Below are 56448 nucleotides of genomic sequence, written 5' to 3'. Positions count from 1 at the left end.
CATGCCTCAACGAGGCTTACTACAAAAAAGGCTCCGCAGATAATACCAAAAACCCAGCCAAGCGCATTCAGATTGAAGTTATAGAGCACAGCGGCCCAAAACCAAATACCAAAAAGTATTCCTACGCCTATGCCAAATACCAATGCATCGCGCCGATTAAGAGGGCGATCTTTTGCGGCGAAGTACTCTTCAAAAAGGCGCTCATCAAAGTGCGTGGTGCTGGTAATGCGTGCTTGACTCATCATGAATCCTCTGCGATATGAAACTAACGGTAGTGTAGAAAAAGTTGGTGTTTGGCCCTATTCGGCACAGCCAAATGCCTGAATTTATTTTTCTGCATTATACCATTATGCCGCCTTTTCTTCTGCGTCTGCTAGACTGAGTGCTGTTTGTACGAGCAATCGAGCTTGCTTGTAAGTCTCTTCATTTGTTGTTCTTTCTTTGCTTCATCTAAAAACAAATATGGGTACTCAATATCACAAAGACTTCTATACCAAGTTTTTGAGCTACCTTTTTGATCTTTCGTGTTGACAAGCCCTTCTCATACATCTCGCTTACTGCAGCCACAACAGCTTTATTTACTTTGCTGTAGCGCGCAAAGATGCCTTGTGGGAAAAGTTGCCTTGTCTGAGCCTTGGGACACGCAAGGTTATATTTCCAGCAGTCGTTATAAGCCTGCGTTGCCTGTAGCCATTTCTAACGGTCTTGTTACGCTTGCAGATCTCTTGAGTTTGACTATCCATAATCTCGTTAAGAACAGATTCAATCAACATTTCCAATATGATTAGCACCAAGCACGTTCTTGTCACCCTTCGTGCAAAAGATGCAAACGGAACAGTAACCAGCAAGGATGCTGCAAGCCCAACGACTGAGTACTGGGTCCGCAAGGATAAAAATATTAAGTTTTCTGAGGTTGCGGCAAAAGTGAAAGTCACTCCAAACGAAAAATATGTGCTCAAAAATTGGGCGAACAACGCCACGGGAGCAAAGATTTCCGATGACCTGGTTATTACGGAAGCACTTGCCGCTAATGCAATCTTCGTGAACTGGGCAGATGAGACCATCGTCGACAAGAAAGACTCTCCTAACAAGCCTTCTGACAAGCACGTATCTGTCGTACTTTCTGCTGGCAAAAACGGTAAGCTCGAAAACAAAACAGCAGGACAAGGACTTTCGTTCTGGGTAAAGAAAGGCACAAGTTATCTGCTGTCACCGATCTTGTGGCCGCTACCGCAGACGCTAAGCACACAGCATCTGGTTGGACCAACAAGGCAGACGGCGCAGCTATTGACCCGAAGACCTGCACGGTTTCTGCTGACTTGCAAGCACAAGCAAACTTTGTGCCTGTAGCTCCTGTCCCTGCTCAGCCGACCTTCTCGGGCACGCCCAAAGAGATTGTTCCTGGCGAAGGCAAACAAGACACTGGTATTATCGTTGCAAATAAGAATTCCGACACGAAGGTTACTGCCAAAGACAAAAATGGTAAGGACATCCCTGCGGAGTTCAACGACAAGACGGGTAGCATCTTCCTCACTCCTGACAAAGATGTTGTAGGCCCCATTACCGTAACGACTACCGACAAGCTGCTGCCTGCTCCTATAACAAAAAGCTGTCTGTAGTGAAGACTCCTGTACCTGAGCAGCCTGGTTCTCAGACGCCGTCTGTTCCAGAAAAGCCTGGTCAAACGACGCCAATCAAGCCAGTAGTCCCCAAGGTTGCGCCAAAGACGCTTCCAAGGACTGCAGATGTTACTTCTGTTGCTGGATTCGATTTTGGCCTCACTGGTATTGTTGCCACACTGGCAGCACGGATAACCAAGTGCACCAAGCGCGCTGAGTAAACAACACTTGAGCAAACAATACTTGAATGCAACATGGGGTAGTTACATGACGCCTTATGTGAATAGGGAAGAGGGTCGAGCAATCGACCCTCTTCTTTGTGATGACGTACCTGTCAAGCGTGATGATCCTTTGGTAATGTGGTCATCCTGTACGCCTTTATAGGAGTTTTTATAAAATACGGAATTTTTTAAGCGCCTCGCCGCGTTCTTACGACGAAGCACATATACTACTAAGGCAAGTGCACCCAGTGGGTGCGGGCGACGACATGTTCCGAACCTGGTCAGGGCCGGGAGGCAGCAGCCATAAGGAGCCTCTGGCGGGCGTCCGTTCCCACTGGGTGCACTTATGTATATGCGAGTGTATGTGCTAGGGGCTTTTGCGTGAGCTGGCACACGTCAGCGTGCATAGGCATGGCTGGCTACTAGCATGCACTTTAAACACGCAAAGGATGTTTACCTTGAATTTTGTAGAGTACATAATCCACCTGCTCAAAGATCCTCGCTCTGCTATTGCAGGCGCTATTGCAGCAGGTCCGTTATTTGCATATGGCTTCGTCTTTCTCATTGTCTTTATCGAGACAGCGGTTGTATTCTTTCCCTTTTTGCCAGGCGACTCACTGCTCTTTGCAGCAGGGTTTTTTGCAGCTGATGGTGGGTTTAACATCATCGTGTTGCTGGCGCTGGTGTGGATTGCTGCCATTGTAGGTGACCAATGCAACTTTATGATTGGTCACTTTTTTGGACGCAAAATTGTTGAGTCGGGCAAAGTCAAAGCGATGACGCCCGAGCACATTCAAAAGAGCGAAGCATTTTTGGAAAAGTGGGGGCATCTCGCCATCTTTTTGGGACGTTTCTTCCCCTTTATCCGCACCTTTGTGCCCTTTATTGCAGGCATGGGTGGTATGCACTGGCGCAGCTTTGTGATCTACAACATTTTGGGTGGTATTACCTGGTCAACGATCTTCATTTTGCTAGGATACTTCTTCGGAGGCATTCCCTTTGTGCAGCAACATTTTGAGTTTTTGATCATTGGCATTGTGTTGGTCTCGTTGGTGCCGACGGCTGTGGGAATCCTTCGTTCGTACCTCAATAAAAAGAAGGTTTCACAGGAGTAGACTTAGTTAGGGGCTGGCTGCGAGATTGGCCTCAGCCCGAGCTGGTATCAGCCAAGATTAGCTTCAGCCAGAATTGGTTTTGCTGCACTACTGTTTTTCTACGGTCTCAAGATGCGATCCGACATATACCACGCCTTCTGGATCAAGATCAACCCCCTCCCCTTCTTCATAAGGAGCTGCCATCCGCTCAAGATCAGCGTCAGAAATGCCGTGCTTCTTCATGAAATTCTCGGTAGTTATGTCGCTGCACATATCGGCGTTCATTTTGGTGGCCGTGTTGTTGTCCATTGTGTTGTTCTTATCGGCATTCATTACCATTACTTTTCCAATCTCTGTTTTTTACACATTTTACTGTCTAGCCGCCTCACTGTGTGCTACAAAAAAAGGTGGCGGCATCCGTAAACGGTGCGTGTAAAACCAGTTGCTCTCGGTGCTGTCGCTACAAAAAAACCAGCCGCGCCTTATGTGCCGCGCAAAAATGACCATGCTTTGATAGTCATATCCTACTAATTTAGTAACATTTACCCAAAATAATACGATTCTCCTGTATACATACAAGGCAACTCGGATATCCTTAAGATACCGAGCGATACCCTTTAAAGGAGAGTGACGTAATGCAAGACGCATGGCACGGTTTTACTGGCGGTAAATGGCAAAACGAAGTCAATGTCCGCAACTTTATTCAACTCAATTACACTCCCTATGACGGAGATGAATCGTTCCTCGCAGGTCCCACCGAGGCAACGACCACACTGTGGGACGAAGTGATGGACTTGTTCGAGCAAGAGCGACAGCACAATGGTGTTCTCGACATGGATACCAGTGTCGTCTCGACCATCACCAGCCACGGCGCCGGGTTTATCGACAAGCCGCTCGAGAAGATCATCGGCTTGCAAACCGACAAACCTCTCAAGCGCGCGCTTATGGTCAACGGCGGCATTCGCATGGCCGTGGCTGCGTGTAAAACCAATGGCTACGAGGTAGACCCCGGGGTCATTGATTTTTACACTAACTATCGCAAGACGCACAATGCAGGTGTTTTTGATGCTTACACGCCCGAGATGCGCGCGTGCCGTCACAGTCACATCATTACGGGCCTGCCCGATGCCTATGGCCGCGGTCGCATTATTGGCGACTACCGCCGCGTGCCCTTGTACGGCGTCGATCGCCTGATCGAGGACAAGAAAAAGCAAAAGAACGGCACCTCGCAGACGATGGACGAGAAGACCATTCGTCATCGCGAGGAGCTCTCCGAGCAAATTCGCTCGCTGCAGGAGCTCAAACAGCTCGGCGAGATTTACGGCCTTGATCTGAGTCGTCCCGCCGAAAACTTCCAAGAGGCAGTGCAGTGGCTGTACATGGCCTACCTTGCTGCCGTCAAGGAGCAAAATGGCGCTGCTATGTCCATTGGCCGCAACTCCAACTTCTTGGACATTTACGCTGAGCGTGACCTCGCCGCCGGTCTTCTCACCGAAAGTGACGTACAAGAGATTGTCGACCACCTGGTCATGAAGCTGCGTATGATTAAGTTCGCACGCACCCCCGAGTACAATGAGCTCTTCTCGGGCGACCCCCAGTGGGTTACCGAGTCTATCGGCGGCATTGGTGTGGACGGTCGCTCCATGGTCTGCAAGACGAGCTTCCGCTTTTTGCGCACGCTTGAGAATATGGGTACCAGTCCCGAGCCAAACCTGACGGTGCTTTGGTCGACGCGTTTGCCCGAGGGCTTTAAGCGTTACTGCGCCAAGATTTCCATCGCGACGAGCTCCATTCAGTACGAGAATGACGACCTCATGCGCGTGTATCATGGCGACGATTACGCCATCGCGTGTTGCGTCAGCTCCATGCGCATCGGCAAAGAGATGCAGTTCTTCGGCGCTCGTGCCAACCTCGCAAAGTGTCTGCTCTACGCCATCAACGGTGGTCGTGACGAGAAGACCGGCGAGCAAATCGGCCCGAAGTTCCGTCCCGTCGAGGGCGACTACCTTGACTATGATGACGTCATGGACAAGTACAACGACATGATGCAGTGGTTGGCAGGTGTCTACGTCAACGCGTTGAATGTTATTCACTACATGCACGATAAGTACAGCTACGAGCGCATCCAGATGGCCCTGCACGACGAGCATGTTCACCGTTGGTTCGCCACGGGTATTGCAGGCCTTTCGGTCGTAGCCGACTCGCTGTCTGCTATTAAATATGCCAAGGTCAAGGTCATTCGCGACGAGACGGGCCTGGTTGTTGACTTCAAGACCGAGGGTGACTTCCCTAAGTACGGTAACGACGACGACCGCGTTGACATCATTGCCCACGATATTGTCGAGAAGTTCATGGGTATTATCCGCCAGCACAAGACTTATCGTGACTCGGTGGCAACCACCTCGATTTTGACCATTACCTCCAACGTTGTATACGGCAACGCCACAGGTAACACCCCTGACGGCCGTCGCGCTGGTGAGCCTTTTGCACCTGGCGCCAACCCCATGCACCGTCGTGACACGCATGGTGCCGTGGCCTCACTGGCGTCGGTTGCCAAGCTGCCGTTTAGCGACGCACAAGATGGTATTTCTAATACCTTCAGTATTGTTCCGAACGCATTGGGTAAAAATAATGATGTGATGTTTGACGGTACTGAGCTCGACTTTGGCGACGCCGACCTCGACATTAGTATCGAGAATCACGTCTGCTCGGCCTGTGAATCAAACGCCTCTGCACCTGAGGGGCTTTCTGATCGCGATTAGCAATAAGGCGCATGGCGCGGTTGCGGCGCTCGCTAGGCGCCGCGCCGTGCGCAGTAATAAAAGCACGTAAGTACAAAAGTGCACAGTGTAAAAGCACGTAGTAGTAAAAGTACGTAGTGTGTTCTAGAAGGGATTAACCATGAAGACATCCGAAATTGCCCCCACGCAGGTAGATAATCTCGTGAATATGCTCGACGGTTATGCTGCCGAGGGCGGACATCACCTCAACGTCAACGTCTTTACCAAGGACACCCTGCTTGACGCTCAGGCTCACCCCGAGAAGTACCCACAGCTCACCATCCGTGTTTCGGGTTATGCCGTGAAGTTTAACTCGCTGACCAAGAAGCAGCAGGACGACGTTATCTCCCGTACCTTCCACGAAGGCATGTAGAGCAGATCTCGTAATCTTGTAGCTTGCAAGCATGCGCGTACAAGCTTACGCGAAAGATTTTGTGAGTGTAAAAAAGATCTCGTAATCTTGTAAGAAAGAATTTGTGAATGATGTCTGAGAAACCAGGCGCAGCACAAGTAGCAGACCCGCTCACACATCGTGGGCGGGTCCATTCTATCGAGTCATTTGGCACGGTAGATGGTCCTGGCTGCCGTATGGTGGTCTTTACACAGGGCTGTCCTATGCGTTGTGCATACTGTCATAATCCCGATACCTGGGCGTATAATGCTGGAACCCAGGTGACGGTGGGGGAGCTTATAAAGAAGTTCAACCGCAACCGTCCCTTTTATGCGTCGGGCGGCATTACTGTCAGTGGTGGTGAGCCACTGATGCAGGCTGATTTTGTCGCGGATTTGTTTTGGGCGGCGCATAACGACCCAAAAGGGTGTATTCACACCTGTCTTGATAGCTCGGGGATTACCTTTGGGAAAGGGAGCCCTTCTCGTCAGGCGAGCATTGCTCGTTTACTCGATAATTGCGATCTGGTGCTGTTAGATATTAAGCATTCCGATCCAAAAGGGCATTACGACTTATGTTTGCAGCCTCAAGAGGATCCTCTGGCCTTTGGCGATGAGCTGGCGCGCCGTGGTATTCCTGTGCTTATTCGCCACGTTTCGGTGCCAGGTATTACCGATCAGGAAGAAGAGCTGAAAGGCATTGGGCGCATTATTGCGGCGTGGGATAATGTCGTCGGCTTGGATGTGTTGCCGTATCACACAATGGGTTTGGCAAAGTATCTGAGCATGGGTTTGCCCAATCGCTTGGAAGGCGTTCCTGCGATGGATCCCAAGCGCGCGCCTGAGCTGCGTCGCATCATTTTAAAAGAGCGCGCTCGCGTTAGAGCTCAGCGCAAGCAACAGCAAGCAGCGCAGACGTCACAAGGCGAGGCCACCGACAAGCGGGTATAATGAGGACATCTTATGCAAGCTTGAAGGAATAGGCGTATGGAATCGTTATATACCAAGTATCGTCCGCAAACATTTGATGATGTTGTTGGCCAACATCACGTTGTTACTACCCTGACGCAGGCTGTCCGCGATCATCATGTGGGACATGCCTATCTTTTTTGTGGCCCGCGCGGTACGGGTAAAACCACCCTCGCCCGCATTTTAGCAAAAGCGTTGCTCTGCTCGACCCCGCACGAGGGCCTTCCTGATGGCGCGTGCAAGGAGTGTCAGCTTGTTGCTGCAGGCAATCACCCCGATGTGTATGAGCTCGACGCTGCATCGCGCACGGGTGTTGACGCCATTCGCGACGAAATTATTAACAACGTGAGCTATGCCCCCATTAAGGGCCGCTACAAGGTATACATCATCGATGAAGTTCACATGCTCACTACGCAGGCCTTTAATGCCCTGCTCAAGACCCTCGAAGAGCCACCTGCGCACGTTATTTTTATTTTGTGTACAACCGATCCACAAAAAATTCTTGCGACGGTTTTGTCGCGCGTCCAGCGTTTTGATTTTCGCTCCATCGCGGCCGAGGACATCGTCAAGCGCCTCGCTCAGATTTGCGATGCTGAGCATTTTAGCTACACTCAGCAGGCCCTTGAGCTGGTGGCGCAGTATGCCCACGGTGGCTTGCGCGATGCTGTTTCGATGCTCGAGCAGCTTTCGGTCTTTGGTGCAGGAAGTATTTCTGCCGAGAATGCCCAAGATATGCTTGGCGCTACGGCGTCCACGCAACTTTCGCAGGCAACGCTCGCGTTGGCACAGCGTGACGTAGTGAAACTCTTTTCTTTCATAGCACAGGCGGTGGAAGATGGCTGCGACATCACGCAATTTACCAAGGATCTTGCGGCGCACATGCGCGATTTGTATATTTGCGCGCTTGGCGCCAATCCGAGTGAATTTGTACCCTTGACGCAGGATGAGTTGGCAAAGCTTTCGGAGGAAGTTGCTGCTTTCGAGAAGATCAACGGTTGTGGAGGCGGCGACAGCGGTGGCGACCAGAGCGCGAGTGCCAGTGCTGCTACCAGTGATCGCATTGCACGCATTTTGGATGAGCTAGGCAGCGCAATGGCACAAATGCGTACGTCAACTTACCCGCGCCTCGTGCTTGAAACCACGTTTACCCGTTTGTCGCGCCCCGAGACGGACCTTACGCTTGAAGCCTTGGCTGAGCGCGTGACGCAGCTGGAGCAAAAACTTGCTGCGGGGGTTACGGTGGCGTCTGCGACCACGGAGTCCGCGCCTGTAACGTCTGCGGTTACGACTATGGAAGCGCCTGTAACGTCTGCGGTTACGACTATGGAGGCGCCTGCAGCGACGGCACCAAAGGCGGGCTCCGTCCCAGCTCTTGCGGCTAGGCCTACAGTTCCAGCTCCAACGGAAGCTCCAATGCATGTACCTGCGCCTGCAGTATCTATACCAGCGCCTGCAGCGCCCTCAGAAAAATTAAGCCAAACCTGGCAAACCATCATGGATGCTTTGCGTCAATCTCAAGCAGCAAGAAGTTCTCTGCTTATGCATGCGCAGCTTTTATCTGATGATGGAGAAACCCTGCATATTGGTCTTCCTGTAGGATCTCGTTTTGCTATGAATATGCTTGCTCGACCCGAGATCATGACTCAAATACGCACAGTTGTAAGAGATATTGTTGGGGAACGCCGTCTTGAATATACGGAGATTTCAAAAGATAACAAGGCTCCCCAGGCGCAAGTGGCACCACAAGCTAATGCAGCTCCAACTCCACAGCCTGCGGTGGCAGTAGCTCCAGTGCCATCAACTCCCGTCTTAGAAGTAACTCCGCAAGTAAACGTGACTCCAGAACCAGTTGTGGCTTCGCAGCCAGATGTGGTTTCTGCTCCTGCATCAACGCCTGAGCTGGAACCAGTGCCTGAGCCGGAAGCAGCTCCCATGTCTGTGGCCGCACCAACCTCACACCCCGCATCCCAGTTGCAGTCAGAACCTGCGCGAGTGCCACAAGCACCACAAAAGGCTTCCGTTAAGAAAAAGCGTACAACGCGCAGCACCAAAGGAAATGTTTCTGCTGAATCGGCCTTCTCGGCAGCATCGGTAAGAAGTGAAGTTCCCGAGGATCTTCTCAGCATGCTCGAAGAGGTCTTTGGCCCTGGCGTAAAGCTTACGAGCACAGCTCCCGAACAGGCCAGCGATGATGATGAGATGGCTGATACAGACGAGCAATCAGCAGCAAGCGCGGGCACAAGCGAAACCGCAGGTGAACAGGCATAGTAAAGCAGTGCAAAGGGCAGCCTCCGCAGAAGACGACTGTTGTGCAGCAGACGGGTGTTTTGCACCGCTGGAGTGCTATCTGCGTGGGCCTAAGGTTTTGTGGGCACGTTGGCTGTTGCGATTTTGTACACTAACATGTGATTCGATCGCATGAAGATTGCGCTCGGCACGGACGAAGTGTTGCGCGCGCCGAAAGATTAAGCGCGCCCGCGTGGCGCGTGATAACTGACAAAAAACGGTAAGGAAGGTTTTACCATGGGCATGAATATGGCACAAATGATGAAGCAGGCTCGCAAGATGCAGGAGCAGCTCGCGCAGACGGAAGAGAAACTCCGCGACATGGAAGTCTCGTCTTCGGCGGGCGGCGGCATGGTCAAGGTGACTGCGACTGGTGGCATGCGCATCACGTCCATTCAGATTGACCCCGAGGCGGTTAATCCCGAGGACACCGATTTGCTGCAAGACATGATTTTAGCTGCCGTTAACGATGCGCTGAATTCTGCGCAGGATCTTGCGAGTCAGCAGATGAGTGCCGTGACGGGCGGTCTTAATATTCCGGGATTGATGTAGGCGTGGATGATATTGCTTCACAAGGGCATACGCTGCAGCGTTTGCTCGATGAGCTGGGGCGCCTGCCAGGCATTGGACCAAAGTCGGCGCAGCGCATTGCATATCATATTTTAGAGACGGATACCGAAGAGGTGAGGCGTCTTGCGACCGTGCTTCTCGACGCCAAGCGCCAGATCCATTTTTGCCCCGTGTGCTTTAGCTATGCGACGCGCGAGCACTGCGATATTTGCGAGGATATTCGTCGCGATAAGAGCACGATTTGCGTGGTGTCGGAGCCGCGTGACGTTTCGGCCATCGAGCGTACAGGAACATATCACGGGTTGTATCACGTGTTGGGCGGCGTCATTTCGCCTATGGATAAGATCGGGCCTGATCAGCTGCATGTTCATGAGCTGCTTTCGCGTCTGTCGGACGATGTCGTGCAAGAAGTGATTCTTGCAACCAATCCCGATGTCGAGGGCGAAACGACGGCCAGCTATTTGGCTCGCACGATGAAGACGCTGGGCGTTCGGGTTTCTCGGCTAGCAAGCGGTTTGCCCATCGGTGGAGATTTGGAATATGCCGACGAGCTTACTCTAGGACGCGCCATTGAGGCTCGCCGTGAAGTATAATATTTGCTTTGTATAGCGTATAGCTCATCTGTGGTTCTACGTGGCTGGAAGTTGTAGCTGGATTGCGGTTGGAAGTAACTGTAAGATTTGAAGCTGGAAGTAGCTGGAAGGGCACTCATGTTTTCTTCAGATGAAAAAAACGCACCAAGGCGTGCGCCAAGACGCAGGGGAAGTCATTTTAAAGAGAATATCGACAAGAATGCTGCACCTGCTGCTATGGGTGGAGAGCCTTCGAGCCCTCGCGTGCCTGCTGGTGTGCCTGCTTATCCAGGCAGCGTGCCTGCTTCGACGAACTTCTCGGTAGGACCCGCAAGCACCTCAGACGACGCTCCTAGGCCAGCGCCTTTGGATGACACCTCGTCGTTTAAGACCTTAGGTGGCGGAGAAGGTGCGTTTATCTCGGATCGTTCGAACGCGTCGCAAAGCGTTGCAGCCGCACGCGCCAATCGACACGGCCAAAAGTCGTCCATGCGCCTGAAGCGCTCAGCGCAAAAAAACATGACCTCGCGCGAAACGCGCGTTGTGATGTCCAAAAGGCAGATTGCCATTATCAGCGCTGCTGTACTGCTGATCGCTGTCATTGCGGGATTCTTTATTATGCATCTCCTCAATAAGCCTGCGCTACAAACGGGTGGTTCGACCCGCGTTGAGCGCACGCAAACGAAGGCCGAGAATAGCATTTCGTATGATGGTCGCTCGTACTTCCTCAAAAAGAATTCCGACGGGACCTACTCGTTAGCGCAGTCGACCAAGGGTTCGTCTGAAGCCCTTGAGCTGGCAAAACTTCCTGGAACGCCCGCGGGCTTTGTGCTGTATGACGGCGCGCTGATCATCCCAGAAAACTTGCCTGACGGCACTTGGGATATTATGGCGTGGACCATGGGCGACGGCTCGGTTGCCACGCAGCTAGTGGGTAGCGACGGCAAGCCTGTCGCAGGTCGCGGAACGATCAAAAAGGTGGAGCTTAAAGAGAAGTCCTTGGTGCTGACCGACGCCGATAACCAAACTAAGAAAATTCCGCTTTCGCAGTAAGTGGAGTTTGCGGGGAAGTTGTGAACAAACATGTGCGCAAAATAATTTTCCAAACTTTTTGTCAAAAGCACTAGACATATCTAAGCTTCTGTAGATATAATCTACTACGCGTCAAAGCATGGGGTGTTAGCTCAGCTGGTTAGAGCGCCGGCCTGTCACGTCGGAGGTCGAGGGTTCAAGTCCCTTACATCCCGCCATTTGCATTCTAAAGGCTCTTGTTTAAGAGCCTTTTTTATTAGCTTGTGACCTGCACATTTGTGCGTGTTCGACCGCACGTTTGTGTGTGCGACCGCACATTTCGCCAAAAGGAGGCAGCATGGATATATCTCGTAAAACAGATTATGCCCTGCGCATTTTGGCGGAGCTCATGCGTCACGACAACAACAATGTACTCTCGGTAAGAACTGCCGCAAAAAAGAATGATGTACCCTACTCATTTGCGCGCTCCATTCAGCATGACTTGACACTCGCGGGAATTATTACGAGTACCCGCGGCGCTCAGGGCGGCATGAAGCTGACCATTGATCCCAAGACGACCTCGCTTTTGACGGTGGTCGAGGCCTGCCAGGGTCCCGTTGCTATTTCGGATTGCGGTTGGAACGGACCAGACGGTACGCCCTGTCCGCGTCACCTGCATTGTTCGTTTTATTCCATCTGGTGCGGCGCTTCTCGTATGCTGCGCGATTATTTGGATTCCATCACCCTGTACGAGGCCGTTTTTGCCACAAAGGCGCCGAGTCTGCCTGAAGGGTATTGGAACGCCGATGCCTTTGCGAGTGTGCGCGGCATCCGCGGCATGGAGCGCAATGTCGAGGCGGCATTCGAGAAGCGCGAGCTCGAAAAAGCGCGCGCTGCCGAGAAGACCGACGAGGCCGCGAGCAATGAATAGCGAGAAACTCGCAGCATTCCGAAAACGTGTCCTTGAACAGGGAAAACTCCTGTATCGAGACCTACCCTGGCGAAACACGCGCGATCCCTATGCCATCTGGATAAGCGAAGTCATGCTGCAGCAAACGCAAGTTTCACGTGTGGATGGCCGTTGGCAGCACTGGATGCAGCGCTTTCCCAACGTGCCAACACTTGCCGCGGCCGATTCTGCCGATGTATTGGATGAGTGGCAGGGACTCGGCTATAACCGCCGCGCACTTTCGCTTCATCGAGCGGCACAGCAACTGATGGATCGCGCACACAGCGATTCCGAGCGCAGCGTCGAGCATGCCTTCGAGTCCGCCGAGTTTCTCGATAGCCACTTCCCACGAGAGATCGCAGATCTGGTGAGTTTGCCAGGTATTGGAGCGGCAACTGCGGCGGGCATTCGCGCGTTTGCCTTTAATTTACCGAGCATATACGTGGAGACCAACGTCCGTACCGTCTTTTTGCACGAATTTTTTCCCGAGCAGCACAAGGTAAGCGACGCGCAACTGATTGCCCTTGTCGAGAAGACCTGTCCTGCGGATGCGTCAAACCCCGCCGACGATCCGCGGAGTTGGTATTATGCGCTTTTGGACTACGGCGCCTACCTGAAGAAGACGCTGCCGAACCCCTCGAGGCGTTCGGCGACGCACGCGAAGCAATCGCAGTTTGAGGGCTCTCATCGTCAAAAACGAGCAGCGTTGGTGCGTATTTTGTTGCAGGTACGTCGCGATAAACAGGCGCTTGACGAGCTAAGTCTTGCGTTGTTGCTCAATGAGCATGAGCACAAAGCGGGTCGCCCCGATGTCGAGAAGGGCGAGTTCTCACAGATTTTATCTGAGCTTCAAAAAGAGGGATTTTGCCACAAAACGGCCGCAGGTTGGCAAGCTTAAGTTGTGCGCGTTTAAGTTGTGCGCGCTTAAGTTGCGCGCGCTTAGACTTGCGATTTTGGCGCGGACTTCGTCGACGCTGCTCGTTTCGACGATTTTCTCGACGCGGATGATTTTCTCGCTGTGGACGCTGCGGACCCCGTCGATTTTCTCGACCGATGAGGTTTAGGATTGCCGCTGACCTTAAATGCACTAGGACACAAATCAAGCAAAGGGCACTCGTCGCAGTGCGGCTTGCGTGCGTCGCAAATTTCTCGACCGAATAACACCCACTGATGATTGACGGGACCCCACAATTCATGGGGGATGATCTCGAGCAGGTCCTTCTCGGCAGCCGCGGGTGTCGCGGCGCGGGTAAGACCCAAGCGCGTGGCAATGCGAAACACGTGGGTATCGACCGCAATGCCCTCGACGATACCAAACGCATTATTGAGCACGATATTGGCCGTTTTTCGGCCCACGCCTGGCAGGGTTGTGAGCTCATCCATCGTGCGGGGGACGCTGCCGTCAAAATCCGCAACGATTTTTTGCGCGCATTCGACGACGTGGCGGGACTTGGTTTTGTAAAATCCCAGTCGGTGGATAATCTCGGCGACTTCTGCGACGGGCGCTGCGGCCATGTCCGCGGGTGTTGGCCAGCGCTCAAACAAAGTGGGGGTCACCAAGTTGACGGCCTTATCGGTCGTTTGTGCCGATAAAAGCACCGCGATGACCAGGGTAAAGGGGTCGGTGTAGTGCAGCGCGCATTCGGCGGCGGGGTAGCGCTGGTTCATGCGCTGGCATATGGCAAGCACACGCTCGCGTTTTGCCTTTTTTGATTCTTGTGTCAAAGCGCCACCCTCTTTTGCCGCTCGTACCGTATAGTAATACTATTCCCTCGCTTTATAATTGTAGTCGGTAGAGTGAACTTCTCGGGAGATCGTGTTTGCAGACCAAGTGGGACTAACCGCGCTCGGGATGTTGCGTCCCAAGTCGCGCCCCAAGATCGTGTTCGGAGATCGTGTGCTGATACAAACTATTGCTCAAAGCCTTTTGCAAGCACCCGCGATGGCGCAAACCATGCGCCAGCTTGCGGCACAAAACGATGCGACGCTCGCTGTCGTGCAGTCGGCGCGCCCGCTGGTGGTGGCATCGGTGTGGGCGCACGACCCCCGTCCCATGCTTTTTATTGTCCCTGGCGAGGAAACCGCACAGCGTGCCACGCGTGCCCTGAGCAGCTGGCTCGGGGTAGAAAACGTACGCCATTTTCCTGCGTGCACAGATTTTCCCTGGTCAGATACTCCCATTGACAGCGCCGTTGTGGGAGCGCGCGCTGAAGCTCTGTGGTTGCTTGCGCAGGCAAAACCCTGCGTAGTGGTCGCAAGTGCCCATGCACTCATGCGTCGCGTGCCGCCCGTGGGGGTGGATTGGTGGGCGCCATCGCGCTTCGACGTGGGCGACGAGGTTCCCTTCGAAGAAATGGGCGAGTTGCTTGTTGGCCTGGGTTATGCCGATGATCAAGACGTGGCAACCCCAGGCACGTTTCACATTCGTGGGGACGCGGTGGACGTGTTTCCCGCGCAGCACACCTCACCCGTCCGCATCGAATTTTTTGGCGATCAAATCGACCGCATCCGCAAAATGGTGGCCTCGACCAGGCAAACGATTGCCGATGTCGATTCGGTAACGGTTGCCGCCTGTCGCGAAATTGCCCTTACCGATAAGACCATCACCCGCGCACGGCATGCCCTGTACAACGACGCGCAGGAAGATAGTCAAATAGCTGCGGATCTAGAGCTTATTGAGGCTCGTTCAAGCGCTCCGCATCTGGATAAGTACCTGCCCGAGTTGTATGGCGGCTCGGCGAGCGTTTTTGAGCACATGAGCCAGGAGACGCTCGTTATTCTTTCGGAACCGCGCGCCCTGTTTGATGATTGCCAGCGCAAAGAAGACGAACTTCTAGCTGCGGCGTCTGCGGCTCGCGCCTCGACCAAGGGGCTGTTTAGTGACGCGCGTCAGATGGATTTTGGCATGCAGCAGCGCCTATCCTTATCGTCCATCCTGCGCACGCAAGACAACTCTGTGCAAAAGCTCGAGGCTCGCCAGCCCGCCGTTGCGGGAAGTCACGCCAAGCTCATCAATCGTGTTCGACAGTGTGTCGAGAATAACATGCAGGTCGTGTTTGCTGTTCCCGAGCGCTCGGCTCGCGAGTCGCTGGAGCTTTCGTTTAACGACGAGCACATTCTGTTTTGTGAGCGACGTGCGAGCGGTGCTTCAGGTGGCGCGCTGGGTTCGAGTGGTGCCTCCGACGAAAAACCCCTGCAGCGCGGCGTTGTCACCTTTGTTGACCTGCCGCTTCCTGCGGGAAGCGTGTTTCCTGAGGCAAAGCTCGCGGTCTTCTCGGTAGCTGATTTAACGCAGCGTATGGCCAAACATGCGACGCACAAACAAATCGATCCCACCACCGTGACCTTCCCGTTTAAGCCGGGCGATTACGTGGTGCACGCCACGCACGGCATCGCGCTGTTTAAGGACATTGTGCGTCAAGAGGTCGCGGGGCGAATGCGCGATTATTTTTTGCTGGAATATGCGCATGACGATAAACTCTTCGTGCCGCTTGAGCAGGTCAATCGCCTTTCTCGCTATGTTGGTCCCGATGGGGCGAGCCCGCGCCTGACACGTCTGAATACGGCGGACTGGTCTCTCGCGACGAGCAAGGCCCGCAAGAGTGCCAAAAAATTGGCCTTTGACCTGGTGGATCTGTATACGAGACGCGCTTCGGTTGCAGGACACGCCTGCGCACCCGACACACCTGCCCAGCACGAGATGGAAGCGAGCTTCCCCTACGAGCTGACGGCCGACCAAACGCGTGCGCTTCTGGATATCAAGGCCGACATGGAATCAACTCGCCCCACGGATCGTTTGCTGTGCGGTGACGTTGGCTTTGGCAAAACCGAGGTGGCGCTGCGTGCGGCATTTAAGACGGTGACGGATGGGCGACAGGTCATGATTTTGTGCCCGACCACCATTTTGGCCGAGCAGCATTTTCAGACCTTCTTTAATCGCTTTGTGCCTTTTGACGTGGACGTTCGTGTGCTTTCGCGTTTTGTAACGCCCGCCAAGCAGCGCCGTGCACTTGAGGGCTTTGCCTCGGGCGAGGTCAAGGTGCTCGTGGGTACGCATCGTCTGCTTTCCAGCGATGTGAATCCGCGCGACCTAGGGCTTATCATCATCGACGAAGAGCAGCGCTTTGGCGTGCAACACAAAGAGCAGCTCAAAAACATGCGCGAACAGGTTGACGTGCTCACGCTTTCGGCGACGCCCATTCCGCGAACGATGCAAATGGCGATGAGTGGCGTGCGCGATATGTCACTGATTTTGACGCCTCCGCCAGGGCGAATTCCCGTAAAAGTGCAGGTCAGTGAGTACAATTTGGATACGGTTTCATCGGCGATTCGCGCTGAGCTGGCGCGCAAGGGGCAGGTCTACTACGTGTCCAACCGCGTCAACACCATCGACGAGGCAGTCGAACGCGTTATGCAAGCAGCACCCGAGGCGCGCATCGGTGTGGCCCACGGCAAGATGAGCGCGCGCGAGACGGAAGATGTGATGATGCGCTTTGAGGCGCACGAAATCGACGTTCTTATCGCCACGACGATTATCGAAAGCGGTATCGATAACCCCCACACCAACACGCTGATTATTGAGGACTCGCAGCGTCTGGGTTTGGCGCAGCTGTACCAGCTCAAGGGGCGCGTGGGTCGCGGGCGCATTCAGGCGTACGCGTACTTTATGTTCCCAGCGGCGTCGGTGCTCACACCCGAGGCGATCGACCGTTTGACGGCCATTAACGAGTATCAGGAGCTGGGAAGTGGCATGCGCATTGCCATGCGTGACCTAGAGATTCGCGGCGCTGGTTCGCTGATGGGCGCCGAGCAGCACGGCAATTTGTCGAGTGTTGGCTTCGATCTGTTTACGCAGATGCTGAGCGAGGCCGTAAGCGAGGCGCACGGCGAGCAGCCCTTGCTGGCGCCGACCGAGGTAAGCATCAATCTACCCGCTGATTTTTACCTTGACGCGGATTACATTCCCGATGTCGATAAGCGCGTCGTATTGTATAGGCAGCTCGCGTCCTTCACGAGTCTGCAGCAGATTAATGAGCTGGAAGCCGCAACCGAGCAGCGTTATGGCGAGCTTTTGGAAGCGGGGCGCAACCTCTTTGATCGTGCGCGTCTTCGCATTCGCGCGCAGCGCTTGGGCGCGACGGCGATCTCGTTGAGTGAGGGTCGCCTCGTGTATCTGGGGCTCGAGGTTTCACGTGTAACAGCCGCCGCGTTGCAAAAGCGCGGGGCGCGCGTGTTTGTGAAGTCAAAAAAGCTGACGTATCCATTGCATCGGGCGGACGAAGATATTGTTCCCGCGGCCCTAGGGTTGCTTGAGGAAATAGGTGGCGATGATGAAGAATAATGAGGTGCGTGAGCTGAGCGAGCTGCCCGATCAGCAGTGCGAGACACGCGATCAGCAGTGCGAGACGCCTGCCGAGAAGACCAGCGGTACTGCCGCCGAGAAGGCTGGCGATGCTGCTAGCGAGAAGGCTGGCGATACCCGCGAGCTCGTACAGTATGCCGACGAGCAAACGCAAAAGCGCGCAGGTGCCCCTGGTGCCCATGCATCGTTTGACCGCCTGGTTCGGACCATTTGGCGCTTGCGCCAGAGCGACGGATGTCCCTGGGACAAAGAGCAAACTCACCAATCGATTGCAAAAAATATGATCGAAGAAGCTTACGAGGCCTTCGATGCGCTGAGTGAGCTTGATGCATCGATCCCCAGTGTGACGGATGCCAGCGCAGAAGCAGACCGCAGCGCGTCAACTGATGCCATTGAGCATCTGCAAGAGGAGCTCGGCGACGTACTCATGCAGGTAGTGATACATGCACAAATCGCCTCTGATACCGATGAGTTTACCATCGATGATATTTGCGAGCAGCTTAACGAGAAACTCGTGCGACGTCACCCCCACATTTTTGCCGACCAGCATGCGCACAGTATCGATGATGTTCTTGCGCTCTGGGAGAAGGTCAAAGATGAAGAGCGCGAGCGTTCAATCCAAGCTGCGGAGCAAGGCGCGAATCAAGCCACGGTTCGAGCCGTCGCGCCCAAGCCCGAAGGTCTTCTCGCCAGCATCCCTAAGACGTTTCCCGCACTTATGCAGGCGCAAAAAGTGGGAAAACGCCTGCGTAAAGCTGGACTTTTGATGGAGGAGTTGTGCTCCGAGCAAATCGTCGCGGGGTCAAACGCTCCGGCGGGTGAGTACACTACAGTTTCGCTCGGCACACCGCTAAATCCAGAGTCTCTTGGCGAGCTGTTGTTTTTGTTGACGCAGCAAGCTCAACAGCAGGGGATAGATGCCGAGACGGCGCTGCGAGCGTATACCACCAAGCTTATGCAGCGTTGGGCATACGTTGAACACAAGGCATGGAAAGCCAAGGTCAACGAGCATGACGTGCCCGACGCACCCGCCAGCTCTTCCATATCCGCCACCGCTGGCGAATCTTGCAAACAATGGTGGTGCGAATCTAAGGCTATAATAGGGAAAGCAGAAGATACACGCTAATATGTACGCACCCGCATGCCACATCGAAGCAGAAACGAAACAACCATGGCATTGACTGACTACATACCTTTTTTAGAGAGCCTGTTTAAAGGCCGAGCTGTCCGCGGTGGCCGCGGAGCTGTGCGCTCAAGCCGCGCTGGTCGCGGTATCGGCGAGCGCCTCAGCAGTACGCTTCCCTCTAACACTCGTTCCGCAAGCTCCCGCCCTGTCACCGAACGCCCACAGCAAAAAAATCGCATCGTACGCCCGCAGGACAAAAAGCCAACGCTTTTGCAGCGCATAGGCAACTGGTACGCCTCGCTTGGCCACCTTCGCGTTTTGGTGGTGGCAGCCATCACGCTCGGTCTTCTCGTCATCGCATTTTATAGCCCCGTGAAGGTGTGGTACACGGCCTATCGGGACAAGCAGCTGTACGCTTTGCAGCTCCAGGTGCTCGCCGAGCAAAACAAGAAGCTGCAAAGCGAGGTCGACCGTCTGCAGAGCCAAGAGGGCATCGAGGATGAGGCTCGAAAGCGCGGCTACGTCAAGGCCAATGAGACCTCGGTGACCATCAAAGGCAAGACGACCACCAACGGCGAGGCCGACGCGGGCGCCTCTAAGGACGAGCTGGAAGAGGTTAAAACAAAAAATCCGTGGTACATAAATGTGCTGGATAAATTCTTCATGTACAAGCCGAGCAAGACCCATGTATAAGCCAGGACACGCCCATATATAGGTTGGGAGTACCCCTCGCGTAGGTCGGAGAATACTCATGTATAACATCGCATGTATCGATATTGGAACCGTTACGGCGCGTTTGGCGCTTGCGCAGTTTGATGACGAGAAACTCTGCACCTTTGAAAAGGTTTCTTCGGTCATTTGTAATCTTGGCGAGGGGCTTTCGACGATCGTGCCTGAGTTTTGGGATCCCTCGTTTGAGGACTCCTGTGAGCAGGACGAGGGCGAGGGTCAGCAGGATGAGAGCGTAGAGCTTCAGAACGAGTGGAACTTAGGTGTGTTGGGTGAGCTCGTCGAAGGCTACCAGAACGAAGAGCACCAGAACTTGCTTTCGGGTAAGGCAATGCAGCGTACGATTGCTGCTGTTAAGAACTTTGTGCAACAAGCGCGCGACTGGGCGCAAAACCAACCGCAAAGCCAAACGCAAAACCAGCCTCAACCTCAGCCTGAACTCCGCTTCGTCTGCACGCTGACGAGCGCCGCGCGCGATGCGCAAAACGCCGATGAGCTCCTCGATGCACTTCGTGAGCTCGGTTTAGACCCGCAGATACTTTCGGGCGAGCTCGAGGCCTACCTTACGTTTTCGGCTGTTTCGCGCGATTTTATCGACAAGCCCCTGCTGGTGTGCGACTGCGGTGGCGGTTCGACCGAACTTATCTACGGCACACAACACGCAGACCACACGATCACGATTCACAAACTGTGCTCCATGCAGCTGGGCGCGCGGCGCCTAACCGATACCTTTTTACTGGGCCAAGATTCGTTATCGGTAGATGAGATTCAGGAAGCGTACGACTATTGCTGTGACGTGGTCTACAAACGCGCTTCGTGGCTGTACGACGACACGCTGCCTGAGCGAGTGCCGCCGAGCTACCTTAGGGTTGCGTCCAAGCCTGATAATCTGCACTTTGTCGCCGTCGGAGGCACAGCTACCTCGTTGGTTGCGATGGAAAATAAACTCGTGCCTTATGACGCAAGCCGTGTGCACTTGGCAAAATTGGATAACTTTCATGTGCGCGCCTGGCTCGAGGAGCTGGGCGATAAGACCGAGGAGCAGCGCGAGAAGATCGTAGGCCTGCAGCCGCAGCGTGCCCCCGTCATCTTTGGTGGCACGATGATACTCGACGCGATCTTATCGATAGCAGAAATCAACGTTATGCAGGTCAGCGAGCATGATTTGCTGCAGGGTGTGGCCTGTGCTGTTCATCAGGCCTGCCGAGAAAACCAAAGTTTTGTGGAATGGCTAGAACAAAAAGCACAACTGTTGTAGGATAATTGCGTGCTTATGTGGGGGCGTGGCGGAATTGGCATACGCAGAGGACTTAAAATCCTCGGCCGTGAGGCTTGCGGGTTCGAGTCCCGCCGCCCCTACCAGCCCCACACCTACCAGCATACTCCGCTTTCGCGTTCATTTACCTCGCCGCTTAAAAGCTTTTTGCAGAAGACGCAGGCCGCATAGATATGTCAGATCACAAGCCTTCAACATCGAATAAACCCGCACTGCCAAACAAGCCCGCAACAGCGGTGCCAAACAAGTCCGCAGTCGCGGCGCCAAACAAGCCCGCAACAGCGGCAGGCAAAACGTCGCTGCATGCTCAGTTGGCAAGCGATCTGCGCGAAAAAATTTATCGACACGAATTGGTTTCCGGACAGCGAATTGCTTCCGAGCACAAGCTCGCCAAGCGATACAGCTTGTCACGCGGAACGGTACGTAAGGCAATTTCGGCTCTCATTGAAGAAGGCCTGCTCAAAACTGTGCAGGGTAGCGGTACCTTTGTTGCGGATCACGCTCTTTCGCATCCCGCGGGCGTGCGCCCCTTATCGTTTGCGGCATCCTTGCATCAACAGGGCAAAGAGTTTCAGACCCACCTCCTCGCAAAAGAGGTTTTGCTTGCGCCTCGCGAGGTGGCCCAACATTTGAATATTCATCCTAGCGAGAACGTCATGTTTATGCGCCGTGTGCGCAGTGTGGACGGACAGCCTGTGATGTGTCAGGAAAGCTGGTGCCCGCTGCGCGAATGCCCTGGTATCGACGAGGTCGATTTTACGCAGGTAGCTGCTTTCGATGCAGTCGAGCAATGCTCGGGTCGTCGCATTAAGACAGCGCAGATGCGCTATGTGGCGCGTGTTGCTGGCCGCCAGCACGGAGAATATTTAGCCGTTGACGAGACCGCGCCCGTGCTCCTGCTTATTCAAACTATTTTTCTTGAAGATGGGGCCATTATTGAGTGGAGCCTCACTTGGCTCAAGGCTGGACAAGAAATTCTTGGCACTGCCACACAGGAATAATTTCGCAAGACCAAAACCGTTAAACGTTGCCAAACTTCCGCCGAGCGGTTTTTCTAAAACCTCACGATAAAGTATTTGCTTTATTCACAGTTTGTGCATAAACTTGTTTATAAAAGTATGAACAAGTTGCGCTTTAACAGGCATAACGCAGTGAATAGTAATAGCTGGCAGTTGAAGGAGTCGGTATGGGAAACGTAATTTTGCAGCGTCCATTTTTTGTCGTCAACCCTAAGTCGTATTTGTATGGGCAAGAGCTCTACAAGCTCGCAAAAAAAGTTGATGAGCTCTGCGAGCACTACCATTTCCAGTCGCTATTTACCGCACAACTCATTGATTTACCTTGGGTTATTCAGAATTGCCCCCATCTCATCCCTTGCGCCCAGACGATGGAGTCGCTCAAACCAGGCCGTGGCATGGGCCATGTCTTGCCAGAAGCCTTGGCAGCAGCGGGCGTGCAAGCAACCTTTTTAAATCACGCCGAGAACCCCATGACGATTCACGAACTTGCATCTACGATTATGCGTGCCAAAGAGGTCGGTATTCTCACCTGCGTCTGCGCCGACTCGGTGGAAGAAGCTCGCGCTATTGCGCAGTTCAAGCCCGATATTATGACCTGCGAGCTCACGAGCCTTATCGGAACGGGGCAAATCGCTTCGCAGGATTACATGCGTGCGTCGACGCAGGCCGTCAAGGAGGTTTCTCCCGACACGATGGTGTTGCAAGCGGCGGGAATTTCGACGGGACAAGACGTGTATGACGCCATTATGTACGGCGGCGATGCTACGGGCGGAACCTCGGGAATCGTGGCGGCAAAGGATCCCTTCGCCACGCTCGACGAGATGTTCGAAGCGCTGGACCGCGCCCGTTGCGACCTCAAGAAAGGAATGTAGTCATGACTGTGTATAAGGGCTTAGTAACGGTGCAAACTCTTGCAGATAAACCCACGTATTTAGACATTACAAAGAAGGTCGGCGAGATCGTAGCTGCCTCTGGCATTAAGGAAGGAACCGTCACGGTTATTTCGTGTCACACCACCTGCGCGCTCTTCTCGGATGAGCATGATCACGATCGCACGGGTTCGGGAGATTTGTTCTTGCACGCCGATCTTAACGATGGCTTGCAAAAGATTTTCCCCGAGCAAAAAAATTGGTCGACCTATCGTTATCCTGGCGAGAAGCATTTCGAGGCCGTAGAGAGCTGGCCCGATGCCGCAAGCTATTTGCCAGGTGGCGATCGCACGCTTTTGTGGAACGGCGATGCTCATCTGCGCGCGACCCTGCTTGGTGGCTCGTGCGTCTTTGAAGTTGCCGGCGGGAAGCTTCAGATGAATGGCTTGGCGTCCATATTTTTTGTGGACTATGACCGCACGCGCGAGCGCACGCGTAAGGCAAAAGTCATCGTCATAGGTGAGTAGGGCAAGTAGCTTCTCCGCCATCTTCTCCGCTATGAGTAACTCCGTTTTATTGTAGTTTTTAGGCAAAAATCGTATAGTAAACCAGTGCTTCAAACAACGCTGAAGGGAGGAAGCATGAAAAACATTATTTTGGCTTGTGGTTCGGGAATTGCAACATCAACAGCGGTCGCTGCGAAGATTAAAGATTTGCTCGATGCTAATGGCCTTGCTGGAACATTCAACATCACGACGTGTTCCATCGCCGAGGCTGTCGATAAGTCCAAGGACGCTGATCTTGTGATCGCAACCACAGTCAAGCCAGCTGGCATTGAGTGCCCATTTATCTCGGGCATTCCTTTCTTGACTGGTATGGGTCGCGCTGCTGCAGAACAGCAGGTCCTTGATTTCATGAAGGCCTAAAGTTTGCTTGTTTGCTACGTTTGTTGCGTTCGCAACTTAGTCCGTTGCCTCGCAACCAATTTGCTGCATTTGCAGCCCAGCTCGTAACCCAACGATGTATGTAGTAGAAGTGTTATTAGAAGAGAGACACATATGGACGCAGTCATTAGCTTCTTCTCGGGTTTGTCAAGCCTTGGCGTCTCGGTGGTAATGCCTATTGTACTTACTATTATTGGCATGGCCTTTGGCGCAGGCTTTGGTAAATCTCTTAAAGCAGGTCTTACGGTCGGCATCGGCTTCATTGGCCTAAATCTTGTTATTAACCAGCTCATGGGTACCGACTTTGCTGGCGCTGTAACCGCTATGGTGCACCGCTTTGGTCTGTCCCTTTCGGTTATGGATGTTGGCTGGCCTGCAGCTTCGGCCATCGCCATGGGCTCCATCGTTGGAACCATCATCATTCCGTTGTCGCTGCTCGTCAACGTTGTGATGTTGCTTACCAACACCACCCAGACGGCAGACGTTGACATTTGGAACTACTGGCACTTTGCCTTCACGGGTGCTCTTGTTGCCATCGTGACGGGTAACGTTGCCTATGGTATTGCTGCCGCCGTGATTAACGAGGTCGTCGTTCTTATCATCGGCGATGTAACCGCCCCCATGGTCGAGCAGTCCCTTGGCCTGCCTGGCGTTTCCATTCCTCACGGCTTTGCGGGCGCCTATGCACCCATTGCTTTTGCCATGGACTGGCTTATCGATAAGATCCCTGGCTTGAACAAAATTGACATAAACGTCGAGAGCCTCCAAAAGCGTTTTGGTGTCTTTGGTGACCCCGTGCTTCTTGGCTCCATTATTGGTTTAGTTATTGGTGTTTTGGCAGGATATGGCTTCCTTCCTGCGATGGGTGCCGATGGCAAGGCCACGCCGAGCTTCTTGGCAACCGCTGTTTCGATGGGTGCTGTCATGGTCTTGATTCCAAAGATGGCTGCTCTTCTGATGGAAGGCTTGCTGCCTATTTCGGACGCCGCTTCTGCCTTCATTCAGAAGCACTTCCAAAGCCGTGGCAAGATCTACATCGGTCTTGACTCCGCTGTGGGTACTGGTCACCCCGTTACCCTGACGATGGCTCTTATTTTGGTGCCCTTCGCCATTCTTCTTGCCTTCATTCTTCCTGGCAACAAAGTTATGCCTTTGGTTGACCTTGCCTGCATTCCTTACATGCTGGTTTTGGTTACCCCCATCGTTCGTCAAAACGGCTTCCGCGGCATCTTGACTGGTATTGTCGTGCTGGCTGTTGGTCTGTACATTGCAACCGACCTTGCTCCGCTTATCACTACCGCTGCTGCGAATGTTAACTTTGACATGAACGGCGCTGCTGCTATTTCGTCCATCTGCGATGGCGCTAACCCTCTGACCTGGGTTATTGTTCGCTTGGGCGCTCTTGGTGGCGGCATTGGCCTTACTGTTCCTGCTGCCGCTGCTTTGGCGCTGGCCTTCTGGAACCGCATGCGCATCCTTAATGAGGCAAAAGCTTTGCACAACGAGAACGAGTAAGCTTACGCTGATACGCACGCAGGTTGCGTTCCGACATGCGTGCACCCCTAGATCGCGCGAGGACACGAACACACTCAAGCGCGCGTGTACGTAAATTACAGACTCCATGTGGAGGCGGGACTTTCGCAAGGAGGTTCCGCCTCTGGAGGTTTTAATGAAGCAGTATGTATATGAACCAAAACGATTTTTTGTCTCGGTGACCTTTACGGGCCTGTTTTGCATTGTCATTTGCGTAGCGTGCATCGGAGCGTTTTTTGACCTCGTGCCTCTGCCGCGCGGCATTGCGGCGATTGCGGGGATTGTGGCTACGTATCAGGTGTGGAACACCTTTATTGCCCTTGCAAATCCCCAGGTTGTGACCATTGACGATAAAACTATCCGTTTTAGCGCTTACGGTCGCACGGACAGCTTTGCACTTGCAGACATCACGACCTTCTCGGTACGAGAATTTTCGGGAAAGCGTTACGTGCGCATCAACGGTGGCAGCTTGTTCCAAGGCCGATACTGGCTTCAAACGGCGTGTATCGAGAATGGCGATGAGCTCGAAGCATGGCTGGCTGACTTTGAATACCGTGTCGATCCCCATTCGCTTAAGTCGCAAGCTCGTCGACCGTATCATACGCGCACGTCAGACAAGCGACCTAACAAACAGCAACGAGACGATACGATTGACAAATAAGACGACAAAACGACAAACAAGCGACAAAAAGGAGAGCATATGCTGGTAAATCTTCGTGATATCTGTGCGATTGCCGAGCAAAATACTATGGCGATCGCGGCGTTTAATGCACCAAGCCTCGAGGCTGTGCGTGCGGCGCTCGACGCTGCCGAGCAGACGGGCTACCCCGTTATTTTGGCCCACGCGGAAGGCCACGAGCACACGGCTCCTTTGAAGTACATTGGTCCCGCCATGGTTGCGCTGGCCGAGCGCTCCAGCGCGATGGTGTGCGTGCATCTGGACCACTGCGAGCACCTTTCGTATTTGCGTCGCGCGCTCGATATGGGCTTTACAGGTGCTATGTTCGACGGCTCCTACATGCCCTACGAGGTAAATGTCGAGAATTCCGCACGTGCTGCCGAGATCTGCGCTTCGTTTGATGCTGGTCTTGAGTGTGAGCTTGGAAGCATGGGTTCTCGCGAGGCGGGCTCTCGTGATGAGGGTGGTACCGCCGAAGAGTCGGGTGCAGTGTACACCGATCCACAACAGGCCGAAGAGTTTATCAAGCGTACGGGTTTGGATATTTTGGCCTGCTCCTTTGGTACCGTGCACGGCATTTACAAGGGAGAACCACATCTGAATTTGGACGTCCTTCGTGACATTCGCTCTCGCATTAAGTTGCCGCTGGTCATGCATGGTGGCTCGGGTGTCTCGGATGAGGATTACCACAAATCCATTGATGCGGGCATTCGCAAAATTAACTACTATACCTATGGCGTGAAGTTTGCGGGAGAAGCCGTGTGCGATCTTATCGCCGAGCGCCGCCGCGATCACAAGAATGCCATCGTGTACTGGCACGATATGACGCCTGCGGCTTACGAGCGCATGCTTGAGGACTTTACGCAGGTCATTAAGGTCTTTGCTAACGGCGCCAAGCCCCTGGCATAGACAGGTCTCATCAGCTGATCGCACCATACACAACGGGAAGGAGCTACACGTGAGCGAAAACAATACGACTGATACCGCCGTCGACAGCACCGCAGACGGAGCCTGCCTCTACAGGCCAGAGCTCGTATTCTTTGATTTTGAGGCCGACACGTACGTCGACTTTTTTGAGAAACTTTCGGCCATTTTGCTGGAGAAGTGCTATGTAAAAGAGGGTTGGCTTAAGGCTATTACCGATCGCGAGCGTGATTTCCCAACTGGCCTTATGTTCGAGACTATTGGCGTGGCTATTCCTCACGTTGACCCGCAGCATATTGTGAAGCCCTACATTGCCATTATTAAGCCCAAGACCACAGTGAGTTTTGAGCCGATGGCGGGTATGGTGGATCATGCTATCGATGCGAGCCTCGTGGTGAATCTCGGTCTGCTAAAGCACGCCGAAGGTCAGGTTGAGGTGCTGCAAGCTATGATGGGCATGTTTATGAATGAGGATGCCGTCAAGGAAGTACAGGCGCAAACCACGCCCGAGGGCATGGTGGAGTGCTTCAAGCGTTACGCCAACGTTGAGTAAGACGTTTTGGCACGACATCGCGCACAGGCTTGCACGCAGTATCGCACGCAACGTGAATAAAAGTGGCTTTCGCTTAAAGCGAGAGCCGCTTTTCTGGTGTTGAGAGGGCTGGTGATGCTCAGGCTCGCCTAAGACATCTTCCAGTGCGTCTTTAAAGTTTTCGTAGCGCTTATATGCTCCTGGATGTTTTTTGAATTCTTCGTATTCCTGCAGGAAAGCTCGTGTCTGCTCATTTGAAATCTCTTCTGTGACGTCCATGACAATACCTCCTTCACCTAATGATGGAGGATTTTTATAAGAAATCTGAAAAGTATTATCTTGTCGATCACGCTTTGCGCTCTGCAATTTTAGGCACAAAGGATATGGATTATGGTCGCATATACGAAAACATAGTGGCTATTGAATTGTATCGTCGTGGGTATGAAGTTTACGTTGGAAAGCTTTATGAAAACGAGATTGATTTTATTGCCCTTAAAAGTAATGAGAAGCTCTATATCCAGGTAAGCAATGATATTTCGGAGCAAAAAACCTTATCTCGAGAAATAGATCCTTTGCTAAAAATAAAGGATGGGTATCCTAAAATGCTTTTGACTCGTACCAAACATCCAAAGGTTCTTAAAGAGGGGATACCAATTATTGATATTGCTAACTGGCTTCTGGAAAAAGAAAATCCTTGATGGCAAAAAAATGGTGCCCCCAACGGGACTCGAACCCGTGTTTCCGCCTTGAAAGGGCGATGTCCTAACCACTAGACGATGGGGACCAAACATGAATGAATTTTGCACGAATGAGTATAACAAATAATCTTTTAAAAAGGTAGTGCAGCACGCAAAAAGCCGTGCTAGTCATCAAAGCCCTCATTTTGTGCAAACTTTTTGGCCTGCTGCATAAAATCTTCGTGTTGCTGAGCCCATACCACCAGATCTGGTGTGTCGGCCAGCATGCTTTCGGCCTCGTGTATGGCTATAGCCACCTCCTCAAAGCTCTGCTGCTCAAACGAAGGTCTGTCCAAAAGATAGGTATCCACAAAAATAGGGGTAAAGAGCAAAAACGGACCTGCCTCGTAGGTGTGCATAAAACTCAAGAGGGCACGACGCGCAGCGCGCATACGGTCGAGCTTGTAGAACAGAAGCAACCTCGCCAAGCTAAACCAGGCATTACCCGCATGCATAAATTGTTCTTCGAGTTGCTCGAGCTTCTCTTCCAGCTCAAGACGTGCATAGCACAGCGCCAAGGTATAGCGCGCACCCAGATGATCGGCTGGATCGCTTCTAATGAGCGCTTCGCAACAAGCCTGTGCCTGGCTGTATCGAGCGGTGTTAAACATGGCTCGCGCTGTACATGCCCGCGCCCGCAGAGAAGGTCGGTCACAGACGTTACTCCACCCGTCTTCGACGTTCGTGCGCGTTACGGTCGAAATGGCATGAAGCTGCATGCGCTTAAAGAGATCCTCGCCGTCTCCGTCTGCCATGAGCAGCGCCAGGGTTTTGGCATCGGTACACTGGGGATCTATTTGCAAAATTCGTTGGCACTCTTGGTAGGTGTCGTAGAGCCAGCGTCGACGGCGTTTAGTAAATTCTTCTTCGTCGGCGGCTTCAAACTGTGTGTGCTCTTCTCGGCAGCGGTCGAGCAGGCGGACGAGCGCCAAAAAAGCCTTGTTTTCGGGCGTGGTGGCATAGGCGTCGGGATTATTGCGCACCTCATCGGCAAGTGCGAGGTTTCCCTTTTTCGAAAGAGGAATCACGTGCAGGGCGTGGTCGAGCTGAACGCGCTCAAAGTATTCCTTCCAAAAATCCATGGCTGCCTTCACTTCTGCGGTTCGTCATCGGGGGTGTTGGGGTCGCTGGCTCCGCCGTCGGGGGCGTCGGGCTTCTCGTCGGCTTCACCGTCGGCATTGTCGTCATCGGCTCCGGCGTCCTGCTCAGAAACGAGCTCTTCGGTTTTTGCCTGCAACCAGTTGCCCAAAGGACCGTGCTTTTCGTTATCGTAGCCCTCCTCCAAAAGCACCGTCGCCTCGGAGGTGGCGATAACCAGTTCGTCCTCGCTAAAATCGACAAGCAAAATGCGTCCAAACACGCTGTCGGGCAGCTCATTTTGATTGTGTAAAATTTCGGGGGCATGCGGATAGTAACGCACCAAACGGTTGAAATAGACATTGCAGGCGGCCTCGTCACCAGCTTTAAATGCGAGCGACAGGCGCGCCAACAGCATCCAGGCATCCTCTTTGTTGCGTCGCCGCAGTTGTTTGGTAGCGCGAGCAAGTGCCGTCAGGCCGTCGGCGTCTTCGAGTTTGGCGTAGCTCAGCGCTGCCGTAAAGCGTGCACCTGACGTGTCTTGGGGGTCGAGCTCAAGGAGCTTCTCGCACGTCTTTGCTGCTACACGATATTTTCCGCAGATAAGGGCGCGGCTGGCAAGCGTAAAAAGCCAGCGCAGATAGGGGCGCATAGCAATATCTCGTGCCAGCTGGATGTCGAGCGGCGTAGTGCCTTGCGCTGTATCGCGGGTCTTCTCGCAATCAGCTTTGACCTTATCGGTCTCGTCACGCAGGTATTCGTAGTAGCCGTTGAAGCTCGTATACATCGACGCCGCCAGCATGCGGTGGGCATCGTGACAAGCGGGGTCGAGCTCTATGGCCTCCGACAAAAGCGTCGTAGCCTTAGTAATGATGCTATTTGCGATCTCGTCCTCTTCAAACGGCAGCATGTAGTCAACAAGGATGGCTGCCTTTGCCGTCAGGTGAAACGCGCGATCTTGATCAGTCTGCGCCAACGAGTCGGGGTTCTCGCGATACTGCGTTCTGAACTCCTCGATGCGCTTGGATGTTTGCGCTACCTGCGAGATGTCGCCCGTGGGGAGCGTTTTTGCAAAGGTAAGTCCCAGGCGCTGATAATCTTCGGCAGCGGGATCAAACGCCATAGGAACTCCTTTCGACAAACGATCTGCACGCGCGCGTAGCGAGCGGCGCGGCGCGGGTGCGGCGATCTTCTCGCCATCGCGACCCAGAGCGCGCCAGCAACACTAGTATAAAGATATTTTTGGTATTATAAATGCTTGGCCTACCTGATGAATAGAAAACAGCGCAGGTGGTACCATGGATACGACAAACAAAACTACCGTAAAATCATACATGGTCTGCTCGCCCGCACGCGACCTGCGCGTGGCCTACACGCGGTTGCATGCGGACGCAACAAAGATGCACGCTTGTATCGCATAGTTTGAGGAGCTACGCATGCGCGACAAACTAGAAAAACTCATCAAAGCCTACGAGGAGCTCGAGAAGAAGATGGTGGATCCCGCCATCGCCTCGGATCCCAAGGAATATGCTCGCATCGCGAAGGAGCATGCCTCGCAAACACCGCTTGTGACCAAGGCAAACGAATACATCCAGGCGCTCGACGACATCGAGGCCGCCAAGGAAATGCTGCACGAGGCCGACGCTGACGAGAAGACCATGCTGCAGGAAGATATTGCCGCAAACGAGCAGCGTCTCCCCGCGCTCGAAGAGGACATCAAGATTATGCTCATCCCAGGCGACCCCAACGACGAGAAGGACACCATTGTCGAGATCCGTGCGGGCGTCGGCGGCGACGAGGCGGGCATCTTTGCTGGCGACCTTTTCCACATGTACGAGCGCTTCGCTTCCGCACGAAAGTGGAAGATCGAGGTCTTATCGTCCAGCCCCTCCGACTCGGGCGGCTTCAAGACCATCGAGTTTAAGGTCTCGGGCGACAAAGTCTATTCGGTCATGAAATACGAGAGCGGTGTACATCGCATTCAGCGAGTTCCCAAGACGGAGTCGCAGGGTCGCATTCAGACCTCGACCGCAACGGTGGCTGTGCTTCCCGAGGCCGACGAGATCGACATTCAAATCGCGCCCGAAGAGCTGCGCATTGACACCTACTGCGCCTCTGGCCCTGGTGGACAGTGCGTTAACACTACCTATTCGGCCGTGCGTATCACGCACCTGCCTACTAATACGGTGGTCCAATCGCAGGATCAGCGCTCGCAAATTCAAAACCGCGAAGTCTGCATGCAAATGCTCCGCGCCCGCCTTTACGAGATGGAGCTCGAGCGTCAGCAGGCCGAGCAGGGCGCTGAGCGCATGAGCCAGATCGGCCACGGCAATCGTTCCGAAAAAATCCGCACCTACAACCAGCCGCAGGACCGCGTTACCGATCACCGCATCGGCTTTAATGCGACCTACAACGGGGTGCTTTTGGGCGATACGCTTCCTAGCATTATTGAGGCTCTGGCTGCGGCGGACCGTGCCGAGAAACTCGCACAGGCAGTGTAGGTTGAGCGACATGATGAGTGTCGCTGAGGTATAGCACAGCATTTATGGAATCATGTTGGACAATAGGAAAAGTCCTCTCGTGGACAACGGGGTATTTGCAGCGTAAAGGCGACGAACACCCGCGCCTTTCGGCGGAATGGCTCATCAATTCGGTGACCAACTTGTCGCGCGTCGAAATCTACATGCATTTTGACCAGCCCCTTACGGCCCACGAGCTCGACCTCATGCACAAAGCGGTCGAGCGCCGCGCTTCGGGCGAGCCCCTGCAATACATCACGGGTGAAATGCCCTTTCGGCACATTGTTTTGCGCTGCGAAAAGGGCGTGCTCATCCCACGTCCCGAAACAGAAGTGCTGGTCGATGAGGTGCTTGCAGCACTTGATGAGAAGACCGACGGCTCGCAGCCCGATGCGGCTGCCGAGAAGCCTGACGGCCCGCAGTCCGACAGCCCGCAGTCTGCTGGCAGCCACCCGCTCGTGCTCGAGGTTGGAACAGGTACGGGATGCATCGCCTTAAGCATTGCCCACGAGCATCCGCAGGCGCAGGTAGTTGCTACCGATATATCACCGCGCGCTATTGCGCTTGCCACCCGAAACAGAGATGCGTTATCGCTGCAAGACCGCGTGGACCTCTGTCAAACTGACCTAGCAGCTGACGTGGACCCAACTCTCATGGGAACCTTTGATGTGTTAGTTTCGAACCCACCCTACATCCCCACGAAGGTGCTTCACGACGATATTCCCGCAGAAGTACGTGATTTTGAACCAGAGCTTGCCCTCGACGGCGGCGCTGATGGGTTGGATGTGTTTAGGCGCTTGCTTAAACTTGCTGCGAAGGCTCTTGCTTCAACAGGCGTTTTGTGTGTCGAGCTGCACGAAACGACGCTGCAGCAGGCAGCACAACTTGCTTCAGAACAGCAAATCTACCAGGACATCCGCATTATTGAGGACTATACACATCGTCCGCGCATTTTATTCTGCAAGCGCGGACCGCAACTTAATGTTCAAGGTGCAACAAAATCCTCGCAGCCAACACATCCCGCGCAGCCGTAACCATCCTAAGGAGCATCTATGGCATGCCTTATTAAAGCAGATCAAAATAATCCATCCGACGAAGTTCTCGACCGTGCTGTGCAGGTGCTGAATCACGACGGCGTGTGCATCATGCCAACCGATAGCGTTTACGGCATTGGCTGCGCGGCGTATGCGGATAACCCTGCTCACGAGCGTATTTTTATTGCCAAGAAGCGCGATCGTGCGCAGACGTTGCCGCTGCTTTTGGCGAGCCCCGACGATTTGTTTGTGTACGGTCGCGATGTCCCTCAGTGGATGGAAAAGCTCGTCAAGACGTTTTGGCCTGGCGCCCTCACGGTGGTAGTGAAGGCCTCCGAGCAGCTCCCTGCCGAATATGTAAAAGCTGACGGTACCATTGCGCTGCGCGTTCCTAATTCCAATTTGGTGCGTGCACTTGCCGCAAAATTGGGCACACCTCTTGCGACGACGAGCGCCAACATTCACGGAATTCCTGCTGCGACCTCGGGATCTTCTCTGGATCAGCAGCTGTGCGAGCAGGTGGATCTTGTCATCGACGCGGGCCCTGCCCCTATTGCGATTGCCTCCACGATTGTGGGTGTGCGCCTGGCGACTTCGGGCGAGTTAGAGCCCGTGATTTATCGAGAAGCCGCATTGAGCGTGCAACAAATATACGATGCGATAGGTTGTTAAATGAGTTCTGCAGATACGAACGCTACATGCGAGATCACGCCCGACGACAAGAGCGAAGTAACGCGCGAAGGCATTAGCTTTGCTTCGGCTGATAAGAAAAGCACCTGCCGAGGTTTCATCTGGTGGCCCACACAACCCACACAACCCACCCAGACGAGTCACGCTACACATCGCAGCTCAGAATATAGCAGCTCAGAGCACGTTGCGGGCCCACGTCCAAAAGCCTGTATCCAACTCATGCATGGCATGACTGAGCACATTGCTCGCTATGAGCGCTTCGCGCATGCCTTATGTGCGCACGGCTTTGTGGTGTGCGGTATCGATCACATCGGTCACGGGCAAACAACCCCCGATCCAAGCCAGCGCGGCGTTTATGATCCCCAAACTGCGGCAACGCAGATCGTAGAGGATCAGCAGAGTTTGCGCAAACTCATGCAGCAGCGCCTTACATCAAAGTTCGGCCTGGAGTTCGACTCACAGAACCCCGTAGGCGGCCAACATGAGACCATCCCGTACGTGCTCTTCGGCCATTCGATGGGTTCGTTTGTGGTGCGAGCCTACCTTACGCGCTACGGAAAAGGCCTTGCGGCGGCCATTATTATGGGCACCGCTTGGCAGCCTGCACCCGAGGTTTCGAAAGCCCTTATCAGCATGATTGCAGCCGTCAAGGGTTGGTCGCACCGCAGCTCGTTTGTGAACAATCTTGGTACGGGCGGATACAACGCTCAGATTTCGCTCACGCCTGACGAGAAACTCCTCCAGCAGCAAGGCACGCTCACAGGATATGAGTGGCTCTCGCATGACGCCCGCGAGGTGCAAGCCTATGCGGATGATCCCGCCTGTGGATGGATGTTTTCGCTCAGCGGCTACAAGATGGTGTTAGATTTGGTCCAGTGCGCCCAGCGCTCGCAAAATATACAAAACATACCCCACAAACTGCCCATATACATTATTTCGGGCGAAGAGGATCCCGTGGGAAGAGCGGGCTCGGGCCCCGTGCAAACCTTCCGCGCGTATCGAAAGGCTGGCCTCGATCACACCGAGTTGCAAATCATTGCCCACGCACGCCACGAGTTGTTGCACGAAACGACAGCCGCCTCGACCACCGCCGAACTTATCGACTGGATCGATGGGGTTATTAAGAAGCCCGTCGCGCAGGAGCAGTAAGGTGATCGCGCGCAACGCTGATCTTCTCGTCCGCCGGTAGCGCCAAGTCGTGCGCCGCGTGCCGATAAACCCGTCCGCACCACCGATAAACGAAAATATCGAACGCGGTAGACGTGCGGCTACCACTTACACCGAAATAAAACAACGTCTAGCGAATCTTTCCTCAAAAAAGGCCCGCGCAACGTGCATTTTCTCTAAGCTGAAAGTGGTTGAACGTTGCGAGTAGTCTTGCGAGAGTCTTGTATATGCGTAGATTTTTCTTCTAGCTTTTTCTTTTGAGCAGGCCATACGTTTACACGAGGCTAAGTGTCAACGTGGGTTTGTGTTTGCATACGAGTGGATGTAGTGCCATAAGGAGCAACGCCATGGATGCTGGAAGGAACGCACATAGTTTTATAGGCGGTCGCGAACGCAGAGCAGGTGAGCGCACCTCGAGTGCCGAGAGCGCTGCCCACACCGAGCGCACCGCCACCCGCGTCCCACGCCAAACGCGCGTCTGCAACAGCATCCATCCGAGTGCTTACGATATTGATGATGTGGCTGCTGTTTTGCGTAGCGGCGGCCTTGTGCTCATTCCTTCCGATACGACCTACATTTTGGCGACCATGCTTCTGAACAACAAGCAGCTCTCGGAAGGCGTGGCGGCGCTCTTCTCGCTTAAAAAACGAAAACGCCATCAAGCGTTCCCCTGGATTGTCAAGGCACCCTCGGACCTAGAGGTCTTTGGCTGCGAACTTTCGTGGGATGCTCGCCAGATTGCAAGGCACATCTGGCCTGCGCCCGTCACGCTTGTCGTGCGCGCGTCCTCGGCGGTACCCAAAGTGCTGACCCGCCCCGATCAGACCATCGCGCTACGCATGAGCTCGCATCCATTTGTGGCGGGCATTTTGCAGGCGTGCGACTCGTCGCTGATCGTGAGCAGCGCTAACCAGCACTTAAGAACCATTCCTGAGAATTTCTCGCAGATAAACCCTACGATTATGCAGTCGGCTGATATTGTGTACGAGGGCATTCCCGATGCCTGTCAGGGCATCAGCACCATCATCGATTGCACTGAGGGAGAAACGCGGGTGGTGCGCCACGGCTGCACACCTGTAGCACGTATAGAAAAGGCCATCGGTCACCGCATCGCCAGCAGCTAACGACCGAATCAGCGGGTAGTGACCAGCGTAAGTGGGTAGCGACCGAATCGAACAAAACATAGCAAAGGTTGGTAACAAAGATATGAACATGCTCGATATGTCTTCTCGTGGGGTAAAGCCGACGTATGTGGCGCACTTCTCAACGCGTCGCAAGTTCGCCCCGCGCGCCGAAACCACGTCGCAGGGCTATATTATGAGCCTCGACGCAGGCACAACGAGCGTGCGCGCTATCCTGTTTGACGAGTACGGCATGGAGGCCGCGATCGCGCAACACCATATTTCTATCAGCTACCCGCATCCCGGATGGGTGGAGCAAGACCCCATCGAGATCTTATCGGCGCAGATTGCGTGTATGGCAGAAGTCCAGTTCAAAAGCGGCATTCGAGCCGATCAGATCAAGGCGATTGGCATTACCAACCAGCGCGAAACCGTGGTGGTGTGGGACCGCCGCACGGGTCAGCCGATCTACAATGCGGTCGTGTGGCAGTGCCGGCGCACCGCGCCCATTGTCGAAGCTCTTATCGCCGATGGTTACGAAGAGCTTATCCGCATGCGCACGGGGCTTATCCCCGACGCTTACTTTTCGGGCACCAAAATCAAGTGGATTTTAGAGAATGTCGACGGTGCGTCCGAGGCCGCTAAAGCTGGCGATTTGCTCTGCGGCACTATCGATAGTTGGCTGATGTATAACCTGACTCGCGGCAGAGTGCATGCCACCGATTACACCAACGCGAGCCGTACTATGCTTTTTGACATCCACAAACTCGCCTGGGACGACGAGCTCTGCGACATTTTGGGCATTCCGCAGGTCATGCTCCCCGAAGCACTGCCTTCTGACGCCTTTTTTGGTAAGGTGCATGCCGACATCATGCCTCATCAGCCGCCCATTTGCGGTGTCGCGGGCGACCAGCAGGCATCCCTGTACGGTCACTGCTGTTTCGATGCGGGAAGCGTCAAAAACACCTACGGAACGGGCTGCTTCATGCTCATGAATCTGGGAGACGCCGCGACCTTGTCCACTAACGGCCTGGTTACCACCATCGGCATCGGTGAGGACGGCAACATCAACTACGCCTTCGAGGGCTCAGTCTTCCAGGCGGGCTCTGTAGTGCAGTGGCTGCGCGACGGGCTCGGTCTTATCGAGCATCCGTATCAGACCGAGAAGATCGCCCGCTCGGTACCCGATACGGGCGGCTGCTACATCGTTCCCGCCTTTAGCGGGCTGGGCGCGCCGTGGTGGGATGCGGATGCTCGTGGCGTGATTTGCGGCATTACGCGCAGCTGCGATCGAGCGCGTTTGGTGCGCGCGGCTTGTGAGTCGATGGCGTATCAGACCTACGATGTGCTGCATGCGATGGAGGCGGACTCGGGGCAAACTTTGAGCTCGCTGAAGGTCGATGGCGGCGCTTCGGTGAACAACTTCATTATGCAATTCCAGAGCGATCTTTTGGATATTGAGGTCATTCGCACGGCGCAATCTGAGGTCACGGCTTTGGGCGCTGCCTATTTGGCGGGCATCTCCTGCGGCTTTTGGGAGGACAAGCAGGAGGTTTCCTCGCTGGTGCCGGCGGGAGATACCTTCCGCTCACAGATTTCGGGGCAGCAGCGCGAGCAGTTGCTTGCGGGTTGGCGCGTGGCCGTCAGGCGCACGATTTCGTAAGTCGTACGTGCATGTGATAAACGCGAGAATGCCGCAAGAAGCATTAACACGGAAGTTTTAAACTTATATACTGAAGACGCGAGCTACATACGCTGGCGCGGGTATATACGTCAGCAAGGATAGAAACGCAAGTGGAGCATAAACTCAGGTAGGCGTTGGTACGCAAGTAAAAGCTGGTAAGGAGACTGTATGCGCATCGCTATTGCATCCGACCACGCAGGGTTTGGTCAAAAAGAGCTGCTCATTGAGTATTTGCAGCAGCTGGGTCACGAGGTTGTCGACTTGGGGCCTCAAAATGAAGAGAGGGTAGATTACCCCGATTTTGCCGATAAGGTCGCGCGTAGCGTCGCTTCTAAAGAAGCCGAGCGTGGCGTTTTGATTTGTGGCACGGGCATTGGCATGGCACTCACGGCCGATAAGTTCCCTGGAATTCGCGCCTCGGTCATTCAAACGCCGCAGTTCGCGCACCTCTTTAGAGAGCACAATGACGGCAACGTCCTGTGCATTTCGGGTCGCTTTGTCGATCTCGATACCAATAAAAAGATTATCGATGAGTTTTTGAACACCAAATTTGCCGGTGGTCGTCACACGGGTCGCGTCAATAAGATCATGCGTGAGGACAACGGCTTGTTTAACAACCTGTAATCCGATCAACAAGGTACGTACGTGCTTCGCGAAATGTTGTACGCGCGGCACACAACAGAAAAGGAAAGAATATGCTCGATTTTGATACTTCTCGTTTGACCATTGTTGATCACCCCTTGGTGCAGCATAAGCTTCATATTTTGCGTAATGAAGAGACAGGCACCAAGCAGTTCCGCGAGCTTGTCACCGAGCTTGCTATTTTTGAGGGTTACGAAGCTATGCGCGACCTGCCTCTGGAAGACGTTGTCGTCAAGACGCCCTTGGAGGAGACGTACTGCAAGCGAATCGCTGGTAAAAAGGTTGCAATCATCCCCATCTTGCGCGCTGGCATGGGCATGGTCGATGGCATGCTCAGTCTTGTTCCATCCGCTCGAGTGGGTCACGTGGGCATGTATCGCGATCCCGAGACACATGAGCCGCATCAGTACTACTGCAAACTTCCATCTGACGTGCAGGATCGTACCTGCCTTATCGTCGATCCCATGCTTGCCACGGGCGGCTCGTTGACGGCAGCCATTCAGTTCTTGCGTGATGCGGGTGTCAGCGACATTCGTGCGTTAGTGCTAGTGGCGGCACCCGAGGGTGTAAAAGCAGCGCTTGATTTTGATAAGGGCTTGCATCTTTACACCTGTGCGCTTGATCGCTGCCTTAACAATCATGCCTACATCTTGCCAGGTTTGGGCGATGCAGGCGATCGCATTTACGGCACCAAGTAGCACGGGCAAGCGCGAGGCCGTGCGTGCAGCCGCACGTTTGACGTAACTGGACGTTTGCTGCAAGCGCACGGTCTTCTCGGCGTGGTGCGTAAGGCAAAACAAAGTTTTATGAGGGGCTAGGCTAAGTAGGGTAGCAACAGCACAGAGAAAGTAAAGGAACACATACCATGCCTCAGGTAATGAGCGGCGTGCAGCGAAACAAAACAAAGTGGGCGCATACCTGGAGTAAGATAGTTGGTGTCTTGCTGGTAGTAACATCATTGGTGTTACTCGTGCTGTTGTTTGCACTTTTGCAGACGCATCCCAGTCCCGCGCCAGCGCTGGTCATCATCTCGGCCTACGTGCTGCTATGCTTCTTGTATGCCTACGTCATGGTTTTGCCCGACGACCTTACCCTGAAGGCAACCGACCGCACCTTGCAAATCGCTTCTCAACTGCTGGAATATACCTCGCATGGCTTGTCGTCAAACATGGCGCGTGGCGTCTGCGACATTATTTTGCCCGAGACGCTTGCGTCGGCCATCTCTATTACCGATGGCAAGCAGATGCTTGCTGCGGCGGGTAAAAATGCAGCGCATTATCCCTTTGGAAGCTCCGTTAACCAGGCGACGCTCGACTCGGTCCTGACGGGCACGGTACAGATTTTCCATCGCAGCGTGTTGCCCGAGGCCGATCACTTCCCACTTCGTGCGGGCGTCGTAGTTCCACTTAAGGTGCACGAGAATGTCGTCGGCACCATTGAATTGTATTACTCAAATGCCAGTCAAATCGATCGTCGCCAGATTGCGTTGTCGACGGGTTTTGGTGAGCTCTTATCGTCCCAGCTCGTGACCCATGAGTTGGAAGAGCAGTTCAAACGATCTTCTCAGATTGAATTACGGGCGCTGCAATCGCAGGTAGACCCGCACTTTTTGTTTAATACGATCGGCACCATTGTATCGGTGGTGCGCACCGATCCCGATCGGGCGCGCTCGTTGCTCATCGACTTTTCGAGCTATTATCGTCAGACACTCGGCAATTCCGAGAGTTTAATTACGCTTTCGCGTGAATTTGATCAAGGCATTCGTTATATTAATCTTATGCAGGCACGATACGGAAACGAGCGCCTCCTTGTTGATATTGATTTGGATCCTCAAACAATGGATTTGCTCGTACCGCCCTTTATCGTGCAGCCCATTTTGGAGAACTGCATTAAGCATGCGATGCGTGAGGAGGATCCGCTGCACATTTACTTTGCGAGCAAGCGCATTAAAGATGGCTTGCAAATTATTGTTCAGGATGATGGATTGGGCATGTCGGAAGAGGTACGAAGCACGGTATTTGACATTGATCCGCACCCCGAGCACCACACTGGCAAGGGTTGCGGCCTGGCGTTGTGCAATGTTTTATCGCGTGTACGTTATTTCTTCGACACCAATTCGGGGATTGATATTTATTCAAAGGAGGGCGTTGGCACTACGGTGTGTTTCAAGTTGGTAGGCACCCCGCGCGCTGCATCCGATGATGCTACGGCTAGCAATACGACGATTAAGGAGAATGCATGAGTGCTTGGAAGGTACTTTCGGTTGATGATGAGCCACCTATTCGCGCAGAGATTCGCTACCTGCTCGAACAGGATCCGCGAGTCGACGAAGTGCTTGAAGCGGGCAGTGTCTCGGCGGCGATGGCGGCCATTATGGAGCAGGACATCGACGTGGTGTTTCTTGATATTTCGATGCCAGGCGTGAGCGGCATGAAGTTGGCGGAGTTTCTTCAGGACTTAAACGAGCCGCCTACGGTGGTGTTTGTGACGGCCTATTCCGAATATGCGGCCGATGCCTATGACTTGGATGTGGCCGATTACCTGCTCAAACCAGTCGAGCTCGATCGCGTGGTTCGAGCTCTTGATAAGGTCGAGTTGCTCAAGCAAAAACACAAGCGCGTTACAAAAAGGCCCGCGCGTATTCAGGTTGATAACCACGGTCTTCAATCTTACATTTTGGTGCGCGACATTTGTTATATTGAAGCACGGGGTGACTACGCGAGTATTTTTACTAAAGATCATGAGTATCTCATCAAAAGTACGCTTTCGGCTTTGGAGGAGCGTTTGGAGCCCGAAGGCTTTATGCGCATACACAAAAGTTTTATCGTCAACATGAGCCAGATTGATACGGTGCGCAGCGTCGGTCACGGCTTACTTGAGCTGGTGCTTTTTGATGATCAGCAGGTGCTTCCCGTGTCGAGAAGAAAAGCGATGCTTGTTAAGCGTGCATTGGGGCTGAGTGACCAGCGACTATAGCATCGCCGCCGGCGCAGCCTGACACGCCGTAGCTTGGCGCGCTGCAGTCTGACGCGCGCCAACACAATGACGCGATCCGACGGTCTTATCGTCCGTTTATGCCTCTGCCGTCTGGTGGAAGAGGGTCGTAATACGCATTTTGCGCCAGCTTGCGCAGACCAAAGCCAACGAACGTCCAAAACAGCACGAAGAGCCAATCGAGCGCCGAAAGACTGCTCGACACGAGCGGCAAAGCAATAAAAATGAAGAGCAGCGTAGAGTTGATGCACGAGATCGTGATGCCGATTTTTCCGGCAGGCACGCGATACGGGCGCGCGAGATCGGGCTCCTTAAAGCGCAAATACAAACAGGCGTAGGACGACATCAAACACGAAAAAATAAATCCCGCCGAGGCGATGCTCGTCAGCGGTGTAAGGAGTACATGTCCTAAAAACGGTCCTATGAGCGTTAAAAGTATGAGCAGGTAGTAGGCCACGTTTGGAACATGACCCTCATCGTCAATATGGGCGAGAAGAGCGGGAAGTTGGTGGCGTTTCGCTAAGGCATAGGCGATACGCGCTGATGCCGCTAAAAAGGCATTCATGGGTCCAAGCGAACCAAAAATAACAATAAAAAGCATGACGGTGTACACGTGAATATTGAAATGCTTCAGCGCGTGAAAGGCGGGATCGGCATGCTGAATAAATTCTCGCCATGGCAGGATCGTGCCAAATGAATAAATGCACACGAGGTAAAAACAACCGGTCGCAATAATCGCGAGCGAGATGACCTTACCAAATTTTGACCAATTCAGTCCTTGAGCTGCCTCTTCGGCGTGCATGGTGATCGTATCGAAGCCCGCATAATAAAAGGGCGCAAGCGCCAAGACGGCGACAATGCCGTGCGGCAACGAGAGCGCCACGGGGGTATGGCTCGCAATGTCGGGAACGCTAGCGAAGGTGGGCAGCGCATTGGTTTCGGATCCAACCGATAAGGTCGAAATAATGACGATAGCCATACCAATGAGCAGCGTCTTCGATAAAAATGAAGAGAGGCGTGCTTCGGGGATAACACCGCGCAAATTTCTATTGAGGACAAAAAGACAGCAGCCCACTGAAATGAGCACGGGCCACAAATAGATGTCGGTGTTCAAAATGGTATACAGCTTGATGCTGGTCAGCCACGAAAAAATAGGGAATTGCGACAGCTGTGTCGATAAGAGCCTCGAAATGACGATCGCTTCCCACGGGCAAATAATGGCGTTGCTCAAAAGCAAAAACCATCCACAAATAAATGAGGGCAGCTCACCAAACGCGCGATGTACGTGCTCCACAATGCCGCCCGCCACGGGCATGGCGGCCGTGAGCTCGCTGAAGGCCGCACCCACGGGAATCAGAATAAGCGTAACAAGTAAAAAGGCATACATGGTAGGAAGCGGTCCTCCACCATGCATGATCCAGGTGCCTACCAGCAGCGCCCAACTGGTGCCAATGGTGGCGCCAAACGCGATGATAAAAAGATCCCAGAGCGAGAGCACCTTTTTTAAGCTGGGCTTATCGCTTTTAAAACTCGCTTTCTCGGCGTGCGCGGCAGCATGTGCGGAAGCATCACCACTATGTTGAGAAGAACTACCTGTCATACCATTTCCTTTAAAAGACTTCCTTGAAGCATAGCAGCTAATGCGCCTCTTTTGCACCCCATGAGCACAGCAAACCTTCGCTGGTAGCTTTTATCCGTTAATCGCTAGCCCGTTCCCGATAATCGGTTTGTTCTAAGCGCTTATAGGATAGTTTCAAAACACATAAGAACTCCTTAGTACTCTATAGATGGCACGAAAGTGTTCATCGTAAGGTGCACCATCAAGTAATAGTTAATTACTCCACAAACGTCATGGGAGGGATTGATGTCAGACAAAAATGTAAGTGCCGAGGCTGCTGGTGGCATGAAAAAGGAGTTGTCACTCTTTAACTTCTTTACCATCGGTTTTGGCGCAATTATTGGCACAGGCTGGGTTCTGCTTGTAGGTAACTGGATGGTTATGGGCGGCGGTCCTATTCCAGCTATGATTGCCTTTGCCCTTGGAGCTATCTTTCTTGTTCCCATTGGCATGGTCTTTGGTGAACTTACCGCCGCAATTCCCATTTCGGGCGGCATTATTGAGTACGTAGATCGTACCTACGGCCGTACGATGGGATTCTTAACAGGTTGGATGCTTCTGTTGGGCAACGCTCCGCTGTGCCCCTGGGAAGCCATTGCTATTTCCACCCTGTTGACGGACCGCTTTGCAGAGTTTCCTGCGCTTGCGTGGCTTCGTTCCATAAAGATGTATACGCTTTTGGGTGCAGACGTATATCTGTGGCCCACCGTTATTGCGCTTGCTGCCGCAGCGTTTGTTATCTTTTTGAACTTCCGCGGTGCTGGTGCTGCTGCCAAGCTTTCGTCCTTCCTTACCAAGGCCCTTCTCACGGGTATGATTTTGGCCATGGGCATTTCCTTTATGACTGGATCTCCCAGCAATGCGATGCCCGCCTTCTCGCAGGTCAAGGACACCGCTGTTGGTTCTACCGAGGCGACAAGCCTTATCGGCGGCGTTATGGCAGTTCTTGTTATGACCCCCTTCTTCTATGCTGGCTTTGACACTATTCCTCAGCAGGCGGAAGAGGCTTCCGAGGGTCTTGACTGGAAGAAATTCGGTATTATCCCCGCGCTTGCCTTGATGGCATCTGGTGGATTCTATCTGATTTGTATCTACGCCTTTGGTTCCATTACCGACTGGCACCAGTTTGTTATTCCTGCCGTACCTGCCCTGGCAGTACTTGAGCACATTAACCTGTGGTTCTACCTTGCCATGCTCATTATTGCAACTCTTGGCCCCTTAGGCCCCATGAATGCATTCTTTGGTGCCTCCACGCGCCTAATGCTTGCCCTAGGTCGTAAGAAGATGCTTCCCGAGTCCTTCGCCGAAATTGACCCCAAGTCTGGTGCACCCAAGACAGCAAACTATGTCTTGGCAGGCCTGACCCTTATTGGACCGTTCTTGGGACGCAACATGTTGGTTCCTCTGACCAACGTTGCCGCTCTTGGCTTCATCTTTGCCTGCACCATGGCTGGTTTTGCGTGCTTTAAGCTCCGCAAGACCGAGCCCGAGCTGCCTCGTCCGTACAAGGTCAACGGTGGCATGGCGGGTATTGGTGCTGCAATTCTTGCTGGTCTTATCATCATCGGTTTGATGGTTATGCCCTTCAGCCCTGCAGCCTTAAAGCCTATTGAGTGGATTATTACCTGCTCGTGGATCGTTATCGGATTTGTTATCCTCTTCGCTTTTGGCGGTGCTAAGGAGCCACAGAAACAATAGGCTAAATATACGCACAGTTTTATAAAGCAAAAACGATCTGTAGGCTACTCGAGTAAGTAAAATACAGCGTCGCTTTCAACCCGGCGTCGCAAGCATTGTGGCGCCGGGTTTTTTCGGCAACATCGTGCGTGTTGTGTAGCAGGTTTAGCCAGTGGTGCGCAGCAAGATGCGGCAGATTTGGCGCTGCGGTGTACGCGGTGATGCGTGCGAGATTTCGAAATTGAAGATTTCGTTTTCGTAAATGAATGTGATGAGGGTGCGCAGGAGGTGCAAGGTGCCTTATATTATAGGTGGCATACTCTGTGCAATTATTGCGTGCTTGCCTAATGTGTACCTTTTGGAAAAGACAAAGGTATCTGACCGGTGTCCCTCATTCATAGCAGCGCTTGTGGGTATTGTTGGATCGTACGTTTTTTTGGCAGCATCGATGGTCATAGTGATAATTGTGACAAAGATGTATGCGTTTGTATTTTCGATGGCAGTAGTGGTAACATTCCTTGCGTTTTGGGGAATCGAGACAGCGAGCGTCACGCAATTTTATTCTCGTAACACGCGCGGCGTCTCAGAAGGAAGGGACGAATTGTGAATCCTCTCTCCAACCTACCGGGTGAGATGGAAGAACTGCTGAATGGCTTCCTGTCCCAGCCTATCAAAGGCAATTTGGTTGTAGGTTTTACGAACTACATCTTTTGGATGATTGTGGCGATGACGTGCTTGTTTGCCCTTTTCTTTGTATTCAAAAAGAAGCAAGCACAAAGCCTCGTTCCTCAGGGCGTGTTTGTAAACACGATGGAGTCAGCCATTGATTTTGTCAAAGATGACATCTGCAAAAATGTCCTTGGTGATTCGTGGAAGCAGCATTTTCCTTTCTTGGCAGCTCTTTTCTTCTTCATCCTTATTAACAACATTGTGGGTCTTGTTCCAGGAGCACATCCCGGAACGGGTACTATTGGCGTCACTGGCGCATTAGCCGTGTGGTCATTCGTCTACTTTGTGCTTGTAGGATGCAAAAAGATGGGTGTCTTTGGCTATGTCAAAAGCCTTGCCCCCAAAGGAGTTGCATTCCCGATTAATGTTTTGGTTTGGCTCATTGAGGTCTTCTCGACATTCTTGCGCTTGATCACGCTTTCCGTGCGTTTGTTCTGTAACATGTTTGCAGGGCACATCGTCATGGGCATGTTTGCGATTCTTGCAGCCCTGTTTGTCGAGCCCATGCTCCATAATTTTTCGATGATGGCTTTGGGGCAGGCAAGTGCCTCCATCTTTTGGGTGCTCATGCTTATTGCTATCTACCTCGTAGAAATTATGGTAGCGGTCATTCAGGCTTACGTATTCACGCTTCTTTCGAGCGTCTATATTCAGCTTGTTGAGCAGGCGCACTAGCAGGCGCGCTAGCAGGCGCGCGATGCGCGAACACGTGCGCAAGGTGCAAAACCTTAGCGCGCAAGGAGCTTCGAGCAGATACATCTTTACGAGCGTCTGCTGAGCATATACATTATTGTCTTTAAGTCACTTCAAAAGGAGAAGTGAACGACAAAGGAGGAATTGTGGGAGTTTTTGGATACGCCCTTTGTGTAGCCGCTGCAGCTTTTGGTATTGCTGTTGCAGCCTATAGTGCTGCTACCTCAATGGCACGTCAGCCAGAGGTACAAGGTCGTCTGTTTACGGTCTTTATTTTGGCATCCGCTTTTATTGAAGCACTGGCGCTTATCGGCTTCGTAGTTACGCTCATGGTGAAATAAGACTCTACGAGAGAATCCGTTTCCAACTTGGAGGAACAATATGAGCTTTAGGAAAGAATGGGCAAGGGCGCCTCTTGTTATAGGAATAGTTGGTGGTGTTTTTTTAGTACCATCGATCGCACGTGCTGAAGGCATTAGCGGCGCAGATGTTTTGCTTCCAAAGCCTGCAGAGTTCATCCCAGCACTTGCTGCCTTTTTGGTGATCTGGATTATCATGGCCAAGTTCATTTGGCCCCCAGTCTTAAAGGCGATGGAAAATCGCCAACAAAAAATTCAGGACGATCTTGATGCGGCAGAGCAGTCCAAGCTCGCTGGCGAGAAGATCCGCGAACAGTGCAAAGCAAACATTGCCGAAGCACAAAAGCAAGCGGACGCTATTATCACCGAAGCGAAGAAGGACGCAGAGTCTCTGCGCACCCAGATCCTGGAAAAAGCCCAAGAGGATGCTTCGGCAACTATTGCCAAAGCTCGTGATGCTGCGGCAGTCGAGCGCAAAAAAGCAATGGTTGAGCTTTCTGAGTCAGTGGTTGATTTGTCGGTCGAAATTGCTGGAAAGATCATCGGGGGTTCTCTGTCCGATGAGCAGCAACGTCGACTTGCAGAAAAATATCTACACGAAGTGAGTGCAAGCCATGAGCAACAGTCCTAAAGACCCAACTCGGGCAGAGATCTATGCACGCTCTTTGATTGCAGAGGAGCAAAAGACAAAGCTCCCGCCTAAAGATCCCGCTCAGTTGGACCAAGCGATCAAATTTTTGTCAGAGGTATTCGAAACACTTGTGACCATGCGTAGTAACAACGACCTCGGTCTTCTCGACCAGGTGGTCAGCGAGTATAAAAACATTTTGGATTCCAAAACTGACGTTATTCAAGTAAAGTGCACTACTGCGGTTTCGATGGACGATCAACTTCGTCAGGCGGTGCGCGTCAAGCTCGAGAAGGAACTGAATACAGCAGTTTCGCTCGTAGAAAACGTGGATCCATCGATCTTGGGCGGTATTGTCCTTGAGATTCGAGGCGATAGATACGATGCTTCTATTCGTGCTCAGCTCATGAATGTTAAAGAAGCTTTGTATGCTACGTATTTCGGAAGTGATGTTTAATGACAGATACGTTCAGTTCTGCTGATATCATGAAGGCCCTGCGCGATCAGCTTTCTACCATCAGCACTACTGTCGACCAGTGCGAGGCATCAGTCGTTTTGTCAGTTGGCGACGGTATTGCTATGGTGTCTGGTCTACAAGCTGCCATGGCTGGCGAACTCTTGCAGTTCACAAGCACGTCTACGGGGCACACCTCGTATGGCTTGGTGCAAAACCTTGAGGAGGACCGCGTTGGTGCTGTTCTTTTTGGTGATGCGGGAGCCATTAAAGAGGGAGACGAAGTGCGAGCTTTGGGCCGCATTATGGATATTCCTGTCGGCCGTGAGATGCTTGGTCGTGTCGTAAATTCCCTGGGCCAGCCCATTGATGGCAAGGGCACCATTAATGCCACCGCGCGTCGCCCCATTGAGTTTAAGGCGCCTGGCATTATGGCACGCCAACCAGTGTGCGAGCCGGTCCAGACTGGTCTTATCGCCATTGACGCTATGGTGCCCATTGGCCGTGGTCAGCGTGAGCTCATCATCGGAGACCGCAAAACGGGTAAGACGGCTATCGCTATCGACACCATTATTAACCAGCGCAATTCCGATATTATCTGCATCTACGTTGCGGTGGGTCAGAAGGCTTCCAAGGTGGCAGCCATTCGCGAGACCTTTGCGAAGCACGGCATTTTGGATAAGACCATCATCGTGCTGGCTTCGGCATCCGACTCCGCGCCTATGCAGTACATCGCTCCTATGGCGGGCGCTGCTATCGGTGAGTACTTTATGTATAACGATAAGGACGGCAATCCTGCCGATAAGGACCACCCCGGCGGACATGTTTTGATCGTCTATGATGACCTCTCCAAGCAGGCTGTTGCATATCGTCAGATGTCGTTGACCTTGCATCGTCCACCAGGGCGCGAAGCGTACCCTGGCGACATCTTCTATTTGCACTCACGTTTGCTTGAGCGTGCGGTCAAGATGAACGACGAACACGGCGCGGGCTCTATGACGGCGCTTCCTATTATCGAGACGCAGGAAGGCGACGTTTCGGCCTACATTCCCACAAACGTCATCTCCATTACCGACGGACAGATTTACCTCGTGCCGAGCCTGTTCTTCCAAGGACAGCGCCCCGCTATTGACGTTGGTATTTCCGTTTCGCGTGTTGGTGGATCGGCACAGCTCAAGGCCATGAAGCAAGTCGCTGGTACCCTGCGTTTGGATCTGGCGGCCTTCCGCGAGAAGCAGGCATTTGCGCAGTTCGGCAGCGACCTGGATGCCACAACGCAGTATCAGCTTAGCCACGGCGAGCGCATGATGGAGCTTCTGAAGCAGGGTCGCTATGCGGCACTGGATGTTGCCGACCAGATCATCGTTTTGTTCGCAGGTAAAGAGGGCTATCTGGACGACTTGCAGGTCGAGCAGGTGGTACCGTTCCGTGACGAACTCACGCAGTATATGATCGAGCGCTATCCCGAGATCCGCGAGCAGCTTCGTGGTGGACGCATTACCGATGAGCTTGCCGAGAAGATCAATCGCATTATCACCAAGTTTAAAGCGCTCTTTTTGAGCGGTGACACAATGAGTGGTGACACAAGCAATGTCTAACCTTCGCGCGATAGCAAAGCGTATCAGTTCGGTTAGAGCAACCATGCAGATCACGCGTACGATGGAGATGGTGTCCACGGCCAAGATCCGTAAGGCCCTGGAGCGCTCGGAAGAGGCCGCCCCTTACAAGGACGCCATCAAGCGTATGCTTTCCAACGTGGTCGATGCGACACTTGACACCTCGCAGCCGCTTTTGGTGGTGCACAAAGAGGTGCACGCCGCCTTACTTATCGTCATCGCCTCCGATCGAGGACTGGCTGGTGGCTTTAACGTAGCAGTGCAGCGACGCGCACACAATGAGGCCGAGAAGCTCCACAAGCAGGGGATCGAGACGCGCATCATAACCTGCGGCCGCAAGCCGACGGAATTTTTCGGCGCGCGCGGCATCAAGCCAGTGATGTCGTTTATCGGCATATCCTCGGAGCCAACGACCGACCAGGTTGACCACATCTCGTCGTACGTTATTGATGGCTATAGCAGCGGTGCTATCGATAAGGTCATCATCTATTATCAGCACGCCAAGAACCGCGTGGACCAGCAGTTGGTTGCCGAGCAGCTTTTGCCCATCGAGACAGAAAATCTGTTCGTGCCAAATGACCCGCGCCATCCCGAGGCACTGTACGAAATTACGCGTACGAAGTACGAGAAACTCTTTGAGTTTGATCCGTCTGCGTCGGCTGTCTTGGGTTATTTGATGCCAGCCTACGTTCGCACGGTTATTTTGCACGCATTGTTGGACTCCGCTGCCGCTGAGCACGGAGCGCGCCGTCGCGCGATGAAGTCCGCGACGGACAATGCCCAAGACGTTATCACGCGTTTGAGCCGTACGTATAATCGCGTAAGGCAGGGCTCGATTACGACCGAGCTGAACGAGATTATCGGCGGTGCAGCCGCATTGGAGGACAAGTAATGGCAGATAAGACACAACCAACCAGCGTATTCGAGGAAGCTGAGCTTGCCTATGCGAATCGTAGTGCTGGCGATGGCACCATTATTCGTGTCGTCGGATCAGTTGTTGATGTACAGTTTGCTGATCACGTGCCAGATATCTATAACGCACTTAAGGTACAGGGCTCAACTGCCATAGGAGAGATTGAACTGACCCTTGAGGTCGAGTCTCAACTTGCTAATAACGTGGTGCGTACCGTCGCAATGGACTCGACCGACGGTCTGCGTCGAGGCATGACCGTGCATGACACGGGTGCCCCCATGCAGATGCCTGTTGGCGAGCAGACCTTGGGTCGTGTATGGAATGTTATGGGCAAGCCCGTTGATGGCTCCGAAGTGCCCGAGGGCCTGACCTACTATCCCATCCACCGCAAGGCTCCAAAGTTTAATGACCTGACAACCAAAACCGAGATCTTCGAGACGGGCATTAAGGCTATTGACCTGCTCGAACCCTATGTTCGTGGCGGTAAGACGGGACTGTTTGGTGGCGCTGGCGTTGGCAAAACCGTTCTGATCCAGGAACTTATCAACAACCTTGCACAGGAGCACGGCGGCACTTCGGTCTTCACTGGTGTTGGCGAGCGTACCCGTGAAGGTACGGACCTGTTTTTGGAAATGACCGAGTCGGGTGTTATCAATAAAACCTGCTTGGTTTACGGCCAGATGAATGAGCCACCAGGGGCTCGTCTTCGTGTTGGTCTTGCGGGTCTTACCACGGCAGAATACTTCCGTGACCAGGGGCAAGACGTACTTCTCTTTATCGATAATATCTTCCGCTTCTCACAAGCAGGCTCCGAAGTATCGGCACTGTTGGGCCGTATGCCTTCCGCAGTTGGCTACCAGCCCACGCTCGCGACCGAGATGGGTGACTTGCAAGAGCGTATTACTTCGACGCGCGAGGGTTCCATTACGTCGGTACAGGCCGTATACGTCCCTGCCGACGACTTGACCGACCCTGCGCCCGCGACGACCTTTACGCACTTGGACGCCACAACTGTTTTGTCTCGTGCCATTACTGAGCTGGGCATTTATCCGGCAGTTGACCCGCTGGCCAGCTCCAGTGACGCGCTCGATCCTTCTGTCGTTGGCGAGGAGCACTACCGCGTTGCGACTGCTGTTCAGGAAACCTTGCAGCAGTATTCTGACCTGCAGGACATCATCGCGATTTTGGGTATGGACGAGCTTTCGGAAGAGCAGCGCCTGATCGTTGATCGCGCACGTAAAATTCAGCAGTTCCTCTCGCAGTCGTTCCACGTTGCCGAGAAGTTCACGGGTAATCCTGGTGTGTATTGCCGCATCGAGGATACTGTCCGCTCGTTTGCCGCTATTATCGATGGCGAATGCGATGACATTCCCGAGCAGGCATTCCGCTTTGCAGGTACCATCGACGATGTGCGTCAGCGCGCCGCAAAACTTGCGCAAGAAGCTGCTGAGGACGAGAGGTAGTCATGGCGTACCTGACCTGCAAGTTTGTACGTCCCGATAAACAGCTCTATGAGGGGCGTGTGGCTTCGGTCGTCCTTATTACCCACAGCGGTGAGATGGGCATTTGGCCGTCGCACGCTCCCGAGATCTGTGCTTTGGGAGATGGTGTCGTTCGCTTAAACGGTCTTGAGGAAGACGGTGGCGAGCTCCATACCGTGCTTGTATCAGGGGGTTACGCCGAGGTTGTTGACGACATGGTGGTCATTATCGCTGATCATGCGCGTAATACGAACGACATTGACATCGTGGCTGCCGAAGAAACGCGTCAGAAGGCCATTCGTGCCCGCGACGAGTTTCCCGAGGGCGACCATCGCCGTGCATATTATGAGAACAAGATTCATTGGTGTGATCTCCTGCTACACTATGGAAAGCAATAAAAGAAAGCAGTAAAACGTTTATTGGCGCGTCGCGCACGCATGTCGCCTGTTGCTGGTGCGCCGTGCGTGCGTACAGTGCTGGCGCGCCATATGCGCCATGCGCGTCATGTATCAGGAGGATCGATGGACGTTATTCAGATTGAAGGGGGACGCCCCATTTCTGGCGAGGTAAGCGTCTACGGAGCCAAAAATTCAGCCCTTAAATTGATGGCTGCAACAGTCATGACCTGCGGAAAAACAACCCTTACCAACGTCCCCGACATTTCTGACGTTCATATCATGGGCAAGGTGCTAAAGCGCCTTGGTGCGCAGATTACCGTTGCTGGCAAGCACGAACTTATCATCGATACCACACAGGTTGACAAGTGGAGGACCCCGTACGAGCTTGTTGTGCAAATGCGCGCATCAACAGCTGTGCTGGGGCCACTGCTCGCGCGCTTTGGCAAGGCTGTTGTCGCTATGCCAGGCGGGTGTAATATTGGCGCTCGCAAAATCGACATGCATATTTTGGGGCTCGAGGCTTTGGGTGTTGAGTTCGATGTCTCGCACGGAAATATTCATGCATCGGCGCCGCATGGCATTAAAGGAGCCTCGGTGACGCTTGAATTTGCCAGCGTGGGCGCAACCGAAAATCTTATGATGGCCTCCGTTCATGCGAAGGGTACGACCATTATTGACAATGCCGCGCGTGAGCCCGAGATTGTTGACCTTGCTAACATGCTTAACGAGATGGGCGCGCATATTAGAGGCGCTGGAACCCCACTGATCGAAATCGAAGGCGTTGATGAGCTGCATCCCGTGGAGCACCGCGTGGTGGGCGACCGCGTCGAGGCCGCAACGTTTTTGGCAATTGGTGGTTTGACGGGCGGCCCCGTGCGTGTTTCGGGTTTTGAGCCTGTTCATTTGGGTATGGTCCTCAAAAAATTCGAGGCCATGGGCATTACGATCGACCGCGGCGATCATGAAGTCGTGGCAAGTCGTACGCGTCCGCTGCAGCCTGTCGATATTCAAACACTGCCGTTCCCAGGATTTCCTACTGACGTGCAAGCGCAGGCCATGTGCGTGTTGGCACTTGCAAATGGTAACTGCGTCATTACCGAAAACGTTTTTGAGAATCGCTTTATTTTTGCCAGTGAGCTCTCGCGTATGGGTGCCGATATTACCATCGAGGGGCATCACGCCATTGTGCATGGCGTGAAGTGTCTATCGGGAGCGCAGGTTAAGGCCCCTGATCTTCGTGGTGGTGCAGCTCTTGCTATGGCGGGCCTTGTTGCCGATGGCACTACGACTATCAGCGCGATTCATCACATCGACCGCGGCTATGAGGGCTTTGTCGACAAACTGGTCTCGCTCGGCGCGGACGCTCGTCGCTGCTCGTTGGAAATTGAAGAATAAGGGTGGTAAACTGAAAGCGAGCGGGAAACTGAAAAAACGGTAAAACGCTGTAGCAGCACACCTGTGCGCAGCGCTCCTGCGGGCAGCGCACAGCGGAAGGTCTAACGCAGCGCTTCTGCGGGCAGCGCACCGTCGCTGTAGTCCCCGCCGCCTGAATAGCAAAAGAATAGCCAGGAGGTCAAGATGTCCGCGACTGAATCTTTTGATGAGCATCGCCTTTCGATGGCAAGTGAAGATTATCTTGAAGCTATGTATCGCCTTACCATTGCCGATGGTGACAATCCCATGGGCATTCGCTCTGTGGATGTGGCAGAGCAGCTCAATGTTTCAAAAGCAAGTGTTAACAAAGCCATAAATACCCTCAAAGAAGCGGGCTGCGTCGAACAAACTCGCTACGGTCGCATTGTGTTGACCGACTATGGTCGCGAGTACGGCTCGGAGGTCTGGAGAACGCACAAGGTTTTGCGCGCCTTTCTCATCAAAGACTTGGATGTCAATCCCGAGGTCGCCAACGAAGAGGCCTGCCTTATGGAGCATGCGCTTTCTCGCGATACAATCCGCCGCTGGCTTGCCTTCCTGGAAAATCAGGGCTTTTCGATTGATGATGAGGATGACGAGCAGTTCGTCGGTAACGTCACGGTAAAACCTGTTTTTGATACCACTCCCAAGCATCCGAAAAAACAGGGCGCGGACACGCGGTCTACTGACGAGAAGCCCGTCACAGCATGATGAGCGCGGATGGGCATTACGCTTGTTCGTTGTGGAACCGTCCCACGCATGATGGCGCTACCGAAGAGGCATCTAATGACCTGGGACAGATACTGACGGGGCAAATCCCCCAGTGCTTGGTCTTCTCGGCAGGCTTGTCGGGATTTTTAGCTGAACTGCCGTTCGCCGAAACCATGTGCGATGCCTTGTGGGTAACTGAGGAGCCCGAAACCTTAACGCAACTCTACAACATGCAGATGGGGGCAGGTGCCGCGGCGTTGGTTACGCAAACACGCCAGTGCTCTGTTGATAAACTCCGCAAGCTCGACGAATCGTTGCGGGTCGAAAGCCTGTGTTTTCAGGCTACCCGCGCTGCGTATAAGGCAGCTCCGCGCTTTGTGCTCGGGCTTATCGATCATGTAGAAGATGCCGATTCTGCAGAAGATGCACGGCTGTATGCTCAGCAGGCGCAAGCATTTGCGAAGGCTGCAGCGCATGGAATTGTGCTTTACGATATGCCTTCCGTTGAGGCTGCAACACAGGCACTGTGCGCCATACGACCTGTGTTTTCTCGTCCGCTGATGTGTTGCTTGTCTCAACAAGCGTTGGTAGATGAGATGTGTCAAACGCCGCAGTCGCCGCAAACACCCGAGCAAGTTCCACTCACACCAAAACAAGTACAACAACGCTCGTTGCAGCACGTATATCAGCGCTTAGTCGAGCTGGGCGCCGACGCCGTAGGATTTAGCAATGTTTCGACAAGCTTTGCTCGATCCGTGTGCAAAGATTCTGTGGCTGCGGCCGAGCAGTGTGGCTGCGGCTGTCTTTTTGTTGTGACAGACACAATTCCCGCGAACGAAGTATTTCCGCAGGATATTAATGCTCTTCTCGATAGCGGTGTTCGCATTATTGGCGTTGGCAATACCTCAAATATCAATCTTGTTGCAGACATTGCTCGCTGCATGAACGACGCCTAACGCGTGTGCAAACGCTCTGTGTGCAAACGCTATTACTGTGAAGCCTTTTTAGATTCGAGATAAATGGTTTAGAGTATGTTCGAGTGCTTGCGCCTCGACACCGCACGTGTTTGCACCTGTCGCGCGCACTTACACTTTGTAAACCTACGAAAGGATCGACACATGAAGGCTCTTATTCCTGCGGCTGGATTGGGGACCCGTTTCTTACCTGCTACTAAGTGCACTCCCAAGGAGCTCCTGCCCGTTATTGATAAGCCTGTCATCCAATATGTCGTCGAAGAAGCGCTGGCGCCCGCTGGCGTCGACGAGTGCATCATTATCAATTCGCACGAAAAACCCCAGATCGAAGCCTATTTTTCGGAAGATTCCGCCTTCGAGCAGCTCCTCGCGATTCGCGGAAAGGACGCCGAGCTTCAAAAGGTTACCGATGCGCGCAACCTTTCCGTTTCGTTTGTCTACCAGGAGAAACCGCTCGGCTTAGGCCATGCCGTGCATTGTGCTGCCAATAAGATCGACGGCGAGCCATTTTTTGTCCTTTTGGGCGATTATTTTGTTCTCAACAAGCAGATGAACATCAAGATGGCGACCGTTTCTGCGGCGCACAACAATGCTTCCGTCATTGCTGTGGCCCCCGTTCCCGCTGATCAGGTAAGCCGTTACGGCATCATCGCAGGCGAATGTGTGGGCAGCCTTGACGGATATAACGCAACGGGCGAGGAAAATGGCGCCATTTGGAAGGTTACAGGGCTTGTCGAGAAACCCTCCGTTGAAGAAGCTCCTTCTCATCTGTTTATTGTGGGGCGCTATTTGCTTTCGCCGCGCATTATGGATTTGTTGGCCGACCAAACCCCTGGCGCGGGTAACGAAATTCAGCTCACAGATGCCATGGAGCGCCTGCTTGCTGAGGAAGAGATGTATGCCGTCGTTATTGACCCACAAGAGGGTTGCGATACGGGCACTCCCGCAGCATGGGCGGCAACCAATGCGCGTTTGGCGCTTGCCTCCGATGGTGCGCAGGCATTTAAAGAGGCGCTTGGCGAAGACTTTGTCACGGCTCTGTGTCAAGGCTAAGCTGGCCTTCCCATCTGCACATTCAATGGCATAGCTCTCGAAAGCGTCGGTCTTCTCGCCGCGATGATTGCATTTTTAGGACTCTTTTTTATGCCACAATCAGAAGGGCTGGATGTTGTGGGCAGCGCAGCCTCGCAATGTTTGTGGCGTCTCTCATTTTATGGATTACCAAGCCGTTTCCCATTTATCTGACCTCGCTCATAGCAGTGGTGTTGTTGCCGCTGCTCAAAGTGGTCGAGTCGCAAAAGGTTTCTTTTGGAACGTTGGGCTACGGCATTATTTGGCCCATGGGCGCCGCCTTTGTGCTGGCCTCGGCAATGAGCGCTTCCAACTTGGGAAAGCGCATCGCGCTGACGCTGGTCACCAAATTCGGCAAAACGCCAAAACGAACACTTTTCGTGCTTGTGGTGGTCAACTTTATTCTGGAGTTTTTTGTGCCATCGACAACCGCACGGGCCGCTTTATATATCTACACGGTTTTTCTCGTCCGCCCCATCTGCCCGCGAGCCCGCTCCATTTGTCCGTAAGCGAGCAAAAGCTCAGCTACAGCAAATAGAGCGCGCATATAGAGAAGACCTTGTATGTGTTTGAAATATGAATTTAGATCAAATT

At 53.4% G+C, this 56448-nt stretch carries 56 protein-coding genes, 3 tRNA genes, 1 other RNA gene and 1 pseudogene (1 of these 61 only partly in view); 53 read left to right on the top strand and 8 right to left on the bottom strand.

Going from position 1 to position 56448, the window contains the following annotated elements; genetic code table 11:
* Window positions 1-245: the start of a hypothetical protein gene (locus tag HMPREF3192_RS01620; RefSeq protein WP_156422824.1), read on the bottom strand. Its footprint begins 427 nt before the window's first position; 245 of the gene's 672 nt are visible here — the first part of the coding sequence; the start codon lies at window positions 243-245; its stop codon lies off the left edge, out of view.
* Window positions 246-450: 205 nt separating this feature from the next.
* Window positions 451-743, bottom strand: a pseudogene (locus HMPREF3192_RS07100) (transposase).
* A gap of 37 nt (window positions 744-780) precedes the next feature.
* Here HMPREF3192_RS07100 and HMPREF3192_RS06975 point away from each other — a divergent pair.
* The 5 genes from HMPREF3192_RS06975 (at window position 781) to HMPREF3192_RS01595 (ending at window position 2955) form a co-directional block, all read left to right on the top strand.
* Window positions 781-1350: a hypothetical protein gene (locus tag HMPREF3192_RS06975; RefSeq protein ID WP_066304771.1), complete on the top strand. Its 570-nt coding sequence runs from the start codon at window positions 781-783 to the stop codon at window positions 1348-1350.
* Window positions 1341-1619, top strand: a complete 279-nt coding sequence (locus HMPREF3192_RS01610) for a hypothetical protein (protein ID WP_066304769.1) — start codon at window positions 1341-1343, stop codon at window positions 1617-1619. The genes HMPREF3192_RS06975 and HMPREF3192_RS01610 overlap by 10 nt, the downstream gene beginning before the upstream one ends.
* The gene (locus HMPREF3192_RS01605) at window positions 1619-1840 is read left to right on the top strand and encodes a hypothetical protein (RefSeq protein WP_066304767.1); all 222 of its coding nucleotides are present in this window, start codon (window positions 1619-1621) and stop codon (window positions 1838-1840) included. The genes HMPREF3192_RS01610 and HMPREF3192_RS01605 overlap by 1 nt, the downstream gene beginning before the upstream one ends.
* 245 nt (window positions 1841-2085) lie before the next feature.
* Window positions 2086-2181, top strand: an RNA gene (gene ffs / locus HMPREF3192_RS01600) — signal recognition particle sRNA small type.
* Window positions 2182-2289: 108 nt separating this feature from the next.
* Entirely contained in the window at window positions 2290-2955 is a 666-nt protein-coding gene (locus HMPREF3192_RS01595) for a DedA family protein (RefSeq protein ID WP_407921946.1), read from the top strand.
* An 87-nt stretch (window positions 2956-3042) separates the two neighbouring features.
* Here the strand turns inward: HMPREF3192_RS01595 and HMPREF3192_RS01590 are convergent, their stop codons facing one another.
* Window positions 3043-3267 carry a hypothetical protein gene (locus HMPREF3192_RS01590; RefSeq protein WP_156422822.1) on the bottom strand — a complete coding sequence of 75 codons (225 nt, stop codon included), beginning with the start codon at window positions 3265-3267 and terminating at the stop codon, window positions 3043-3045.
* A gap of 302 nt (window positions 3268-3569) precedes the next feature.
* On the opposite strand from HMPREF3192_RS01590, the gene pflB reads away from it, so the two are divergent.
* From pflB to HMPREF3192_RS01540, 10 genes are all read left to right on the top strand, one after another.
* On the top strand, window positions 3570-5696 hold the full coding sequence (pflB, locus tag HMPREF3192_RS01585) for a formate C-acetyltransferase (protein WP_066304762.1): 2127 nt from the start codon (window positions 3570-3572) through the stop codon (window positions 5694-5696).
* 139 nt (window positions 5697-5835) lie between these two features.
* Complete coding sequence (gene grcA3 / locus HMPREF3192_RS01580) at window positions 5836-6087, top strand: autonomous glycyl radical cofactor GrcA3 (RefSeq protein ID WP_066304761.1); 252 nt, start codon at window positions 5836-5838, stop codon at window positions 6085-6087.
* Window positions 6088-6197: 110 nt separating this feature from the next.
* Window positions 6198-7055 carry a pyruvate formate-lyase-activating protein gene (gene pflA, locus HMPREF3192_RS01575; protein WP_066304825.1) on the top strand — a complete coding sequence of 286 codons (858 nt, stop codon included), beginning with the start codon at window positions 6198-6200 and terminating at the stop codon, window positions 7053-7055.
* Window positions 7056-7091: 36 nt separating this feature from the next.
* Entirely contained in the window at window positions 7092-9341 is a 2250-nt protein-coding gene (gene dnaX, locus HMPREF3192_RS01570) for a DNA polymerase III subunit gamma/tau (protein WP_066304760.1), read from the top strand.
* Between the two features lie 261 nt (window positions 9342-9602).
* The gene (locus HMPREF3192_RS01565) at window positions 9603-9911 is read left to right on the top strand and encodes a YbaB/EbfC family nucleoid-associated protein (protein WP_066304824.1); all 309 of its coding nucleotides are present in this window, start codon (window positions 9603-9605) and stop codon (window positions 9909-9911) included.
* Window positions 9912-9913: 2 nt separating this feature from the next.
* Complete coding sequence (recR, locus tag HMPREF3192_RS01560; RefSeq protein ID WP_082715542.1) at window positions 9914-10522, top strand: recombination mediator RecR; 609 nt, start codon at window positions 9914-9916, stop codon at window positions 10520-10522.
* A gap of 117 nt (window positions 10523-10639) precedes the next feature.
* Entirely contained in the window at window positions 10640-11554 is a 915-nt protein-coding gene (locus HMPREF3192_RS01555; RefSeq protein WP_066304757.1) for a hypothetical protein, read from the top strand.
* Between the two features lie 120 nt (window positions 11555-11674).
* A tRNA-Asp gene (locus HMPREF3192_RS01550) sits at window positions 11675-11751 on the top strand.
* 119 nt (window positions 11752-11870) lie between these two features.
* On the top strand, window positions 11871-12443 hold the full coding sequence (locus tag HMPREF3192_RS01545; protein ID WP_082715541.1) for an RrF2 family transcriptional regulator: 573 nt from the start codon (window positions 11871-11873) through the stop codon (window positions 12441-12443).
* On the top strand, window positions 12436-13359 hold the full coding sequence (locus tag HMPREF3192_RS01540) for an HhH-GPD family protein (RefSeq protein ID WP_066304755.1): 924 nt from the start codon (window positions 12436-12438) through the stop codon (window positions 13357-13359). The genes HMPREF3192_RS01545 and HMPREF3192_RS01540 overlap by 8 nt, the downstream gene beginning before the upstream one ends.
* 41 nt (window positions 13360-13400) lie before the next feature.
* On the opposite strand, the gene nth is transcribed toward HMPREF3192_RS01540, so the two are convergent.
* Entirely contained in the window at window positions 13401-14186 is a 786-nt protein-coding gene (nth, locus tag HMPREF3192_RS01535) for an endonuclease III (RefSeq protein WP_082715540.1), read from the bottom strand.
* A gap of 172 nt (window positions 14187-14358) precedes the next feature.
* Here nth and mfd point away from each other — a divergent pair, with 172 nt between their 5' ends.
* The 14 genes from mfd to HMPREF3192_RS01465 all read left to right on the top strand — a co-directional run bounded on the left by mfd (window position 14359) and on the right by HMPREF3192_RS01465 (window position 28152).
* Window positions 14359-17802 carry a transcription-repair coupling factor gene (gene mfd / locus HMPREF3192_RS01530; RefSeq protein WP_066304820.1) on the top strand — a complete coding sequence of 1148 codons (3444 nt, stop codon included), beginning with the start codon at window positions 14359-14361 and terminating at the stop codon, window positions 17800-17802.
* Window positions 17789-18949 carry a MazG nucleotide pyrophosphohydrolase domain-containing protein gene (locus HMPREF3192_RS01525; protein ID WP_066304754.1) on the top strand — a complete coding sequence of 387 codons (1161 nt, stop codon included), beginning with the start codon at window positions 17789-17791 and terminating at the stop codon, window positions 18947-18949. Before mfd ends, HMPREF3192_RS01525 begins: the two co-directional genes overlap by 14 nt.
* A gap of 45 nt (window positions 18950-18994) precedes the next feature.
* Window positions 18995-19642: an FtsB family cell division protein gene (locus HMPREF3192_RS01520; RefSeq protein WP_066304752.1), complete on the top strand. Its 648-nt coding sequence runs from the start codon at window positions 18995-18997 to the stop codon at window positions 19640-19642.
* Window positions 19643-19700: 58 nt separating this feature from the next.
* The gene (locus tag HMPREF3192_RS01515; RefSeq protein WP_066304751.1) at window positions 19701-20936 is read left to right on the top strand and encodes a Ppx/GppA phosphatase family protein; all 1236 of its coding nucleotides are present in this window, start codon (window positions 19701-19703) and stop codon (window positions 20934-20936) included.
* Between the two features lie 19 nt (window positions 20937-20955).
* Window positions 20956-21040, top strand: a tRNA-Leu gene (locus tag HMPREF3192_RS01510).
* Window positions 21041-21127: 87 nt separating this feature from the next.
* Complete coding sequence (locus HMPREF3192_RS01505) at window positions 21128-21955, top strand: GntR family transcriptional regulator (protein ID WP_082715538.1); 828 nt, start codon at window positions 21128-21130, stop codon at window positions 21953-21955.
* 185 nt (window positions 21956-22140) lie between these two features.
* Window positions 22141-22845, top strand: coding sequence for a triose-phosphate isomerase (locus HMPREF3192_RS01500; protein WP_066304749.1), 705 nt, complete (start codon window positions 22141-22143; stop codon window positions 22843-22845).
* A gap of 2 nt (window positions 22846-22847) precedes the next feature.
* On the top strand, window positions 22848-23369 hold the full coding sequence (locus HMPREF3192_RS01495) for a YjbQ family protein (protein ID WP_066304747.1): 522 nt from the start codon (window positions 22848-22850) through the stop codon (window positions 23367-23369).
* A 114-nt stretch (window positions 23370-23483) separates the two neighbouring features.
* The gene (locus tag HMPREF3192_RS01490; RefSeq protein WP_066304745.1) at window positions 23484-23768 is read left to right on the top strand and encodes a PTS sugar transporter subunit IIB; all 285 of its coding nucleotides are present in this window, start codon (window positions 23484-23486) and stop codon (window positions 23766-23768) included.
* A gap of 132 nt (window positions 23769-23900) precedes the next feature.
* Window positions 23901-25301, top strand: a complete 1401-nt coding sequence (locus HMPREF3192_RS01485; protein ID WP_066304744.1) for a PTS galactitol transporter subunit IIC — start codon at window positions 23901-23903, stop codon at window positions 25299-25301.
* Window positions 25302-25455: 154 nt separating this feature from the next.
* On the top strand, window positions 25456-25980 hold the full coding sequence (locus tag HMPREF3192_RS01480; RefSeq protein WP_197414532.1) for a hypothetical protein: 525 nt from the start codon (window positions 25456-25458) through the stop codon (window positions 25978-25980).
* Between the two features lie 39 nt (window positions 25981-26019).
* The gene (locus HMPREF3192_RS01475) at window positions 26020-26907 is read left to right on the top strand and encodes a class II fructose-bisphosphate aldolase (RefSeq protein WP_066304740.1); all 888 of its coding nucleotides are present in this window, start codon (window positions 26020-26022) and stop codon (window positions 26905-26907) included.
* 49 nt (window positions 26908-26956) lie between these two features.
* Window positions 26957-27475: a PTS sugar transporter subunit IIA gene (locus HMPREF3192_RS01470; RefSeq protein ID WP_066304738.1), complete on the top strand. Its 519-nt coding sequence runs from the start codon at window positions 26957-26959 to the stop codon at window positions 27473-27475.
* 278 nt (window positions 27476-27753) lie between these two features.
* Window positions 27754-28152, top strand: coding sequence for a DUF4143 domain-containing protein (locus HMPREF3192_RS01465; protein ID WP_066304734.1), 399 nt, complete (start codon window positions 27754-27756; stop codon window positions 28150-28152).
* A gap of 11 nt (window positions 28153-28163) precedes the next feature.
* On the opposite strand, the gene HMPREF3192_RS01460 is transcribed toward HMPREF3192_RS01465, so the two are convergent.
* The 3 genes from HMPREF3192_RS01460 to HMPREF3192_RS01450 all read right to left on the bottom strand — a co-directional run bounded on the left by HMPREF3192_RS01460 (window position 28164) and on the right by HMPREF3192_RS01450 (window position 30391).
* A tRNA-Glu gene (locus HMPREF3192_RS01460) sits at window positions 28164-28238 on the bottom strand.
* 78 nt (window positions 28239-28316) lie between these two features.
* Window positions 28317-29273 carry a hypothetical protein gene (locus HMPREF3192_RS01455; RefSeq protein WP_156422820.1) on the bottom strand — a complete coding sequence of 319 codons (957 nt, stop codon included), beginning with the start codon at window positions 29271-29273 and terminating at the stop codon, window positions 28317-28319.
* An 8-nt stretch (window positions 29274-29281) separates the two neighbouring features.
* Complete coding sequence (locus tag HMPREF3192_RS01450) at window positions 29282-30391, bottom strand: tetratricopeptide repeat protein (RefSeq protein ID WP_066304729.1); 1110 nt, start codon at window positions 30389-30391, stop codon at window positions 29282-29284.
* 313 nt (window positions 30392-30704) lie between these two features.
* Between HMPREF3192_RS01450 and prfA the strand changes: the two genes are divergently transcribed.
* The 10 genes from prfA to HMPREF3192_RS01400 all read left to right on the top strand — a co-directional run bounded on the left by prfA (window position 30705) and on the right by HMPREF3192_RS01400 (window position 41101).
* Window positions 30705-31769, top strand: coding sequence for a peptide chain release factor 1 (gene prfA / locus HMPREF3192_RS01445; RefSeq protein ID WP_066304728.1), 1065 nt, complete (start codon window positions 30705-30707; stop codon window positions 31767-31769).
* A gap of 44 nt (window positions 31770-31813) precedes the next feature.
* Complete coding sequence (prmC, locus tag HMPREF3192_RS01440; RefSeq protein WP_082715537.1) at window positions 31814-32821, top strand: peptide chain release factor N(5)-glutamine methyltransferase; 1008 nt, start codon at window positions 31814-31816, stop codon at window positions 32819-32821.
* An 18-nt stretch (window positions 32822-32839) separates the two neighbouring features.
* Window positions 32840-33493 (top strand): L-threonylcarbamoyladenylate synthase, encoded by a 654-nt coding sequence (locus tag HMPREF3192_RS01435; protein ID WP_066304725.1) that lies wholly within the window; start codon window positions 32840-32842, stop codon window positions 33491-33493.
* Window positions 33494-34660, top strand: a complete 1167-nt coding sequence (locus tag HMPREF3192_RS01430) for an alpha/beta fold hydrolase (RefSeq protein ID WP_066304724.1) — start codon at window positions 33494-33496, stop codon at window positions 34658-34660. It abuts the gene before it with no gap.
* A 365-nt stretch (window positions 34661-35025) separates the two neighbouring features.
* The gene (locus HMPREF3192_RS01425; RefSeq protein WP_066304722.1) at window positions 35026-35802 is read left to right on the top strand and encodes an L-threonylcarbamoyladenylate synthase; all 777 of its coding nucleotides are present in this window, start codon (window positions 35026-35028) and stop codon (window positions 35800-35802) included.
* Window positions 35803-35995: 193 nt separating this feature from the next.
* On the top strand, window positions 35996-37462 hold the full coding sequence (glpK, locus tag HMPREF3192_RS01420) for a glycerol kinase GlpK (protein ID WP_066304816.1): 1467 nt from the start codon (window positions 35996-35998) through the stop codon (window positions 37460-37462).
* A 189-nt stretch (window positions 37463-37651) separates the two neighbouring features.
* The gene (rpiB, locus tag HMPREF3192_RS01415; RefSeq protein ID WP_066304720.1) at window positions 37652-38107 is read left to right on the top strand and encodes a ribose 5-phosphate isomerase B; all 456 of its coding nucleotides are present in this window, start codon (window positions 37652-37654) and stop codon (window positions 38105-38107) included.
* 71 nt (window positions 38108-38178) lie between these two features.
* On the top strand, window positions 38179-38823 hold the full coding sequence (gene upp, locus HMPREF3192_RS01410) for a uracil phosphoribosyltransferase (RefSeq protein WP_066304719.1): 645 nt from the start codon (window positions 38179-38181) through the stop codon (window positions 38821-38823).
* A gap of 167 nt (window positions 38824-38990) precedes the next feature.
* Complete coding sequence (locus HMPREF3192_RS01405; protein ID WP_066304716.1) at window positions 38991-40367, top strand: histidine kinase; 1377 nt, start codon at window positions 38991-38993, stop codon at window positions 40365-40367.
* Complete coding sequence (locus tag HMPREF3192_RS01400) at window positions 40364-41101, top strand: LytR/AlgR family response regulator transcription factor (protein WP_066304714.1); 738 nt, start codon at window positions 40364-40366, stop codon at window positions 41099-41101. The genes HMPREF3192_RS01405 and HMPREF3192_RS01400 overlap by 4 nt, the downstream gene beginning before the upstream one ends.
* Before the next feature lie 85 nt (window positions 41102-41186).
* Here HMPREF3192_RS01400 and HMPREF3192_RS01395 read toward each other — a convergent pair whose 3' ends face one another.
* Window positions 41187-42719: an APC family permease gene (locus HMPREF3192_RS01395; protein WP_082715536.1), complete on the bottom strand. Its 1533-nt coding sequence runs from the start codon at window positions 42717-42719 to the stop codon at window positions 41187-41189.
* A 264-nt stretch (window positions 42720-42983) separates the two neighbouring features.
* Between HMPREF3192_RS01395 and HMPREF3192_RS01390 the strand changes: the two genes are divergently transcribed.
* The 14 genes from HMPREF3192_RS01390 (at window position 42984) to HMPREF3192_RS01320 (ending at window position 56363) form a co-directional block, all read left to right on the top strand.
* Window positions 42984-44435: an APC family permease gene (locus HMPREF3192_RS01390; protein ID WP_066304712.1), complete on the top strand. Its 1452-nt coding sequence runs from the start codon at window positions 42984-42986 to the stop codon at window positions 44433-44435.
* A gap of 582 nt (window positions 44436-45017) precedes the next feature.
* Window positions 45018-45818: a F0F1 ATP synthase subunit A gene (atpB, locus tag HMPREF3192_RS01380; RefSeq protein WP_066304706.1), complete on the top strand. Its 801-nt coding sequence runs from the start codon at window positions 45018-45020 to the stop codon at window positions 45816-45818.
* Between the two features lie 164 nt (window positions 45819-45982).
* Window positions 45983-46177: an ATP synthase F0 subunit C gene (locus tag HMPREF3192_RS01375; RefSeq protein ID WP_066304704.1), complete on the top strand. Its 195-nt coding sequence runs from the start codon at window positions 45983-45985 to the stop codon at window positions 46175-46177.
* Window positions 46178-46217: 40 nt separating this feature from the next.
* Window positions 46218-46826 carry a F0F1 ATP synthase subunit B gene (gene atpF, locus HMPREF3192_RS01370; protein WP_066304702.1) on the top strand — a complete coding sequence of 203 codons (609 nt, stop codon included), beginning with the start codon at window positions 46218-46220 and terminating at the stop codon, window positions 46824-46826.
* Window positions 46810-47280, top strand: coding sequence for a F0F1 ATP synthase subunit delta (locus HMPREF3192_RS01365; protein ID WP_066304701.1), 471 nt, complete (start codon window positions 46810-46812; stop codon window positions 47278-47280). Before atpF ends, HMPREF3192_RS01365 begins: the two co-directional genes overlap by 17 nt.
* Window positions 47280-48875, top strand: a complete 1596-nt coding sequence (gene atpA, locus HMPREF3192_RS01360; protein WP_066304700.1) for a F0F1 ATP synthase subunit alpha — start codon at window positions 47280-47282, stop codon at window positions 48873-48875. The genes HMPREF3192_RS01365 and atpA overlap by 1 nt, the downstream gene beginning before the upstream one ends.
* Window positions 48868-49785, top strand: a complete 918-nt coding sequence (gene atpG / locus HMPREF3192_RS01355; protein ID WP_066304698.1) for an ATP synthase F1 subunit gamma — start codon at window positions 48868-48870, stop codon at window positions 49783-49785. Before atpA ends, atpG begins: the two co-directional genes overlap by 8 nt.
* Window positions 49785-51269: a F0F1 ATP synthase subunit beta gene (atpD, locus tag HMPREF3192_RS01350; RefSeq protein WP_066304696.1), complete on the top strand. Its 1485-nt coding sequence runs from the start codon at window positions 49785-49787 to the stop codon at window positions 51267-51269. The genes atpG and atpD overlap by 1 nt, the downstream gene beginning before the upstream one ends.
* 2 nt (window positions 51270-51271) lie before the next feature.
* Window positions 51272-51685, top strand: a complete 414-nt coding sequence (atpC, locus tag HMPREF3192_RS01345; RefSeq protein WP_066304694.1) for an ATP synthase F1 subunit epsilon — start codon at window positions 51272-51274, stop codon at window positions 51683-51685.
* Between the two features lie 123 nt (window positions 51686-51808).
* Window positions 51809-53080, top strand: coding sequence for a UDP-N-acetylglucosamine 1-carboxyvinyltransferase (gene murA, locus HMPREF3192_RS01340; RefSeq protein ID WP_066304693.1), 1272 nt, complete (start codon window positions 51809-51811; stop codon window positions 53078-53080).
* Between the two features lie 183 nt (window positions 53081-53263).
* Window positions 53264-53809: a metal-dependent transcriptional regulator gene (locus tag HMPREF3192_RS01335; RefSeq protein WP_082715535.1), complete on the top strand. Its 546-nt coding sequence runs from the start codon at window positions 53264-53266 to the stop codon at window positions 53807-53809.
* On the top strand, window positions 53806-54765 hold the full coding sequence (locus HMPREF3192_RS01330; protein WP_066304692.1) for a homocysteine S-methyltransferase family protein: 960 nt from the start codon (window positions 53806-53808) through the stop codon (window positions 54763-54765). The genes HMPREF3192_RS01335 and HMPREF3192_RS01330 overlap by 4 nt, the downstream gene beginning before the upstream one ends.
* A gap of 162 nt (window positions 54766-54927) precedes the next feature.
* Window positions 54928-55836: a UTP--glucose-1-phosphate uridylyltransferase gene (locus tag HMPREF3192_RS01325; RefSeq protein WP_066304690.1), complete on the top strand. Its 909-nt coding sequence runs from the start codon at window positions 54928-54930 to the stop codon at window positions 55834-55836.
* Window positions 55824-56363 (top strand): SLC13 family permease, encoded by a 540-nt coding sequence (locus HMPREF3192_RS01320; protein ID WP_269447675.1) that lies wholly within the window; start codon window positions 55824-55826, stop codon window positions 56361-56363. The genes HMPREF3192_RS01325 and HMPREF3192_RS01320 overlap by 13 nt, the downstream gene beginning before the upstream one ends.
* Window positions 56364-56448 lie beyond the last annotated feature (85 nt).

The sequence above is a fragment of the Atopobium deltae genome (assembly GCF_001552785.1).
Taxonomy (GTDB): domain Bacteria; phylum Actinomycetota; class Coriobacteriia; order Coriobacteriales; family Atopobiaceae; genus Atopobium; species Atopobium deltae.
This window is presented reverse-complemented; position numbering and strand designations above follow the sequence as displayed.

Excerpts from the sequence above, each read along its gene's own strand:
- HMPREF3192_RS01540 (WP_066304755.1), top strand. The coding sequence starts at position 12,436 with ATGAATAGCGAGAAACTCGCAGCATTCCGAAAACGTGTCCTTGAACAG.
- atpD (WP_066304696.1), top strand. The coding sequence starts at position 49,785 with ATGGCAGATAAGACACAACCAACCAGCGTATTCGAGGAAGCTGAGCTT.
- grcA3 (WP_066304761.1), top strand. The coding sequence starts at position 5,836 with ATGAAGACATCCGAAATTGCCCCCACGCAGGTAGATAATCTCGTGAAT.
- HMPREF3192_RS01490 (WP_066304745.1), top strand. The coding sequence starts at position 23,484 with ATGAAAAACATTATTTTGGCTTGTGGTTCGGGAATTGCAACATCAACA.
- HMPREF3192_RS01505 (WP_082715538.1), top strand. The coding sequence starts at position 21,128 with ATGTCAGATCACAAGCCTTCAACATCGAATAAACCCGCACTGCCAAAC.
- HMPREF3192_RS01475 (WP_066304740.1), top strand. The coding sequence starts at position 26,020 with ATGCTGGTAAATCTTCGTGATATCTGTGCGATTGCCGAGCAAAATACT.
- atpA (WP_066304700.1), top strand. The coding sequence starts at position 47,280 with ATGACAGATACGTTCAGTTCTGCTGATATCATGAAGGCCCTGCGCGAT.
- HMPREF3192_RS01485 (WP_066304744.1), top strand. The coding sequence starts at position 23,901 with ATGGACGCAGTCATTAGCTTCTTCTCGGGTTTGTCAAGCCTTGGCGTC.
- HMPREF3192_RS01590 (WP_156422822.1), bottom strand. The coding sequence starts at position 3,267 with ATGAATGCCGATAAGAACAACACAATGGACAACAACACGGCCACCAAA.
- HMPREF3192_RS01325 (WP_066304690.1), top strand. The coding sequence starts at position 54,928 with ATGAAGGCTCTTATTCCTGCGGCTGGATTGGGGACCCGTTTCTTACCT.
- HMPREF3192_RS01425 (WP_066304722.1), top strand. The coding sequence starts at position 35,026 with ATGGATGCTGGAAGGAACGCACATAGTTTTATAGGCGGTCGCGAACGC.
- prfA (WP_066304728.1), top strand. The coding sequence starts at position 30,705 with ATGCGCGACAAACTAGAAAAACTCATCAAAGCCTACGAGGAGCTCGAG.
- HMPREF3192_RS01525 (WP_066304754.1), top strand. The coding sequence starts at position 17,789 with ATGATGAAGAATAATGAGGTGCGTGAGCTGAGCGAGCTGCCCGATCAG.
- HMPREF3192_RS01405 (WP_066304716.1), top strand. The coding sequence starts at position 38,991 with ATGCCTCAGGTAATGAGCGGCGTGCAGCGAAACAAAACAAAGTGGGCG.
- HMPREF3192_RS01500 (WP_066304749.1), top strand. The coding sequence starts at position 22,141 with ATGGGAAACGTAATTTTGCAGCGTCCATTTTTTGTCGTCAACCCTAAG.
- HMPREF3192_RS01330 (WP_066304692.1), top strand. The coding sequence starts at position 53,806 with ATGATGAGCGCGGATGGGCATTACGCTTGTTCGTTGTGGAACCGTCCC.
- HMPREF3192_RS01495 (WP_066304747.1), top strand. The coding sequence starts at position 22,848 with ATGACTGTGTATAAGGGCTTAGTAACGGTGCAAACTCTTGCAGATAAA.
- atpC (WP_066304694.1), top strand. The coding sequence starts at position 51,272 with ATGGCGTACCTGACCTGCAAGTTTGTACGTCCCGATAAACAGCTCTAT.
- glpK (WP_066304816.1), top strand. The coding sequence starts at position 35,996 with ATGAGCCTCGACGCAGGCACAACGAGCGTGCGCGCTATCCTGTTTGAC.
- HMPREF3192_RS01430 (WP_066304724.1), top strand. The coding sequence starts at position 33,494 with ATGAGTTCTGCAGATACGAACGCTACATGCGAGATCACGCCCGACGAC.
- HMPREF3192_RS06975 (WP_066304771.1), top strand. The coding sequence starts at position 781 with ATGATTAGCACCAAGCACGTTCTTGTCACCCTTCGTGCAAAAGATGCA.
- HMPREF3192_RS01435 (WP_066304725.1), top strand. The coding sequence starts at position 32,840 with ATGGCATGCCTTATTAAAGCAGATCAAAATAATCCATCCGACGAAGTT.
- prmC (WP_082715537.1), top strand. The coding sequence starts at position 31,814 with ATGGAATCATGTTGGACAATAGGAAAAGTCCTCTCGTGGACAACGGGG.
- HMPREF3192_RS01480 (WP_197414532.1), top strand. The coding sequence starts at position 25,456 with ATGAAGCAGTATGTATATGAACCAAAACGATTTTTTGTCTCGGTGACC.
- pflB (WP_066304762.1), top strand. The coding sequence starts at position 3,570 with ATGCAAGACGCATGGCACGGTTTTACTGGCGGTAAATGGCAAAACGAA.
- HMPREF3192_RS01400 (WP_066304714.1), top strand. The coding sequence starts at position 40,364 with ATGAGTGCTTGGAAGGTACTTTCGGTTGATGATGAGCCACCTATTCGC.
- HMPREF3192_RS01565 (WP_066304824.1), top strand. The coding sequence starts at position 9,603 with ATGAATATGGCACAAATGATGAAGCAGGCTCGCAAGATGCAGGAGCAG.
- HMPREF3192_RS01555 (WP_066304757.1), top strand. The coding sequence starts at position 10,640 with ATGTTTTCTTCAGATGAAAAAAACGCACCAAGGCGTGCGCCAAGACGC.
- HMPREF3192_RS01515 (WP_066304751.1), top strand. The coding sequence starts at position 19,701 with ATGTATAACATCGCATGTATCGATATTGGAACCGTTACGGCGCGTTTG.
- atpG (WP_066304698.1), top strand. The coding sequence starts at position 48,868 with ATGTCTAACCTTCGCGCGATAGCAAAGCGTATCAGTTCGGTTAGAGCA.
- atpF (WP_066304702.1), top strand. The coding sequence starts at position 46,218 with ATGAGCTTTAGGAAAGAATGGGCAAGGGCGCCTCTTGTTATAGGAATA.
- HMPREF3192_RS01455 (WP_156422820.1), bottom strand. The coding sequence starts at position 29,273 with ATGGATTTTTGGAAGGAATACTTTGAGCGCGTTCAGCTCGACCACGCC.
- HMPREF3192_RS01365 (WP_066304701.1), top strand. The coding sequence starts at position 46,810 with ATGAGCAACAGTCCTAAAGACCCAACTCGGGCAGAGATCTATGCACGC.
- pflA (WP_066304825.1), top strand. The coding sequence starts at position 6,198 with ATGTCTGAGAAACCAGGCGCAGCACAAGTAGCAGACCCGCTCACACAT.
- HMPREF3192_RS01450 (WP_066304729.1), bottom strand. The coding sequence starts at position 30,391 with ATGGCGTTTGATCCCGCTGCCGAAGATTATCAGCGCCTGGGACTTACC.
- HMPREF3192_RS01390 (WP_066304712.1), top strand. The coding sequence starts at position 42,984 with ATGTCAGACAAAAATGTAAGTGCCGAGGCTGCTGGTGGCATGAAAAAG.
- HMPREF3192_RS01545 (WP_082715541.1), top strand. The coding sequence starts at position 11,871 with ATGGATATATCTCGTAAAACAGATTATGCCCTGCGCATTTTGGCGGAG.
- HMPREF3192_RS01465 (WP_066304734.1), top strand. The coding sequence starts at position 27,754 with ATGATGGAGGATTTTTATAAGAAATCTGAAAAGTATTATCTTGTCGAT.
- dnaX (WP_066304760.1), top strand. The coding sequence starts at position 7,092 with ATGGAATCGTTATATACCAAGTATCGTCCGCAAACATTTGATGATGTT.
- HMPREF3192_RS01595 (WP_407921946.1), top strand. The coding sequence starts at position 2,290 with ATGTTTACCTTGAATTTTGTAGAGTACATAATCCACCTGCTCAAAGAT.
- HMPREF3192_RS01395 (WP_082715536.1), bottom strand. The coding sequence starts at position 42,719 with ATGACAGGTAGTTCTTCTCAACATAGTGGTGATGCTTCCGCACATGCT.
- HMPREF3192_RS01520 (WP_066304752.1), top strand. The coding sequence starts at position 18,995 with ATGGCATTGACTGACTACATACCTTTTTTAGAGAGCCTGTTTAAAGGC.
- HMPREF3192_RS01335 (WP_082715535.1), top strand. The coding sequence starts at position 53,264 with ATGTCCGCGACTGAATCTTTTGATGAGCATCGCCTTTCGATGGCAAGT.
- murA (WP_066304693.1), top strand. The coding sequence starts at position 51,809 with ATGGACGTTATTCAGATTGAAGGGGGACGCCCCATTTCTGGCGAGGTA.
- rpiB (WP_066304720.1), top strand. The coding sequence starts at position 37,652 with ATGCGCATCGCTATTGCATCCGACCACGCAGGGTTTGGTCAAAAAGAG.
- upp (WP_066304719.1), top strand. The coding sequence starts at position 38,179 with ATGCTCGATTTTGATACTTCTCGTTTGACCATTGTTGATCACCCCTTG.